Origin of the sequence: Pseudomonas sp. GM25 (genome assembly GCF_000282255.1) — a bacterium.
GTDB classification, from domain to species: domain Bacteria; phylum Pseudomonadota; class Gammaproteobacteria; order Pseudomonadales; family Pseudomonadaceae; genus Aquipseudomonas; species Aquipseudomonas aphyarum.
Genome location: NZ_AKJQ01000006.1, coordinates 57,672 through 115,342 on the forward strand (window position 1 = coordinate 57,672; position 57,671 = coordinate 115,342).

Below are 57,671 nucleotides of genomic sequence, written 5' to 3' on the forward strand. Positions count from 1 at the left end.
TTGCAAATCTCGGGAGTGCAATCAGATTTATTAATGAACTCAAAGGCTTGGGTTGTTATTTCTCACTCGATGACTTTTGTGCCGGAATGTCTTCATTCGCTTATCTGAAACATTTGCCTGTAGACTTCCTGAAGATCGACGGGAGTTTCGTAAAGGATATGCTGGACGACCCGATTAACCGTGCAATGGTCGAAGTGATCAATCACATCGGGCATGTCATGGGTAAGCAGACAATTGCCGAGTTTGTCGAAACAGCGCAGATCGAGCAGGCATTGCTTGAAATCGGCGTGGATTACGCTCAGGGTTATGTTGTGGAGCGTCCGCAGTTGTTTACCTGTGACAGTTTGCAAAGTCGGCCCGCCAGACCGCAGCCGTTGTTATTCAAGGCGCCTGGCACGTTCCGTTGAAGTCTCTTGCCGATCCGTACAATCACAAATCAAAAGGAGCCGAACAGTGATCGACACATTCAACCGAACCGGACCACTCATGGAAGCTGCAAGTTATCCCGCCTGGGCGCAACAGTTGATCCAGGATTGCAGCGAGAGCAAACGCCGGGTTGTCGAACATGAACTTTATCTGCGCATGCGTGATAACAAGCTCAGCGCCAAAACCATGCGCCAGTACCTGATCGGGGGCTGGCCCGTCGTTGAGCAATTCGCGTTGTACATGGCGCAGAATCTCACCAAGACCAAATTCGCCCGTCATCCGGGTGAAGACATGGCGCGGCGCTGGTTGATGCGCAACATTCGCGTCGAACTCAACCACGCCGATTACTGGCTGCACTGGAGCCGGGCCCATGGGGTGAGCCTGGAAGACCTGCAAGCGCAGCAAGTGCCACCGGAGTTGCACGCCCTGAGCCACTGGTGCTGGCACACCAGTTCGGCGGATTCACTGATCGTGGCCATCGCGGCCACCAACTACGCCATCGAAGGCGCGACCGGGGAGTGGTCGGCGCTGGTGTGTTCGACGGGGGTCTACGCCGCGGCCTTCCCTGAGGAAGATCGAAAGCGGGCCATGAAGTGGCTGAAGATGCACGCCCAGTACGATGATGCCCATCCGTGGGAGGCGCTGGAGATCATCTGCACCCTGGCCGGGTTGAACCCGAGCAAAGCCTTGCAGGCGGAGCTGCGACAGGCGATCTGCAAGAGTTACGACTACATGTACTTGTTCCTCGAGCGCTGCATGCAGCTTGAGTTGTCGGAGCGGGTGTTAGTCGGGCGTGAACGTCGGGCGCTGGTCGAAAGCTGATTTCGGCGACATCCATAAAAAAACGGGAGCCTTGGCTCCCGTTTTTTGTTGGCGGAAAATAGTCAGCCCGCCATGGTCAGGCGATTGCGGCCCTCGCGCTTGGCGACATACAGCGCGCTGTCGGCGCGGCGCAGCAGGCTGTCGGCGGATTCGCCCGGTAGCAGGGTCGAGCAGCCGAGGCTCACGGTCAGTTCGATCAATTGGTTATTGGCGTAGTAATCCTGGGCCTGTGCTGCCTGACGCAGGCGCTCACCAACCATGGCGGCCGCATCGCGCCCGGTGTTGGACAGCAGGATCAGAAACTCTTCCCCGCCATAACGGAACACCATGTCGACATTGCGCAACTGGCCCTTGATCGATGCCGCCACGGCTTTGAGCACGTCGTCGCCGGCGCTGTGACCATGGAGGTCGTTGACCTGTTTGAAATGGTCGATGTCCAGCATCAGCAACGACAGCGGTTGCAGGTGCCGGCGGGACATCTCGATCTCGCGCAGCAGCGTCTGCTCCATGGCAATGCGGTTGCCGGCACCGGTCAGCGGATCACGCAGCGCGCTTTGCGTGGCTGCGCGGTACAGCAGCGCATTGCGCATCGGATACAACAGGGCCGACAACAGTGATTCGAGATTGCCCAGTTCCTGTTCGCTGAAGCGCTGGTTACGGCGGAACACCAACTCACCCATGTGCTCACCTTCGTGGCTGAGGCTGTAGCTGGCCGAGTGGTGGCCGCGGGCACCGAACTCCAGGCGCAGGTCGCTGCCGTTGTGCACGTAGGTCAAGGCGTCCAGCGGCACCAGGCGCTGAACTTCGCGGAAAAACAGACCGAGGATGCGTTGAGGCTCAAGGCTGGTTTGCAGTTGCAGGCTCATTTGCTGGCGCAATTGCGCCAGGCTGACAGGTCGCGCCAGGAGAGGTGGCTGCTGACCAAAGCCCAGGCGTTGCAATTTGGCACTGTCGAAGTCAATTGCAGTGGTCTGGGAGGGTGATTTCATATGGCGTGAGCCCCTAAGCAGTAAGTCTGTCTTACAGGCTGGGTGAGAGCGGCTATGGGCTGCGCGTCATACTGATCCATCAGTCCCGTAGGACATTTGGCGTAAGTTTAGTCTGCCCGATGACGATTAGTCAGCTATCGAATCAGGCCTTGCCCGACTGCCTTCACACGGCGTGCTTTGAGGAAATGTAGAGCGAAAGTCGTGCCATACGGTTCATATTTTATTAAAACCGTTTTGAATCAATGACTTGAAATTTTTGCGGAAGGAGGTGCGGTGGTTATTTGACTGAATTCGCCGTGCTCAAAGCGGCAATTGCATGCCGCGACGGTATTCCGCCACGGCAACAAATGCGACGTATGGCATTACTGGGCGTTGAAGGCCTGGCCATTGATACCGGTGCTGTCCGGGCCCATCAGGTACAGATAGACCGGCATGATCTCTTCCGGAGTCGGGTTGTTCAGCGGGTTTTCACCCGGGTATGCCTGGGCGCGCATGCTGGTGCGGGTGGCGCCCGGGTTGATGCTGTTGGAGCGCACCGGAGCGACGTTTTCGACTTCGTCGGCGAGGGTTTGCATCAGGCCTTCGGTGGCGAACTTCGACACGCCATAGGCGCCCCAGTAAGCGCGGCCCTTGCGCCCGACGCTGCTGGAGGTGAACACCACCGAGGCGTCCTGCGACAGTTTGAGCAGCGGCAGCAGCGTGCTGGTCAGCATGAACATCGCGTTGACGTTGACCTGCATGACGCGCATGAAGTTCTCACCCGACAACTGCTCGATCGGCGTGCGCGGGCCGATGATCGAGGCGTTGTGCAGCAGGCCGTCGAGGTGGCCGAACTCGGTCTCGATCATCGCCGCCAGCTCATCGTATTGATGGGGCAGGGCGGTTTCGAGGTTGAACGGGATCACGGCCGGCTGCGGATGCCCGGCCGCTTCGATCTCGTCGTAGACCTGGGTCAGGTTGGCTTCGGTCTTGCCCAGCAGCAGCACGGTCGCGCCATGGGCGGCGTAGGTCTTGGCGGCAGCGGCGCCGATGCCGCGACCGGCACCGGTGACCAGAATGACCCGATCCTTGAGCAATTCGGGGCGAGCGGAGTAATCAAACATAAGAAACCTCTAATCCATTAACTTCTGATCGTTCCCGCGTCTTGCCCGGGAATGCAGCGATGGTCGCTTTGCAGCACCACTCAGCAACTGCACAGCGCGTTGTCGAGCACCTTGCGCAACTCCAGCGGATGATCCACCACCACGTCCGCGCCCCAGTGCCGAGGGTTGTCGTCGGGGTGAATGTAGCCATAGGTCACGGCAGCGGTTTTGGTGCCGGCGTCACGGCCGGATTCGATATCGCGCAGATCATCGCCAATAAACAGAACGGTCGACGGATCCAGATCAAGCATCTTGCAGGCAAGGGTCAGCATCTCGGGATCCGGCTTGCTGTTCTTCACGTGATCCGGGCAGATCAGCAGCGCCGAGCGCTCGGCCAGCCCCAGTTGCTGCATGATCGGCTCGGCGAAGCGCAGCGGCTTGTTGGTGACCACGCCCCAGATCAGATGGGCTTTCTCGATGTCGGCCAGCAATTCGCCCATGCCGTCGAACAGCTTGCTGTGCACGGCGCAACCGACGAGATAGCGCTCGAGGAACTCCAGACGCAATTCCTCGAAGCCCGGCGACTCCGGATCCATCGAGAACGTCACCGCGACCATGGCCTTGGCGCCGCCGGAGATTTCATCGCGAATGTGTTTGTCGTTCATTGGCGGCAAGCCACGATCCGCGCGCATCGCCTGGCAGATGGCGATGAAGTCCGGCGCGGTGTCGAGCAGAGTGCCGTCCATGTCGAAAAGGACTGCTCTGATGGCCATCGGCTTACTCCTCGCGCAGGGTCTGGATCATGTAGTTGACGTCAACGTCCGCCGCCAGTTTGTAGTGCTTGGTCAGCGGGTTGTAGGTCAGGCCGATGATGTCCTTGACGGTCAGGCCGGCCATGCGGCTCCAGGCACCCAGCTCGGACGGGCGGATGAATTTCTTGAAGTCGTGGGTGCCGCGCGGCAGCAGCTTCATGATGTATTCGGCGCCGACGATGGCGAACAAGTACGCCTTCGGGTTGCGGTTGATGGTGGAGAAGAATACCTGGCCGCCGGGCTTGACCATGCGGAAGCAGGCGCGGATCACCGAGGACGGGTCCGGTACGTGTTCGAGCATTTCCAGGCAAGTGACGACGTCGAACTGCTCGGGCATTTCTTCGGCCAGGGCTTCGGCGGTGATCTGGCGGTATTCGACGTTCACGCCGGATTCCAGCTGATGCAGCTGCGCGACCGCCAGTGGCGCCTCGCCCATGTCGATGCCGGTCACGGTTGCGCCGCGCTGGGCCATGGCTTCGCTGAGAATGCCGCCGCCGCAACCGACGTCGAGGACCTTTTTGCCAGCCAGGTTGACGCGCTCGTCAATCCAGTTGACCCGCAGCGGGTTGATGTCGTGCAGCGGTTTGAACTCGCTTTCGCGGTCCCACCAGCGATGGGCCAGGGCTTCGAATTTGGCGATTTCGGCGTGGTCGACGTTGCTCATGATTCAATCCTCTAAAACTTGAAAAAGGCTGTAGCCCCGGAGTTTGCCCCAGGGTGTTTACGATTCGGTGTGGCCGCTGATGCGTCGGCCCCAGGCCCGGGCGGTTTCGCCGAGCTGTTGTTCGTCCAGTCGGGTCAGGCGGCGGTCGTCGAGCAACTGCTTGCCGGCGACCCACAGGTGTTTCACGCAGTCGCGACCGGTGGCGTATATAAGCTGCGAAACCGGGTCATAGACCGGTTGTTGCGCAAGACCGGACAGGTCGAAGGCGACGATGTCGGCTGCCTTGCCGAGCTCCAGCGAGCCGGTCTCGGCTTCGATCCCCAGGGCTCGCGCGCCGTTCAGCGTGGCCATGCGCAGCGCCCGGTGGGCGTCCAGCGCGGTGGCCGAGCCGGCGACGGCTTTGGCCAGCAGGGCGGCAGTGCGGGTTTCACCCAGCAGGTCCAGGTCATTGTTGCTCGCCGCGCCATCGGTGCCGACCGCGACGTTGACCCCGGCCTGCCACAGGCGCTCCACCGGGCAGAAGCCGCTGGCCAGCTTCAGGTTCGACTCCGGGCAATGGATCACACTGGTGTTGCTTTCTACCAGCAACGCCAGGTCGTCATCGCTGATCTGGGTCATGTGCACGGCCTGGAAGCGCGGGCCCAGCAGACCGAGACGACCGAGGCGGGCCAGCGGGCGTTCGCCGCGCTGTTCGACCGCTTGCTGCACTTCGAACGCGGTTTCGTGGACGTGCATGTGGATCGACGCATCCAGCTCTTCGGCGATCACGCGGATTTTTTCCAGGTTCTCGTCGCCCACGGTGTAGGGTGCATGAGGGCCGAAAGTGATCTTGATGCGCTCGTGATGCTTCAGGTCGCCGAACAGTTCGACGCCCTGACGAATGGCTTCATCGGCGCTGGCGGCACCCGGAATCGGGAAGTCGAGGATCGGAATCGCGATCTGTGCACGGATTCCGCTGTTGTGTACGCGCTCGCTGGCAACCTTCGGGAAGAAGTACATGTCGGAAAAACAGGTGATGCCACCTTTTATCTGCTCGGCGATGGCCAGATCGGTGCCGTCACGCACAAAATCTTCATCGACCCATTTGCCCTCGGCCGGCCAGATGTGGTTTTCCAGCCAGGTCATCAGCGGCAGATCGTCGGCCAGGCCACGGAACAGCGTCATTGCCGCGTGGCCGTGGGCGTTGATCAGGCCGGGGCTGAGCAGAACGTCCGGCAGTTCGCGGACTTCGGCGGCGTTACACTTCAGCGCTTCGGCACGCGGGCCGATAAACACGATGCGACCGTCGCGGATGCCCAGGCCATGCTCCTTGAGCACAACGCCTGCGGGTTCGACGGGTACCAGCCAGGTCGGCAGCAATAATAAGTCGAGCGCAATGGCAGGTTTCGGCATCGAGGGTCGGTTCCAGTGCTTTTGTAAAGGATGGCGAAGTATACCCGAGCGTCTTCGCGGGGGGATCGCTATAATCGGCGGCTTTTGTTCATGAGTGCGGGGTGAGGGATGCGCGATCGACTGTTGGCTGCGGAGAAAGTAAAGGCCATCGATTGGCGTGATGGCGCGCTCCACCTGCTGGATCAGCGCGTTTTGCCGTTCGAGGAAAACTGGATCGCCTACACCAGCGCCGCCGGCGTGGCCGAAGCGATTCGTTCGATGGTGGTGCGCGGTGCGCCGGCCATCGGTATCAGTGCCGCGTACGGCATCGTGCTGGCGGCCCGTGCCCGGATCGCCGAAGGTGGCGACTGGTACGCATCGCTGGAAGAGGATTTCATGCTGCTGGCCGATTCCCGGCCGACCGCGGTCAACCTGTTCTGGGCGTTGAACCGCATGCATGACCGGCTGGACCGTTTGAAGGAAAACGCCGATCCGCTGGCGGCGCTGGAAGCTGAAGCCATCGCGATTCATGAAAGCGATCGCGAAGCCAACCTGACCATGGCTCAGCTCGGTGTCGACCTGATCCGCAAGCATCAGGGCAATGCCCAGGCGATTCTGACGCACTGCAACACCGGCGCCCTGGCCACCGGCGGTTTCGGTACGGCGCTCGGGGTGATTCGCGCCGCGTTCATCGAAGGCATGGTCGAGCGTGTTTACGCCGATGAGACCCGGCCGTGGCTGCAAGGCTCGCGCCTGACCGCGTGGGAACTGGCCAACGAAGGCATTCCGGTGACCCTGAACGCTGACTCCGCCGCTGCGCACATCATGAAAACCAAAGGCGTGACCTGGGTGATCGTCGGCGCCGACCGGATCACCGCCAACGGCGACGTGGCGAACAAGATCGGCACCTATCAACTGGCGGTCAACGCCATGCACCACGGCGTGCGTTTCATGGTGGTGGCGCCGAGTTCGACCATCGACATGAATCTGGCCAGCGGTGATGACATTCCGATCGAAGAACGCGACGGCGCCGAGTTGCTGGAAGTTGGCGGCAAGCGCGTCGGGGCTGACGTTGAAGCGTTCAACCCGGTGTTTGACGTGACCCCGGCAGACCTGATCGATGCGATCGTCACCGAAAAAGGCATCGTCGAGCGCCCGGATACCGCGAAGATGGCGCAGTTGATGTGCCGCAAGCGCTTGCATTGATTGGCTTGATGTCTGCGTTGTCTTCTTCGCGAGCAGGCTCGCTCCCACAGGTTTTGTGATCGCCACAGAACCTTGTGGGAGCGAGCCTGCTCGCGATGGGGCCTTGAAAGTCAATAAACATCCGCAATTTCGCCCCGAAATTTGCATTCAGGGAAGCTCTGAGCCTCTCTCGTCCCCGTTAAGCCTGTCATCGGTCATCTAACTATGCTCCATGCGCATCTGGGGGATAGGTGCGTGGCGGCTCTTGTGATAACATCCGGCGTTTTCCGAGGCAGTCCCACGGGGTTGTCTTCACTGCGCAAATCCAGGGTCAACTTGTCGATTTGTCGTAAGTCGGCGCATGGCACTCGGCCTGCATCGACGAGCTTCGTGCGTCCCCTATGGATATGGCGAAGTTTCACCAGAAAAAGGAATCAGGCTTCTCATGGGCGAACTGGCCAAAGAAATCCTCCCGGTCAATATCGAAGACGAGCTGAAACAGTCCTATCTCGACTACGCGATGAGCGTGATCGTCGGCCGTGCACTGCCGGATGCGCGCGATGGCTTGAAGCCCGTGCACCGTCGCGTGCTGTTCGCGATGAGCGAGCTGGGCAACGACTTCAACAAGCCGTACAAGAAATCTGCCCGTGTCGTCGGTGACGTGATCGGTAAGTATCACCCGCACGGTGATACCGCGGTGTACGACACCATCGTCCGCATGGCGCAGCCTTTCTCCCTGCGTTACCTGCTGGTCGACGGCCAGGGCAACTTCGGTTCGGTGGACGGCGACAACGCCGCGGCCATGCGATACACCGAAGTGCGCATGACCAAGCTGGCGCACGAGCTGCTGGCCGACCTGCACAAGGAAACCGTGGACTGGGTGCCGAACTACGACGGCACCGAACTGATCCCGGCGGTCATGCCGACCCGCGTTCCGAACCTGCTGGTCAACGGTTCCAGTGGTATCGCCGTGGGCATGGCGACCAACATTCCGCCGCACAACCTCGGTGAAGTCATCGACGGTTGCCTGGCCCTCATCGACAACCCCGAGCTGACCGTCGATGAGCTGATGCAATACATTCCCGGTCCGGACTTTCCGACTGCCGCGATCATCAATGGTCGCGCCGGCATCATCGAAGCCTACCGTACCGGCCGTGGCCGCATTTACATGCGCGCCCGCTCGATCATCGAAGACATCGACAAGGTCGGTGGTCGTCAGCAGATCGTTATCACCGAACTCCCTTACCAGCTGAACAAGGCGCGTCTGATCGAGAAGATCGCCGAGCTGGTAAAAGAGAAGAAACTCGAAGGCATCACCGAACTGCGCGACGAGTCCGACAAGGACGGTATGCGCGTCGTGATCGAACTGCGTCGCGGCGAAGTGCCTGAGGTGATCCTCAACAACCTCTACGCCCAGACCCAGCTGCAATCGGTATTCGGCATCAACATCGTTGCGCTGATCGACGGCCGTCCGCGGATCCTGAACCTCAAGGACCTGCTGGAAGCCTTCGTCCGTCACCGTCGCGAAGTGGTTACCCGCCGTACCGTGTTCGAACTGCGCAAGGCGCGCGAGCGTGGTCACATCCTCGAAGGTCAGGCCGTCGCCCTGTCGAACATCGACCCGGTCATTGCCCTGATCAAGGCTTCGCCGACGCCGTCGGAAGCCAAGGAAGCGCTGGTCAGCACGCCGTGGGAATCCTCTGCCGTGGTGGCGATGGTGGAACGTGCCGGTGCCGATTCGTGCCGTCCGGAAAACCTCGATCCGCAATACGGTCTGCGCGACGGCAAGTACTTCCTGTCGCCGGAACAGGCGCAAGCCATTCTGGAGCTGCGTCTGCACCGTCTGACCGGTCTGGAACACGAAAAGCTGCTGGCCGAGTATCAAGAGATTCTCAACCAGATCGGCGAGCTGATCCGCATCCTCAACAGCGCCGTGCGCCTGATGGAAGTGATCCGCGAAGAGCTGGAAGTGATCCGCGCCGAATACGGTGACGTGCGCCGCACCGAAATCCTCGATGCCCGTCTCGACCTGACCCTGGGTGACATGATCCCGGAAGAAGAGCGCGTCGTGACCATCTCCCACGGTGGCTATGCCAAGACCCAGCCGCTGGCTGCGTACCAGGCCCAGCGTCGTGGCGGTAAAGGCAAATCGGCTACCGGCGTGAAGGATGAGGACTACATCGCTCACCTGCTGGTTGCCAACAGTCACACTACGCTGCTGCTGTTCTCCAGCAAAGGCAAGGTGTACTGGCTGAAGACCTACGAAATTCCGGAAGCGTCCCGTGCCGCCCGTGGTCGTCCGCTGGTCAACCTGCTGCCGCTGGATGACGGTGAATACATCACCACCATGCTGCCGGTCGAGGAATACACCGAAGGTCACTACATCTTCATGGCTACCGCCAACGGCACCGTGAAGAAGACCCCGCTGGAATCCTTCAGCCGTCAGCGCAGCGTCGGTCTGATCGCGCTGGAACTGGACGAAGGCGACGTGCTGATCTCCGCGGCCATCACCGATGGCGAGCGTGAAGTGATGCTGTTCTCCGACGGTGGCAAGGTCACCCGCTTCAAGGAATCCGACGTTCGTGCCATGGGCCGTACTGCCCGTGGTGTGCGCGGCATGCGTCTGCCGGAAGGGCAGAAGCTGATTTCGATGCTGATCCCGGAAGAAGGCAGCCAGATCCTCACCGCTTCCGAGCGTGGCTATGGCAAGCGCACCGCGATCACCGAGTTCCCTGAGTACAAGCGTGGCGGCCAGGGCGTGATCGCCATGGTCAGCAACGAGCGTAACGGCCGTCTGGTCGGTGCAGTTCAGGTGCTCGACGGCGAGGAGATCATGCTGATTTCCGACCAGGGCACGCTGGTGCGTACCCGTGTCGACGAAGTTTCCAGTCTGGGTCGTAACACCCAGGGCGTGACCCTGATCAAGCTGGCCAAGGATGAAACCCTGGTCGGTCTGGAGCGGGTCCAGGAGCCGTCGGAAGTCGAGGGTGAAGAGTTTGAAGGTGAAGAAAGTGTCGAGCTGGAAGAAGGCGTGATCGGCGCCGAACCGGACGATGCGGTCGACAACCTGCAGGCGGACGCCGCAGACGAAGAAGAGTCGCAAGACTAACCAAATCGTAGCAGGGCAGAGTGTTTGCTCTGTCCGCTACCGTGATTGCATAGCGAGAGTGGATGTGAGCAAACGAGCCTATAACTTCTGCGCAGGTCCCGCTGCGCTGCCTGAAGCTGTCCTGTTGCGTGCCCAGTCCGAGATGCTCGACTGGCACGGCAAGGGTCTGTCGGTCATGGAAATGAGCCATCGCAGTGATGACTACGTGGCCATCGCCGAGAAGGCCGAACAAGACCTGCGCGACCTGCTGTCCATCCCCTCCAATTACAAAGTGCTGTTCCTGCAGGGCGGTGCGAGCCAACAGTTCGCCGAAATTCCGCTGAACCTGCTGCCTGAGAACGGCACTGCCGACTATGTCGAAACCGGCATCTGGTCGAAAAAAGCCATCGAGGAAGCGCGTCGCTTCGGCAACATCAACGTTGCTGCCAGCGCCAAGCCTTATGATTACCTGGCCATCCCTGGCCAGAACGAGTGGAAGCTGACCCCGGGTGCGGCCTATCTGCACTATGCGTCCAACGAAACCATCGGCGGCCTGCAGTTCGACTGGGTTCCCGAGGCTGGTGACGTTCCGCTGGTGGTCGACATGTCCTCCGATATCCTCTCGCGTCCGATCGATGTGTCGCAGTACGGCCTGATCTACGCCGGCGCGCAGAAGAACATCGGCCCGAGCGGTCTGGTCGTAGTGATCGTCCGTGAAGACCTGCTGGGTCGCGCCCGCAGTTCGTGCCCGACCATGCTCGACTACAAGATTTCCGCCGATAACGGCTCGATGTACAACACCCCGGCCACGTATTCCTGGTACCTCTCGGGCCTGGTCTTCGAGTGGCTGAAGGAGCAGGGCGGCGTCGCCGCGATGGAGCAGCGCAACAAGGCGAAGAAAGATCGCCTGTACGGCTTCATCGACAACAGTGACTTCTATACCAACCCGATCAGCGTCAACGCCCGCTCGTGGATGAACGTGCCGTTCCGTCTGGCTGACGAGCGTCTGGACAAGGCGTTCCTGGCCGGCGCCGACGCCCGTGGCCTGCTCAACCTCAAGGGCCATCGTTCGGTGGGCGGCATGCGTGCCTCGATCTACAACGCCCTGGGTCTGGACGCCGTCGAAGCGCTGGTCGGTTACATGGCTGAATTCGAGAAGGAGCATTCCTGATGTCCGAGCAGGAGCTCAAGGCGCTGCGCGTTCGCATCGATAACCTGGATGAGAAGATCCTCCAGCTGATCAGCGATCGCGCGCGCTGCGCCGAAGAAGTTGCCCGGGTCAAGATGGCCAGCCTGGCCGAAGGCGAGCAGCCGGTGTTCTATCGCCCCGAGCGTGAGGCACAGGTCCTCAAGCGCGTGATGGAGCGCAACAAGGGGCCGCTGGGCAACGAAGAGATGGCGCGCTTGTTCCGCGAAATCATGTCTTCGTGCCTGGCCCTCGAGAACCCGCTGAAAGTGGCTTATCTCGGTCCGGAAGGCACCTTCACCCAAGCGGCGGCCATGAAACACTTCGGTCACGCAGTGATCAGCAAGCCGATGGCGGCGATCGACGAAGTGTTCCGTGAGGTGGCGGCCGGTGCGGTGAACTTTGGCGTGGTGCCGGTGGAGAACTCCACCGAAGGTGCGGTCAACCACACCCTCGACAGCTTCCTCGAGCACGACATGGTGATCTGTGGCGAAGTCGAGCTGCGGATTCACCATCATCTGTTGGTCGGTGAAAACACCAAGACCGACAGCATCAGCCGCATCTATTCCCACGCCCAGTCGCTGGCCCAGTGCCGCAAGTGGCTGGACGCCCATTACCCGAATGTCGAGCGCGTGGCGGTTTCCAGCAACGCCGAGGCGGCCAAGCGGGTCAAGGGTGAGTGGAACTCGGCGGCGATCGCCGGCGACATGGCAGCCGGGCTGTATGGCCTGACCCGTCTTGCCGAGAAGATCGAAGATCGTCCGGACAACTCCACGCGCTTCCTGATGATCGGTAACCAGGAAGTGCCGCCGACCGGCGACGACAAGACTTCGATCATCGTATCCATGAGCAACAAGCCCGGCGCGCTCCATGAGCTGCTGGTGCCGTTCCATGACAACGGGATCGACCTGACCCGGATCGAAACCCGTCCGTCGCGCAGCGGCAAATGGACCTACGTGTTCTTCATCGACTTCGTCGGTCATCACCGTGATCCGCTGATCAAAGGTGTACTGGAAAAGATCAGTCAGGAAGCAGTAGCACTCAAGGTGCTGGGTTCCTACCCGAAAGCAGTTCTTTAAGGGGTGGTAGCAATGAGTGGCAACTTCCTCGCTCTGGCACAGCCGGGCGTGCAACAACTTTCGCCATACGTGCCGGGCAAGCCCGTGGACGAACTGGCGCGCGAGCTGGACCTGGATCCGGCAAGCATCGTCAAGCTGGCGAGCAACGAAAACCCGTTGGGCGCGAGCCCGAAAGCGCTGGCCGCGATCCGCGAAGCGCTGGACGAGCTGACCCGTTATCCGGACGGCAACGGTTTTGCCCTGAAATCCCTGCTGGCCGAGCAGTGCCGTGTCGAGCTGAACCAGGTGACCCTGGGCAACGGCTCCAACGATATTCTCGAACTGGTGGCGCGCGCCTATCTGGCGCCGGGCCTGAATGCCGTGTTCAGCGAACACGCGTTCGCGGTCTACCCGATCGCGACCCAGGCGGTCGGCGCTCAGGCCAAGGTCGTTCCGGCCAAGGATTGGGGTCATGACCTGCCGGCGATGCTGGCGGCCATCGACGCCAACACCCGTGTCGTGTTCATCGCCAACCCGAACAACCCGACCGGCACCTGGTTCGGCGCCGAAGCGCTGGACGAGTTCCTGCAGGACGTGCCGGAGCATGTGCTGGTGGTGCTGGACGAGGCCTACATTGAATACGCTGAAGGCAGCGATCTGCCGGATGGCCTGGATTTCCTCGCGGCCTATCCGAACCTGCTGGTCTCGCGCACCTTCTCCAAGGCCTATGGTCTGGCGGCGCTGCGGGTTGGTTACGGCTTGTCCACCCCGGTGGTGGCGGACGTGCTGAACCGTGTACGCCAGCCGTTCAACGTCAACAGCCTGGCCTTGGCCGCGGCGTGTGCGGCGCTGAAGGACGAGGAGTATCTGGCGCAGAGCCGTCAGCTCAATGAATCCGGCATGCAACAGCTGGAAGCGGGTTTCCGCGAGCTGGGCCTGAGCTGGATTCCGTCCAAGGGCAACTTTATCTGCGTCGACCTCGGTCAGGTGGCGGCTCCTGTGTTCCAGGGTCTGCTGCGCGAAGGCGTAATCGTGCGTCCGGTGGCCAACTACGGCATGCCGAACCATCTGCGGGTGACCATCGGTCTGCCGGCGGAAAACAGCCGCTTCCTCGAAGCGCTGCGCAAGGTTCTGGCTCGTGGGTGATGTCACTGCGCTGCAATCTGCTGCACCTATGATCGGGCGCCTGGTGGTGGTCGGTCTGGGGTTGATCGGTGGTTCGTTTGCCAAAGGCTTGCGTGAAAGCGGCGTGTGTCGCGAAGTGGTCGGGGTCGATCTCGACCCGCAATCGCGCAAGCTGGCGGTCGAGTTGGGCGTGGTGGATCGCTGCGAAGACGACCTGGTGGCGGCTTGCCAGGGCGCGGACGTGATCCAGTTGGCGGTGCCGATCCTGGCCATGGAAAAAGTGCTGGCCCGTCTGGCCAGCATGGATCTGGGGCAGGCGATCCTCACGGATGTCGGCAGCGCCAAGGGCAATGTGGTGCGTGCGGCGACCGAAGCGTTCGGTGGCATGCCGGCGCGTTTCGTGCCGGGCCATCCGATTGCCGGCTCCGAGCAGAGCGGGGTGGAAGCCTCCAACTCAGAGCTGTTCCGCCGTCATAAAGTGATTCTGACCCCGCTGGAGCAGACCGATCCGGCTGCCCTGGCGGTGGTTGATCGCTTGTGGCGCGAGCTGGGCGCCGACGTCGAGCACATGCAGGTCGAGCGTCACGATGAAGTGCTGGCCGCGACCAGTCATCTGCCGCACCTGCTGGCCTTCGGTCTGGTCGATTCACTGGCCAAGCGCAATGAAAACCTTGAGATCTTCCGTTACGCTGCGGGCGGTTTCCGTGATTTCACAAGAATCGCCGGAAGCGACCCGGTCATGTGGCATGACATCTTTCTCGCCAACCGCGAGGCTGTCCTGCGCACACTCGATACATTTCGCAGCGACCTCGACGCCTTGCGCGACGCGGTCGATGCAGGGGATGGGCACCAATTGTTGGGCGTCTTCACGCGCGCCCGGGTTGCCCGCGAGCATTTCAGTAAAATCCTGGCCCGCAGGGCCTATGTGGACGCTATGAATTCCAACGATCTGATTTTCCTGGCTCAACCTGGTGGCCGCCTGTCCGGTCGGATTCGCGTACCGGGTGACAAATCGATTTCCCACCGTTCGATCATGCTCGGTTCCCTGGCTGAAGGCGTCACCGAAGTCGAAGGCTTCCTCGAGGGCGAAGACGCCCTGGCGACCTTGCAGGCGTTCCGCGACATGGGCGTGGTCATCGAAGGCCCGCATCACGGCCGCGTGACCATCCACGGTGTCGGTCTGCACGGTCTGAAGCCTGCGCCGGGCCCGATCTATCTGGGCAACTCCGGCACTTCGATGCGCCTGCTGTCCGGCCTGCTGGCCGCGCAGGACTTCGACAGCACCCTGACCGGTGATGCTTCGCTGTCCAAACGTCCGATGAATCGCGTCGCCAACCCGCTGCGGGAAATGGGCGCCGTGATCGAAACCGCTGCCGAAGGTCGTCCACCGATGACCATCCGTGGCGGTCACAAGCTCAAAGGCCTGACCTACACGATGCCGATGGCCAGTGCTCAGGTTAAGTCCTGCCTGCTGCTGGCGGGTCTGTACGCCGAAGGCAAGACCACCGTTACCGAGCCAGCCCCGACTCGCGATCACACTGAGCGCATGCTGCGCGGCTTCGGCTATCCGGTGAGCGTTGAGGGCGCGACGGCGTCCGTCGAGTCCGGCGGCAAGCTGGCTGCGACCCACATCGAAGTGCCGGGCGACATCTCGTCTTCGGCATTCTTCCTGGTGGCCGCGTCGATCGCCGAAGGTTCGGAGCTGGTGCTCGAACACGTCGGCATCAACCCGACCCGTACCGGCGTGATCGACATCCTGCGCCTGATGGGCGCAGACATCACTCTGGAAAACCAGCGTGAAGTGGGCGGCGAGCCCGTAGCGGATCTTCGCGTGCGAGCGGCTAAACTCAAGGGTATCGAGATTCCGGAAGCGCTGGTTCCATTGGCCATCGATGAATTCCCGGTGCTGTTCGTGGCCGCGGCCTGTGCCGAAGGGCGCACCGTGCTGACCGGCGCCGAAGAGTTGCGGGTCAAGGAATCGGACCGTATCCAGGTCATGGCGGACGGTCTGCTGGCGCTGGGCGTCAAGTGCGAACCGACCCCGGACGGCATCATCATCGACGGCGGCCAGATCGGCGGCGGCGAAGTGCATGGTCATGGAGATCACCGCATCGCGATGGCTTTCAGCGTGGCCTCGCTGCGCGCCACGGCACCGATCCGCATCCATGACTGCGCCAACGTCGCGACATCGTTCCCGAACTTCCTGGCGCTGTGCGCACAGGTTGGCATTCGTGTGGCGCAAGAGGCTCAGTCGTGAACAACATTGCACCGGTCATCACCATCGATGGGCCAAGCGGCTCGGGCAAAGGCACCGTAGCCGGGATTCTGGCCAAGCGTCTGGGCTGGAATCTGCTGGATTCCGGTGCGCTGTATCGCCTTTTGGCGTTTGCTGCGCACAACCATGGTGTCGACCTGACCAATGAAGAGCTGCTGAAGAAACTGGCCGCTCATCTGGATGTGCAGTTCATCGCGGCGACCGACGGTCAACTGCAGCGCATCATTCTGGAAGGTGACGAAGTCAGCGATGTCATCCGTACTGAAAGCGTCGGTTCCGGCGCTTCTCAGGTGGCTGCATTGCCGGCCGTGCGCGAGGCGCTGCTGCAGCGCCAGCGTGCTTTCCAGGAAACCCCGGGCCTGGTGGCCGATGGTCGGGACATGGGTACGGTGGTTTTTCCGAATGCGCCCCTGAAGATTTTCCTCACCGCCAGTGCCGAGGAGCGGGCTCGCCGTCGATATTTGCAGTTGAAGGGCAAAGTCGAGGGTGTTAGTCTGTCGAGTCTGCTAGATGAGATCCGTGCGCGCGACGAGCGTGATACCCAGCGAGCGGTGGCCCCGCTCAAGCCGGCGGCTGACGCCATACAGCTGGATTCCACGGAGTTGTCCATCGATCAGGTGCTGGAACGCATCATGAGCGAGATCGCCATTCGCGATATCGCCGGGTGACCAGGAAGGCCGCAGGGGACCAGTCATAGTCCTGCGGTGGCTTCCTTTAAATGAAACTGACCCGCATCGTCTGGGATGTGGAGACGGGCGTATTTTTCGCCCTAATCAACAGGAATTAAAATGAGCGAAAGCTTTGCGGAACTCTTTGAAGAAAGCCTAAAGACCCTGAACCTTCAGGCAGGCTCCATCATCACCGGTGTTATCGTTGATATCGATTACCAAGCTCGCTGGGTAACCGTTCACGCTGGCCTGAAGTCCGAAGCACTGATCCCTCTGGAGCAGTTCTACAACGACGCTGGCGAACTGAACATCAACGTCGGTGACGAAGTTCACGTTGCTCTGGACTCGGTTGAAGACGGTTTCGGTGAAACCAAGCTGTCCCGTGAAAAAGCCAAGCGCGCTGAATGCTGGATCGTTCTGGAAGCAGCCTTCGCAGCCGAGGAAGTGGTCAAGGGCGTTATCAACGGTAAGGTTAAAGGCGGCTTCACTGTCGACGTTAACGGCATCCGTGCGTTCCTGCCAGGTTCCCTGGTTGACGTCCGTCCAGTGCGCGACACCACGCACCTGGAAGGCAAAGAGCTGGAATTCAAGGTCATCAAGCTGGACCAGAAGCGCAACAACGTTGTCGTTTCCCGTCGCAGCGTCCTGGAAGCCGAGAACTCCGCCGAGCGTGAAGCTCTGCTGGAATCCCTGCAGGAAGGCCAGCAAGTCAAAGGTATCGTCAAAAACCTCACCGATTACGGCGCATTCGTCGATCTGGGTGGCGTGGACGGCCTGCTGCACATCACCGACATGGCGTGGAAGCGTATCAAGCACCCTTCCGAAATCGTCAATGTTGGCGACGAGATCGACGTCAAGGTTCTGAAATACGATCGCGAGCGCAATCGTGTTTCCCTGGGCCTGAAGCAACTGGGCGAAGATCCATGGGTTGCTATCAAAGCCCGTTACCCAGAAAGCACTCGCGTTACCGCCCGTGTAACCAACCTGACCGACTACGGCTGCTTCGCTGAGCTGGAAGAAGGCGTTGAAGGTCTGGTACACGTTTCGGAAATGGACTGGACCAACAAGAACATCCACCCTTCGAAAGTCGTACAAGTCGGCGACGAAGTGGAAGTCATGGTTCTGGACATCGACGAAGAGCGTCGTCGTATCTCCCTGGGCATCAAGCAGTGCAAGTCGAACCCATGGGAAGACTTCTCTGGCCAGTTCAACAAGGGCGACAAGATCTCCGGCACCATCAAGTCGATCACCGATTTCGGTATCTTCATTGGTCTGGACGGCGGCATCGACGGTCTGGTTCACCTGTCCGACATCTCCTGGAACGAAGTGGGCGAAGAAGCCGTACGTCGTTTCAAGAAGGGCGACGAGCTGGACACCGTTATCCTGTCGGTTGACCCGGAGCGTGAGCGTATCTCCCTGGGTATCAAGCAACTGGAAAGCGATCCGTTCTCCGAGTACGTCTCGGTTAACGACAAGGGCGCAATCGTTACTGGCACCGTGAAAGAAGTTGACGCCAAAGGCGCCATCATCGTTCTGGCCGACGACATCGAAGCGACTCTGAAAGCCTCCGAAATCAGCCGTGACCGCGTTGAAGACGCGCGCAACGTTCTGAAAGAAGGCCAGCAAGTAGAAGCCAAGATCATCAGCGTTGATCGTAAGAGCCGCGTAATTCAGCTGTCGATCAAATCGAAAGACGATGCTGAAGAGAAAGAAGCCATCCAGAGCCTGAAAGCAGCTCCGGAAGGCGAAGCAGCTGACACCACTATGGCGGCACTGCTGCGTCAAGCAATGGCCAAACAGAACTGAGTTCTGTCTGATCATTAAAAAGGGCGACTTCGGTCGCCCTTTTTTGTGCCTGCGATTTGGTGGGGCATCGCTCGCTGTTTGTTCGAGTGAAACCATTCCCTTTGCCGGGTGGTCTGTTTCTTTAATCGGATCAATCGTCTATTCGCGTCTAGGCTTAGTCTGAAGATTGCAGTAGTCGGGCGGGCGCCTGGCATAAGGAAGTGAATGAGCAAGTTTATAGTGTTTATAGGTGTCTTGATGTTGGCGGGCTGCACAACGAGCGCCAAGACCCATGCGGTGCGTGGAGTCAGTGGTATCGAGGTTGACTGCTCCGGCTTGGGTTCGGGCTGGGAGAAGTGTCAGAAGCGTGCCGCCAAGGAATGCAAGGGGGCGGGGTATAAGGTGGTCACGCGATCTGATGACGCCCGGGATGAGGATGAGTTTCCCTTTGGCTTCAATCCGGCAGGCTACGTCACTCGAACCATGTTGGTGATTTGTCGGTGAGTGAGCGTTGGCGGGCTTGTGATCCGATGCCCTGAAAATGGGCGTTTCGGCGAGCGGAAAGATATGTCAAGCCCTGGGCTGTTCAAAATCTTCCGGGCGTGCTAAAACCTTTCAAGCGCTGATCTAGCTGCTTGAAAAAGAAGGGAAAAATATGACGAAGTCGGAGTTGATCGAACGAATTGTCACCCATCAGGGGCTGCTCTCATCCAAGGATGTGGAGTTGGCCATCAAGACCATGCTTGAGCAAATGTCCCAGTGTCTGGCCACGGGGGATCGTATCGAGATCCGTGGTTTTGGCAGCTTTTCCTTGCACTATCGTGCGCCGCGTGTCGGTCGCAATCCAAAGACCGGTCAGTCCGTCAGCCTTGACGGTAAATTCGTTCCGCATTTCAAGCCAGGCAAAGAGCTGCGCGATCGCGTGAATGAAGAAGAGGAGGAGGGGGCTTGACGGTCACCGTTACGCAAGGAGTTGCTCATGAATAATATCAAGCGCATTCTGCTTTCCGTTCTGATTCTATTGGTTGTGTTGGCGATCCTTGCGTTCGTTCTCGAGAATCAGCAATCGGTCTCCCTGTTGTTTCTTGGTTGGGAGGGGCCGCAACTTCCGGTGTCGGTTATTACGGTTGGTGCATTGCTGGCGGGTATGCTGATCGGACCGGTTTTTGGCTGGTTCCTGGGACGTGCGTCCAGGGCTTCACGTAAGCGTCTTGTCTGATTGCGACATGGAACGAAAGGCGAACTAAAACTTTAGCCACAGCTTGTCTATATCCATTAGTAAAACGTTCATTAAGCTGTAAAATGCTGCGCCTGTCCGATAGTGGCATATTCCCACGTCGGTGCAGACTGGCTCTGTCAGAAGCCCCGGCTGAATTGATGGCTTTTGCATTTATGGATTAGACAGTGCTCGGTTGGCAGCCCTGTCAGCAACTCAAGGGTATGGTTTCGCGTGAAAATTCTAGTAACCGGCGGCGCCGGGTTTATCGGCTCAGCTGTTATCCGTCATATCATTTCCAACACTACCGACGCAGTGGTAAACGTCGACAAGCTGACGTATGCCGGTAACCTTGAGTCGTTGGCCGAAGTCAGCGGAAACTCGCGTTACACGTTCGAGCGCGTCGATATCTGCGATCGTGAGCAGATTGACCGTGTCCTGCGTGAGCACCAACCGGATGCGATCATGCATCTGGCCGCAGAGTCTCACGTCGATCGCTCCATCTCGGGTCCTTCCGAGTTCATTCAGACCAATATCATTGGTACTTACACGCTGTTGGAAGCGGCACGCCATTATTGGACTGCGCTGGATGATGCGCGCAAGGCCGCTTTCCGCTTTCACCATATCTCGACGGACGAAGTTTACGGCGACCTCGAAGGTCCGGAAGATCTCTTCACTGAAACGACTCCCTATCAGCCAAGTTCGCCGTATTCGGCAAGCAAGGCCAGCTCCGACCATCTGGTCCGTGCCTGGGCTCGTACTTATGGTTTGCCGACGCTTGTGACCAACTGCTCGAACAACTACGGTCCTTGCCACTTCCCTGAAAAGTTGATCCCGCTGATCATTCTCAATGCGCTGGAAGGCAAGCCGTTGCCGGTCTATGGCAAAGGGAACCAGGTCCGTGACTGGCTTTATGTCGAAGATCACGCGCGTGCGCTTTACAAGGTCGTGACCGAGGGCGTCATTGGCGAGACGTATAACATTGGCGGTCACAACGAAAAACAGAATATTGAAGTCGTGAACACCCTGTGTGCTCTTCTCGACGAATTGCGTCCCGACTCTGCGCATCGCCCGCATGCGAGCCTGATCACTTACGTTCAGGATCGCCCGGGTCATGATCAGCGTTATGCCATCGACGCCAGCAAGATCCAGCGCGAACTGGGCTGGACTCCGGAAGAAACCTTTGAAACCGGGATTCGCAAGACTGTCGAGTGGTACCTGAATAACACTGAATGGGTCGCTCACGTCAAAAGCGGAAGCTACCAGCAGTGGATCGACCAGAACTACGCAGATCGCTCGAACCAGGCATGAAAATTCTCTTACTGGGTAAAAATGGTCAGGTGGGGTGGGAGCTGCAACGCTCCCTCTCGCCGCTTGGTGAGTTGGTCGCGCTGGATCGTCATGCTGTCGATGGTCTGTGTGGTGACTTGTCGGATCTGGACACCTTGCGTGCGACAATCCGCACGCTCAAACCTGATGTCATTGTCAACGCAGCTGCCTACACCGCAGTCGACAAGGCCGAATCCGAAGTCGAGCTGGCTGATCGCGTCAACGGCCATGCCAGTCAAGTCATGGCTGAAGAGGCGGCTTTGCTGGGTGCCTGGCTGATTCATTACTCAACCGATTACGTGTTCAGTGGTGAGGGTTCGGCGTCATGGCAGGAGACCGATGCGGTCGCACCGGTCAATCATTACGGTGCAAGCAAGCTCGCCGGTGAGCAGGCAATCGCTGCGTCGGGCTGCAAGCATCTGATCTTCCGAACCAGTTGGGTCTATGGTGCTCGCGGCAATAACTTCGCCAAGACCATGCTTCGACTGGCAAAAGATCGCGAAACGCTCAGTGTGATTGCCGATCAGATAGGGGCTCCTACAGGGGCTGACCTGATCGCCGATGTCACGGCAATTGCGATTCGCAAGGTGCTTCAGCAGCCGGAGCTGGCGGGTGTGTATCACCTGGCAGCGAGTGGCGAAGTATCGTGGCACGGCTATGCAAGCCATGTCATCGCGTTTGCCCGGGACAATGGCGAGCAGCTTGCTGTCACTGCGATCAATCCGATCGATACGACTGCGTATCCGACCCCCGCTCGTCGGCCTCTGAATTCACGTTTGAATACTCAGAAGCTGCGCGACAATTTTTCTCTACACTTGCCGGATTGGCAAAGTGGTGTAACCCGAATGCTTAGGGAAGTTCTTAATAAATGACCACGACAAATCGTAAAGGCATCATTCTCGCCGGTGGCTCGGGTACGCGCCTGCACCCGCTGACCCTTGGTGTTTCCAAGCAGATGCTGCCGATCTACGACAAGCCGATGATCTTTTATCCGCTGTCGGTTTTGATGCTGGCCGGAATGCGCGAAATCCTGATCATTTCCACCCCGGAAGATTTGCCTTGTTTCCGTAAGTTGTTGGGCGATGGCAGTGTCTATGGCATCAAGCTCACTTACGCCGAGCAGCCGAGCCCGGATGGCCTGGCGCAAGCCTTTATCATCGGCGAAGAGTTCATTGGCAAAGATCCATGCTGCCTGATTCTGGGCGACAACATCTTCTACGGTCAGCACTTCTCCGACAACCTGCGCGCGGCGACTCGACAGGCGCAGGGGGCGACGGTGTTCGGTTACCACGTTTCCGATCCCGAGCGCTTCGGTGTGGTGGAGTTCGATGACACGGGGCGGGCCCTGAGCATTGAAGAAAAACCGCTGAAGCCGAAATCCAATTATGCAGTGACCGGATTGTATTTCTACGACAACCAAGTGGTTGATATTGCCAAGAACATCAAGCCTTCTCCACGCGGCGAGCTGGAAATCACCGATGTCAATCAGGCTTATCTGGCGCAGAAGTCGCTGAATGTCGAAATGCTCGGGCGTGGATTCGCCTGGCTTGACACCGGCACCCACGATTCCCTGCTGGAGGCCAGTCACTTCGTGCACACCATCGAGCAGCGTCAAGGCTTGAAGGTCGCCTGCCTCGAGGAAATTGCATTCAATAATGGCTGGATTGATGCCGAACAGTTGGCAAAACAGGCCGACAGCCTGAAGAAAACCGGCTATGGCCAATATCTGCAGAAGCTCCTGGATTCCAGCACTCGCTGAAATCCGCTGTCTCGTTCACTTTGTCAGAATCGTGCAAGCAGGAATGGAATGCCAGTAACAACTCCCCGGGTTGCAGTTTTGCTGGCTGCCTACAACGGAATGCAGTGGATCGAAGAGCAATTGTCTTCGATCCTCGGTCAATCGGCGGTGCAGGTCACCGTTCATATCAGTGTTGATGCTTCTACCGATGGTACGGAAGCGTGGTGCGCGGACTTTGCAGCGCGCCATGCCAATGTCTTCCTTTTGCCTTCGGGCCTTCGCTTCGGTGGCGCCTCGCGCAATTTTTTTCGCCTGATCCGTGATGTAGATTTGCAGGCCTATGACTACATCTCCTTTGCTGATCAGGACGATATCTGGCATGAGGATAAACTGCAGCGGGCCATCACATCGATGCGCGATCGCAGGGTGGATGCCTGTTCCAGCAATGTGACCGCGTTCTGGGAGAGCGGCAGGACTCAGCTGTTGCACAAGGCGCAATCGCAGACGCGCTGGGATTTCCTGTTCGAGGCCGCCGGGCCTGGCTGCACCTATGTGCTGAACACTGCATTGGCGCAGGCGATGAAACAGTCGATGTTGGCGCAATGGCATGACTTGCAGAATGTCAGTCTGCATGATTGGTACTGTTATGCGTTTGCACGCAGTCACGGCTTTCGCTGGTACATCGATCCCCGTCCGTCCATGGATTATCGGCAGCACGAAAGTAATCAGGTCGGCGCGAACACGGGTCTGAGTCCAATGATTGCCCGCTATAAAACCATTCACGATGGCTGGTGGTTTACCCAGGTGGCGTTGATTGCGCGCCTGACAGGCCAGACGGATGATCCTTTCGTCGGATCCTGGCTGGCGTTGCGTCGTTGGCAGCTGATCAGACTTTCGTTTTCGGCCTGGCGCTGCCGTCGCAGAATCCGTGATCGTGCGCTGTTTTTCCTGATCTGCTGGGCAACGGCCCTTGTCGGGAAACCTGCCCGATGAATGCGCCAAGAGTCTGGGTGACCGGGGCGAGCGGATTTGTCGGTGAGGCGCTGGTCTTGCACTTGCTGCTCGGGCGAAAGTTCGCGCCAGTTGCGGCTGTGCGTGGCGCGACGCGTCTGTTGGGCTTGTGTCCGGTTGCGCGGTTTGAATTGGGGGCGAGCTCGGCAGGGCAATTGGCCGGCGTACAAGTCGTTGTGCATGCAGCGGCGCGGGTGCATGTCATGCACGAGGTGGCACACGATGCGCTGGCGGAATTCCGGCGCGTGAACGTCGACGGCACACTGCAATTGGCTCGCTCGGCTGCGCAGGCTGGGGTCAAGCGTTTCGTTTTCATAAGCTCGATCAAGGTCAATGGTGAAAGCACGCTTCCCGGGCGTCCTTTTACGGCGAACGATGTACCGGCACCGCAAGACCCTTATGGGGTCTCCAAGTACGAGGCCGAGCAGGCATTGCGTTTGCTTGGCAGCGAAACCGGCATGGAGATCGTGATCATTCGCCCGCCGCTGGTTTATGGGGCAGGGGTAAAGGCCAACTTTCTCAGCCTGCTGAAATGGCTTGAAAAGGGCATGGTGTTGCCATTGGGCGGCATCGGCAATCAGCGCAGCATGGTTGCGATCGGCAATCTGGTCGATTTGATCGAAACCTGTCTGGAGCATCCGGCCGCGGCGGGGCAAACCTTTCTGGTCAGTGACGGAGACGATCTGTCGACGCCTCGTTTGCTGCGGCGTCTGGCCTCAGCTCTGGGGAAAAAGGCGCGGTTGTTGCCTGTCCCCTCGAAACTGCTGTTGATCTGTGCCGCCGCCGTCGGCAAACGCGGTGTGGCCCAGCGAGTCTGTGACTCCTTGCAGGTCGATATCAGCAAAAATCGCGAGATGCTTGGCTGGGTGCCGCCGATTGATGTGGACACCGCCATGCGCCGTACCGCAGGCCATTTTCTGGATACGCAAAAGTCATGATTGCCGGATTGTTCCTTACGATTTTTCTGCTGTCCTGGGCATTGACCTGGGGCGTGCGACACTACGCACTCTCCAAAAGCCTGATGGATATTCCTAATGAGCGCAGTTCGCACTCGGTGCCTACGCCCCGCGGTGGCGGTGTGGCGATCGTTATTGGTTTCCTGTCGGCCTTGCCGGTTCTCGGCGGGCTGGGGCTGATGGACCGTTCGACACTGTTTGCACTGTCCGGCAGCGGCTTGCTGGTGGCAGTACTCGGATTTGCCGATGATCACGGGCATATCGCCGCACGATGGCGTTTGCTCGGACATTTTGCTGCTGCCGTCTGGGCGCTGTTCTGGCTGGGCGGGCTGGCCCCGATTGCCCTGTTCAATGGCAGCCTTGATCTTGGCTGGTTAGGCCATGCACTTGCAGCGGTTTATCTGGTCTGGATGCTCAATCTTTACAACTTCATGGATGGCATTGATGGCTTGGCCAGTGCCGAGGCACTGTGTGCCTGTCTCGGGAGTGCGCTGATTTACGGGTTGGTCGGTCAGATCGAGCCTGTATGGGGTGTGTTGGCACTGAGTGTCGCCGTTGGCGGTTTTCTTTGCTGGAACTATCCACCGGCCCGCATCTTCATGGGAGACGCGGGCAGTGGTTTTCTCGGTATTGCATTGGGCATTCTCTCGCTCGATGCGGCGAGCCGTTCACCGGCGCTTTTATGGAGTTGGGCCATTCTCCTTGGCGCATTCGTGGTTGATGCCACCTGGACGCTGTGCCGCCGGCTACTCAACGGGGAAAAGGTCTATCAGGCTCATCGCAGTCACGCCTATCAGTACGCCTCGCGACAGTTCAAAAGCCACAAGGCGGTCACTCTTGCGGTAGTTGGATTGAATCTTTTCTGGTTGTTGCCCTGGGCGCTTGTGGTTGCCTTGGGTCTTGTGCCTGGCCTGGTCGGCCTTGCAGTCGCTTACATGCCGTTGCTGTGGCTGGCCGCCAGGTTCAAGGCCGGTACCCGGGAAGTGCCGTCAATCCCTTGATGCCTGCCAGGCGTGGGAGCCAGTACCGGATGATGCTATGATTCGCGCCCCCCGTGTGGGTATACGCATGGGAGCGAGTTGTCGGGCATCCCGGTGTCGACGTGTGAATTCTCATCCCGCGACTCCTGTAATCACACAGTCAATTTATGTTGATCAGTTCAAACAGTGTTGGAGCAGTACTAAATGCAGCATAAGGATAATAATTTAAACTTGCTTCGGCTGATTGCTGCGCTGATGGTGCTTTACGCACATTCGTTTGCTTTTTATGGCAATCCACCCGCCGGCTTCCTGGGATTGGCCTCCTATGGAGGGCTCGGTATTGAAATTTTCTTCATCATCAGTGGTTACCTGATCGTCAAGAGCTGGGACTTTACTCCCTCAGCCGCCAACTTTCTGATCAAGCGGTCCTTACGGATTTTTCCAGCGCTAATTGTGGTTGTTCTGATCTGCATGTTTATCCTGGGGCCAATGTTCACAACGTTGACGATCAGTGAATACTTTGCGCACCCGCAGTTCTGGCCATATCTGAAAAATATCATCTTGAACCCGGTTTTCTATTTGCCCGGAGTTCTTGAGCATGCACGGGTGGCCAACGCTGTTAACGGTTCGCTGTGGAGCCTGCCTGTCGAATTTTTCATGTACCTGGTAGTTATGGCTCTCGGACTGCTTTTTCGCAGTGGACGCTGGGTCTATGTCGCCGCCACGACAGTTTTTGCACTGACAGTCATTTTCTGGGTTTGGCGCGATGCTCCTATGAAGGTTGTTTACGGCACTGATGTGCGACAGGTTTTTCTGACAGGCATCTACTTCATGATGGGTGCCTGCTTCGCGAAATGGCGGCTCGAACGCTGGTTCAGTCTGTCGGGTGTTTGCGTATTGATTTTCGCCACGATCCTGTTGGCTCCATACGCCCCGATTTCCAAAGTAGTGTTGTGGTTCACCCTGCCTTATGTCGTTCTGGCCTACGGCCTGTCCAGCAGCCGCCTGGGAAGCTGGATCAATCGAGTAGGCGACTGTTCCTACGGTGTTTACATCTATGCATTTCCGGTACAGCAGTTTGTCCTGCTCAAGTTTCCGGAGATCTCGTATCCGATGTACTTGTTCGTCACCGTTGCCATCACCCTCGTGCTCGGTTACGCCTCCTGGCATCTGGTAGAAAAACGCGTGCTGAAGTTCAAGCCCAAAGACAAGTCCAGGGCTGGCATTGAAGGAGCCAAGCCGGTGTTTGTGCCTGAGGCTGGTGAAAATCTAAAGTCGATGAGCCCGGACCGTTAAATGGAATTCATGATGTCTTGCGGTAGTTTCAGAGCGGTAGTGACTGTGGTTGTGACATTTGGAGATGTGCGATGAGTTGGCTCAGGGGAATGCTGGCGGATCGCAGGATTCTGTTGAGCCTGGTTTCCAATGATCTTCGAGCCCGCTACTTGACCAACTACCTTGGTTTTTTGTGGGTTTTTATCCAGCCTTGCGCAACCACCTTGATTTTGTGGTTCGTGTTTCAGTTCGGCTTCAAAGCGGCGCCTCACGGAGACTTTCCGTTCGTCCTGTGGCTGGTGTGCGGGCTGGTGCCATGGTTCTTTACCGTTGAGGCGTTGAATGCCGGTTGTACGGCGGTCAAGGACAACAGCTTTCTGGTAAAGAAGATTGTCTTCAAGGTTTCCTTGTTGCCTCTGGTGAAGCTCACCTCGGCTGTACTCGTGCACTTGTTCTTTGCATTCATCCTGCTGTTGTTGTTCGTCATTTATGGCTACGAACCGAACCTTTACTGGTTGCAGGTGGGTTACTACATCGCTTGCCTGTTCATGCTGCTGCTGGCGATCGCCTGGATCACCAGCTCGGTGGTGATCTTCTTCCCCGACCTGAGTCAACTGGTGGCCATGGCCACACAGTTCGGGTTCTGGCTGACTCCGGTTTTCTGGGACATCGATGCGATCCAGGGGCGCGCGGCTTCTTACCTGCGCCTGAACCCGTTTGCATACATTGTCGAAGGCTTCAGGGATTCGCTGATTCGCGGGGTCTGGTTCTGGGAACGTCCTACCCAAACCCTGTTCTTCTGGGGGGTGTTGATCGTCCTGGCGTTTATAGGCTGGCGCACGTTCAAAAAATTAAGACCTCACTTTGCGGATGTTTTGTAATGAATGCAGTGAATGAGAGCGCAATCAGCGTCCGTAATGTCAGCAAGGTGTATCGGCTTTACAACAAGCCGGTTGACAGGCTGGTCGAGGCTCTTTCGCTATTCGGCAAGCACCGCCATCAAGATTTTCACGCACTGACCGATGTTTCCTTCTCTGTCGAAAAAGGCCAGACAGTGGGGATTCTGGGTAAGAACGGTGCAGGCAAAAGTACTCTGCTGAAAATCCTCACTGGGGTCCTCACGCCGTCCAGTGGCGAGGTCACGGTCGTCGGCCGGGTCGCCTCGTTGCTGGAGTTGGGTGCTGGCTTCAACCCCGATTACACCGGCGTGGAAAACATTTATTTTCAGGGATCCCTGATGGGGTATTCCCACGCCGAAATGCAAACACGCATCGCGGCCATTCTTGAGTTCGCGGACATCGGTGACTTCGTCAATCAGCCCGTGCGCATGTACAGCAGCGGGATGTTTGCACGACTGGCCTTTTCCGTGGCGATCAACGTTGAGCCCGATGTCCTGATCGTGGACGAGGCGCTGAGCGTGGGCGATGCCGGTTTTCAGCTCAAGTGCATGCTCAAGATGAAACACATGCAGGAGCGTGGAACCACGATCCTGTTCGTCTCGCACGATACCCAATCGGTCATTCGCTTCTGCCAGGCGGTCATCGTGATGCAGAACGGTCAGATCATCGACTACAGCACCGATGTCCTGACTGCGACCAAAAACTACGAAAAGAAAGTTCGCAACAGTAGTTCAGCGGCGACGGCACCCGTAGTGGAAGCGCTGCATGTCGATATGTCCTACGAGAAGGAGCTTGGCGATATCTCGGAAGTTCGATTCGGTTCCGGCGCAGCCAAAATCAATGCGGTGGAGTTTTTCAGTGCCGACGGCACGCAGACCAGTCACTTCGAGCCCACCGAAGACGTCACCATGCATTGCTATGTCCAGTCCTTCGCAGCGCTCAAGGAAGTGGTCATGGGGTACTCGTTGCGAGACGCCAAGGGTGTCGACGTGGCGGGAGACAACACGTTGTTGGCCGGGTGCAAGTTCGACCTCGACCCCGGTGCCCACAAAATCAGTTTTACCTTCCCGCTCAATGTTGCACCGGGCGAGTACTTTCTGTTTATCGGAATGGCCAGCCTGGACGGAGAGCGTGTTGAACTTGATCAACGCTGGCCGATGCGCAAGATCAGCGTATCGGGTGGACGTCAGATCGTGGGAGTCGCTTATTGCCCGTCAACAGTCAACGTTGTGAAGGTTGTTTGAATCATGCTTAAGATCGGTAATGCGAGTGTCGCAGAAACAGTACGCTTTCATGTCGACGAAACCGCCGAGTGCATCATCGAAGATGACGTTCAATTGCGGGACAACGTCGTCATCGAGTGCGGTGCCGGAGGTTATCTGAGCATCGCTTCCGGTACGGTCGTCAATTATGGAACGTGGATCAATGGCAGTGGCAAGGTCACCATCGGCAAGGATGTCCTGATCGCCCCCAACGTTTCCATCACCTCGTCGACTCACCGTTATGACCTGCGCGCTCCGATCAAGGATCAGGGCCTGAGGCTGGCCCCGGTGAACATTGGTGACGATGTCTGGATTGGCGCCAATGCCTCGGTGCTGGCGGGGGCGGATATTGGCCGCGGTGCCATTATCGCGGCCAATTCGGTGGTGAAATTCAACGTAGCCGCCGAGAGCATCGCGGCGGGTGATCCAGCGGTCAGAGTGGCCTCGCGCAAGTACAAACGTGTGGTGTTTTACACACTGCCGCTGGTATTGCGTGATCGCCCCACGTTGTTCAGCAGCATTGTGGACGTCTACCTGCCGTTGGCGAATAAATTCGCCGACGAGGGCTGGGAGTGTGTGTTTGTCGGCTCCGACGAGCTGAAAGCCGAGTATCCCGACTTCAGACACACCTGGATCAGTCCGGCAACGTACGAGAGTGATTACTCGCAATCGAGCCGTCAGGACTGGCTGAGTGACTGGAAGTGTCTGCTCAACAAGCAGCCCTTGGCGTTTCATGACTGCTTCGTGGCATCGCTTGTCGAACAGGTAGAGCCCGATCTGGTGTTTTGCTGGAACTACGATGGCAGCCTGGAAACCGCCTGCCAGACGAGGAATATTCCGCTGATCTTCAACGAGTTGGGCATGTTGCGGGCGCCCAATCCAATGGCGTATTACTCGGATTCCCGCGGCGTCAATGTGCGCAGCGGCTTCAGTGCCGAGTTTGCCGAGTATCAGTTGCAGTCAACGGCTCTGCCGGCAGATGCTGCGATGGCAAGGCTTGCGCAGATGGAGGCGCTTTATCGCTTCCAGGGCGCCAGCCGAACCCCGATGGTGCTGATCCTGCTTCAAGTGCAGGATGACTCCAACATCATCATGGGATCACCTTTCGCCAGCATGGCCGAATACGTCCGGCATGTACTCGCAGTTGTGGAGGGCGCACCCTTCACGGTCATCGTCAAACCGCATCCCCTCGATGAAGTGCCGGATCTGCCTGAGCAGGTCCAGGTGGCCAGCAAGGAAGACAGCATTACCGACCTGATTGCCGCTGCCGATGTGGTGTTCACTCTCAATTCCTCGGCAGGTTTCGAAGCTGCACTGGCTGGCAAGACGGTCTATGCCTTGGGCAAGGCGCCCTACAGCGGTACCGGGTTGACCATTGATGTTGAGCGGCCGCAGGATCTTGCTGCACTGTGGCAGGCACACGGGGCTGTGGCGCCATGCTCTGCGGCGTTGCGCGCGCGAGTGCTGGATTTTGCCCAGTCGCGTTACTTTTTGAGCGAGGCGCAGTTCAACGAACCTTCGGCACACCTGGCTCGCCTGGCGCGCACGATGTCTGTTGATCCGGCGAGAAACGGTTTTGATCCGGATCTGGAGAGTTACCGCCAGCAATCCTATATCAGCTGGCTCGAAGGAAAGATCGAGGAGGCGCACGGTGAGCTGGCAACGATCAATGAAACCTTTTTTGCCACCAGAGACGAACTGACGAACGTCAGGGATGAGCTGCTTTTGACGAAGGATCAACTTTCAAACATGAACGACAAGTTCGATTCCGTACTGGACGACAGATACCTGCAAGATAACGATGAACTGGTGCAGATTCAGAACTGTCTGCTTTTGGAGCAGGAGCAACTGAGCCTTCAGATTGAATCTTGCCAATCCGAGATAGAGGCGCTCAAGCAGGAGCTGCACCACGTCTATGCCTCGAAATCCTGGCGTATGACCCGACCTGTCCGAGGCGTGCGGCGTTGGCTGCTGGCTTTCTACTGGCAGGCGCGTCACGTATTGATGAATCCTCGTGCCTTGTTGCGGCCGATTTATCAGAAGCTGCCGTTTCTGATCGGTGTACGCATGCGCTTGCGCAGTATCGTGAATGCCACGCGTGCCAGGATGATGCGGGCCATCAATTCGCAGAACAACCTCAAAGCGATACAGACCATCGCTGATCGACGTTTTGGCTACGCGCCGGTTGTTCCAGTGTTCGAGGCGCAGCCCGTAGTCGATGTCTCGATCGTGACATACAACAGCGGCAAATGGGTCGATGGCTTCTTTGCGTCCCTGAAAACGCAGGATTATCCGCTGAACAAGCTCAACCTGTGCTTTGTCGACAATGGTTCCAAAGACAACACGGTTGATGATCTGCAGCGCTGGAAAACCCAGCTGGCCGCCGAACTGGCAGGTTTCGAAATCGTCCAGGGTGAAAACGTCGGTTTTGGCCTGGGTCATGATCGGGCGATCAAAACCGGGCATTCGGAATTTGTACTGATCAGCAACATCGACATCGTCTTCGCCCCTGACTCGATCTCCCGGGTGGTGGCGACCGCCCATTCCGATACCTCGGGCGCCGTTGCCTCATGGGAATTGCGCCAGGCGCCGTATGAGCATCCAAAATATTATGATCCGGTAACCCACGAAACCAACTGGTCTTCCCATGCCTGCATTCTGGTTCGACGCTCTGCGTATGCCAAAGTAGGTGGATACGAGCATGAGATCTTCATGTACGGCGAAGATGTCGAGCTGTCCTATCGGTTTCGTTCCTACGGTTATCAGTTGAAATACTGCCCGTCTGCCGTGGTGTATCACTACACCTATGAGCACGAAAACCATGTCAAGCCGATCCAGTTCACCGGAAGTACCCTGGCCAATGCCTACTTGCGGCTGCGCTACGGGGATTTCGGTGACAAGTTCGGTGCGCTGGTCCTGCAAACGGCCCTGTTGTTCCGGCCGGAAGTGTATTCGGGCGCACGCCGTGATCTGATCGGCAACATCCGCAAGATACTGCGCAAGGCGCCACATTTTCTTTCCGGCAAAGGGCGCAGCAAAGAGGTCAGTTATCCGTTCCGTGGTTTTGACTACGAGATGATTCGCGACGGTGCTTTCTGGACTATTGGCGAACCGTTGGCCGAAGCGCCTCTGGTAACGATCGTGACCCGTACTTACCGCAACCGGAATGAGTTCCTGCGTCAGGCGATCATGTCCGTGCTGAACCAGACTTATCCGAACGTAGAGTTGGTGGTGGTCGAGGACGGGGGCGAAACGATGAAGGATCTGGTGGCCGAGTTCCAATCTCCGGAAGGTCGCCCGATTCGCTTCTACGGAATGGACAAGGTTGGCCGCTCGGTGACGGGTAACTATGGTCTTGAGATGGCCAAGGGCACCTACTGCATGTTCCTCGATGACGATGACCTTTTGTTCTCCGATCACGTCGAGGTGCTGGTCACGGCATTGGCGAAAAACCCCGAATCGGTGGCAGCGTACTCGCTGGCCATGGAGGTCGGGACGAACACCGCAGCGGATGGCCGTTACATTGAGGTCAGCCATGAAACACCGTCGTACTACAAACACGAGTATGACTACGACATTCTGCTGGACCACAATTTCATCCCGATCCAGTCGCTGTTGTTCCAGCGTGCGCTTTTCTTGCAGCGGGGCGGTTTCGAGACGGACATGAGCAATCTGGAAGACTGGAACCTGTGGCTCAGATACGGTTATGGCAATAGGTTCACGTATGTGGCCAAGACCACTTCACTGTTCCGTACACCGGCTGATCCGAACGTACGTCTTGAACGGCACAAGTTGTTGCACGAGGCTTACAACCTTGCCAAGGACCGAGCAACAAAGTCCTGCGAAAGTTATAGCCCGCTAAACTGAACAACGATCAGAAAGTGATGATCAAAAAAAGAGCCGGTTCAATATGGCTCTTTTTTTTTAGGGTATCCATGGACGAATGGGTTCCAGGCGTTAATCTCCAATAACGCGGGTTCGTTGGTCGCCGGGGTCATAGGCCGGGCCGATTCGTCGGAACATCGTGTTCACTGTCGAATCCACGCCCAGGCCATGTCGGTTAGGTTTAAAGTGTGGGGCGAGGCAGGTAAAATTCGTCCGGATCTTGTTGCCCACTGAAGGGAGTTCTCGTAGGTGCTAGATATCAATATGGGCAGGTTGAGACCGTTTTTGTTGGGGTTGCCGCGCCGGCAGAAGAGATTGCTGCAAGTCGTCACGGACATCGTCCTTGTTTGGGCTGCCTTGTGGATGGCTTTCGTGGTGCGACTTGGGGTGGACGAAATGGTCAACCCGTTCAAAGTTCACCTGTGGCTGTTTGTCTGTGCCCCCTGCGTCGCTATCCCCTTGTTTGTGCGTTTCGGCATGTATCGAGCGGTGATGCGTTATTTCGGCAACGATGCGCTCGTCGCAATCATCAAGGCCGTCAGCCTGTCCTCACTGGTTCTGGCACTCGTCGTTTATTGGTACAGCAATCATCAGGTTGTCGTGCCCCGCTCGATCATTTTCAACTACTGGTGGCTGAGCCTTGTCATCATTGGTGGTTTGCGCCTGTGCATGCGTCAGTACTTTATGGGGGACTGGTTCACGGCCGCGCAGCATGTTCCGTTTACAAGTCGTGACGATGGTTTGACCAAGGTGGCCATCTACGGAGCGGGCGTGGCCGGCAATCAACTGGTGGCGGCGCTGCGCATGGGACGCGTGATGCGTCCGGTTGCCTTCATCGATGACGACCCGGGGATTTCGGATCGCTCGATATCCGGCCTTCAGGTTTATAAGCCTAAACATATTCAGCAAATGATTGATGTGACAGGCGCGCAGGAAATCCTTCTCGCATTGCCATCGTCGACCCGTGCCCGGCGCCGGGAAATTCTCAATCTGCTCGAAGGATTCCCGCTGCACGTGCGAAGCGTGCCCAATTTCACGGACCTGGCCAGTGGTCGGGTCAGGGTCGAGGACATTCAAGAAGTCGATATCGCCGACCTTCTGGGGCGCGATTCGGTGCCGGCACAACCGGACTTGCTTGAGCGCTGCATCAAAGGCAAGGCCGTAATGGTAACCGGCGCCGGAGGCTCGATCGGTTCGGAACTTTGCCGACAGATTTTTGCAATGGCACCGACTACGCTGATCCTGTTTGAGCATAGTGAGTTCAATCTCTACAGCATTCTGTCAGAACTGGAACAGCGCGGAACTCGGGAGTCGTTATCGATTCGTCTGTTACCGATCCTGGGTTCGATCCGCCATCAGGACAAACTGCTGGATGTGATGAAAACCTGGAAGGTCGATACGGTTTATCATGCGGCCGCCTACAAACATGTGCCGATGGTTGAACACAACATCGCCGAGGGGGTGCTGAACAACGTGATCGGAACGCTGAACACCGCCCAAGCCGCGTTGCAGGCACGGGTGTCGAATTTCGTTTTGATCTCCACAGATAAAGCGGTGCGCCCAACCAATGTCATGGGCAGTACCAAACGACTGGCCGAGTTGACGCTTCAGGCTCTCAGCCGGGAAGTGGCGCCGGTCATGTTCGGTGACAAGGCCAATGTCTCACGTGTGAACAAAACCCGTTTCACCATGGTTCGATTTGGCAATGTGCTGGGTTCTTCCGGTTCGGTGATCCCGTTGTTTCACAGCCAGATCAAGACCGGTGGGCCGCTGACCGTCACACATCCGAAGATCACCCGGTACTTCATGACCATCCCTGAAGCAGCCCAATTGGTCATCCAGGCCGGCTCGATGGGGCAGGGCGGTGACGTATTCGTGCTGGATATGGGAGAGCCGGTAAAAATCGTTGAACTGGCAGAGAAAATGATCCACTTATCGGGATTGAGCATTCGTTCTGAACGCAATCCCCAAGGCGATATCTCTATCGAGTTCACTGGGTTGCGTCCCGGGGAGAAACTCTACGAAGAGCTCTTGATCGGTGACAATGTTGCCGCCACTCCTCATCCGATGATCATGACTGCAAACGAAGATCATCTGTCATGGGATGTGTTGAAGGGGCGACTGCACGAACTGCTCGAAGCGGTCGACGAAGATGACTACTCCCGTGTGCGGCAACTTCTACGAGAGACCGTGAGCGGGTATACCCCTGATGGCGAAATTGTTGACTGGATCTACCAGCAGCGTCGCCTGGAGCCTTGATCTGCTGGGTCGATGGAGTCGGTCGGCAGTGGCAATCTAACGAGCGCCATGACGAGCAGTGTTTCTATACGGATCATAGGCAAGGGTTGTAAGTCATGAGGACGCAAGCTCAAACATGGATCCATCTCGTCCTCAATTATCTCATATCCTGTAACGAATGCATTTTTGACAGGCGCCCGCCATGGCCTAAGTTTGGGTAGCAGCTTCGGAAAGGCTGCTTTCTAAAACGATGATGGAGCGTCACTTTATGCGTATCGGTTACTTCTGTTCCTTGATGTTTGCTTTGCTTACCAGCGCTTCGATTGCCGCCATCGCGGCTCCCGTTGCGCCAGTACAGTCGCCTGAAATCTCTTCGACAGCGGAGGTCACAGCCCCCTCCCAAGGTGCCCGACTCGATCTTAACGAAGCCGATGCGGCCACATTGCAAAAGGAACTGGCGGGAGTGGGCGAGGCCAAGGCGAAAGCGATTGTTGCTTATCGTGAAACAAACGGGCCGTTTGCGTCCGTGGATGAACTGCTGGAAGTGAAGGGGATCGGCAAGGCGATCCTGGATCGCAATCGCGACAAGCTGAAAGTGAACTAAGCTGATTGTTCAACGCCAAGGGGCCGGTCATTGACCGGCCCTTTTTGCTTCCCGCTTCCTTCAAGCGTTGCAGGAGGGCTACAGCCTTTCCGTCGGAAAATAGAAAATTACGGCTATCATATTGGTTTGAGATTATGCCTATAATAATTTCAGTCGCCACTGAAGCCCTCTGCTTTTCAGCGGTCGCTCATTCCTCACGCATTCCAGGAGTATCGTCATGAATTCCCCGAAATCCCAAGGCACGGCGCTGGTCACTGGCGCTTCTTCCGGCATCGGAGCGGTGTATGCCGAGCGGTTGGCGGCACGTGGTTTTGACCTGTTGCTGGTGGCTCGCGATCAGGAACGCCTGGAGTCCGCGGCCAGCAAGCTGCGGGATGCCCATGGTGTTCAGGTCGAAGTCCTGAAAGCCGATCTGACCCAGAAGGATGAAGTGCTCAAGCTTGAGCAGCGCCTGCGCAGCGATTCCGGCATCAGCCTGCTGGTCAACAACGCGGGCGTGGCAGTCAATGGCTTGCTGGCCAACGCCGATCCCGAGGTGCTGGAGCAACTGATTCAATTGAACGTCACAACCCTGACCCGGCTGGCAGCCGCAGCAGCCTCTGCGTTCACCCGCGCCGGGCGTGGCACGATCATCAACATTGCGTCGGTGGTCGCCTTGTTCCCCGAACGTTTCAACGCCACTTACAGCGCCAGCAAGGCGTATGTGTTGAGCCTGACGCAATCGCTCAATACCGAATTGGAAGGCACCGGGGTCAAGGTGCAAGCGGTATTGCCCGGTGTGACCCGCACCGAAATCTGGGAACGCTCCGGTTTTGATGCCAGCGGCATTCCGGCGGAAATGGTCATGGAGGCGGGCGAGATGGTCGATGCCGCGCTGTCCGGTCTGGATCAGGGCGAGCTCGTCACGATTCCTTCGCTGCCCGATGCGGGCGAGTGGCAAGCCTTTGTTGCCGCCCGTCATGTAATGGCGCCCAACCTGTCCCACAGCTCGGCGGCCAGCCGTTACAAGTAAAAGTCTTTTTGAGTCTCGAGAGGTCAACCCGATATGGATCAGCGTCGAGTAGTTGTCACGGGTATGGGCCTGGTATCGCCCTTGGGAAGCGGCGTCGAAGTCGTCTGGCAGCGCCTGCTGGCCGGGCGTTCGGGATTGCGAAACCTCCCGGAAGCGGTGATTGCCGATCTGCCGACCCGGGTCGGCGGTGTGGTGCCGACGATGGAGGAGGACGCCGAAGCGGGTTTCGATCCTGACCGTGCCACGCCACCCAAAGAACAGAAGAAAATGGATCGTTTCATTCTGTTCGCGATGGAGGCAGCCCGGCAGGCGCTTGAACAGGCCGGCTGGCATCCGACCGAATCCCAGGCTCAGGAGCGCACCGCGACCATCATCGGCTCCGGTGTCGGCGGCTTCGGTGCGATCGCCGATGCGGTGCGCACCACCGACAGCCGTGGCCCGCGACGCTTGTCGCCGTTCACCATCCCCTCGTTTCTGGTCAACCTTGCGGCGGGGCATGTCTCGATCCAGCACGGTCTCAAGGGCCCGCTCGGTGCACCGGTCACCGCGTGTGCCGCCGGCGTGCAGGCGATCGGTGACGCGGCTCGATTGATTCGCGCCGGTGAGGCCGACATCGCGGTGTGCGGCGGTGCCGAGGCATCAATCGATCGAGTCAGCCTCGCCGGGTTTGCCGCAGCGCGAGCTTTGTCCAGCGGCTACAACGACACGCCTGAGCGCGCTTCACGCCCGTTCGACAGCGGCAGGGACGGTTTCGTGATGGGCGAGGGTGCCGGGCTGCTGGTGATCGAGTCGCTGGAGCATGCGCTGGCGCGTGGCGCGCAGCCGTTGGTCGAACTGGTCGGCTACGGCACCAGCGCTGACGCCTATCACCTGACCGCCGGGCCGGAAGATGGCAGCGGCGCCCGACGGGCGATGACTCTGGCGCTGGCCCAGGCCGGTATCACGCCGGATCAGGTGCAGCATCTGAACGCCCATGCGACTTCGACGCCGGTGGGCGACCTCGGTGAGTTGGCTGCAATCAAGTCGGTGTTTGGTGCGCAAAACGCAATCGCCGTCACCTCGACCAAATCCGCGACGGGGCATCTGCTCGGCGCGGCGGGAGGTCTGGAAGCAATCTTCACGCTGTTGGCGATCCGCGATCAGATCGTTCCGCCTACCCTCAACCTGGAGACTCCCGATCCGGCGAGCGAAGGCGTGGACATCGTCCACGGTCAGGCGCGGTCGATGCCGATCGAGTATGCGTTGTCCAACGGGTTCGGCTTCGGCGGGGTCAATGCCAGCGTGCTGTTCAAGCGCTGGCAGGCTTAGTCTTCGGAGCGCTTGAGGTGTTCGCGGGTGACGTCGAGGATCTGCTGCGCAAACTCAGGATCCGCGACACTGCGTGACAGCAGGAGCGCCCCGGCCAGTGTCGCCATGATGACGATGCTGCGTTCGGCGGCGTTCTCGCCTTCAAGGGTACCTTCGATCTGATCCAGGCGAGCCTTGAGTACTTCGTCGCTGGTCGGGCTCGGTTGGCCGCGCAACCCCAGCTCGGATGAAATGGTCAGCAGCGGGCAGCCTTCATGAGGAGAGGTCTGGTGCCATTCGGAGAGGTACGTATCGATGAAGGCTTCCAGTGGTTTTTCCTGGGCGAACAGCTCCTCGCACAAGCCCGCTACCTGATCGCCAGCCGCTTGCAGGGCTTTTTCAACCAGCTCGTCCTTCGATTTGAAATGCGAATAAAAGCCGCCATGGGTCAGGCCCAGCGCCTTCATCAATGGTTGCAGACCGGTCGCACCAATGCCGTCCTTGCGAAACCGCTCGGACGCTTCCTTGATGATGCGCTGATGGGTCTGGGCTTTATGATCCTGCGAGTAACGCATTTAAACTCTCCGCAACAAGATCGCCATCTTAACCAATGCAAATTGAATGGTGACTGTACTTCTACTTCTAAAAAAACGGCCGGTGACTCCGACATGTTCGTAACAGCCATCAACGATTGGCACGGATAGTGGTTGCAGCTTGCAAAGTTGCCATCACTTGAGGAGCAGGAGAATCATGTACAAAGACTACCCGGCCGCCTATCAGGTCAGCAAAGGCTCGGCGTTACAGGTCAATACACCTTTCTATGAACGGATTCGCGACCGCAAGGACGGGCGCACGCTGATCGAACAATTCGAAGTGCCGATCCGCACCGGGCGTGCCTGGCATGTGCCGGCGGGGCATGTGTTTCGTGTCACCACACCGGTCGGGCCCCAGGTGGGCGATTTCAATGTGTGGAACGCACACGATCCGCGTGAACGGATGTGGGCGGCGCGCACCCGGCAGCTGCAGGGCGCGCATGTCAGCACCCATGACCGGTTGTGGTCGAACCTGCCTTTTCTGCGTCCGCTGGTAACCATCACCGATGACAGCCTGGCCGACTATGGCATTGATGAACACGGTGGGCGCCTGCACGATTTGCTCGGCACGCGCTGCGATCCCTATGTGAACAAAATGCTCACCGGCGAGGATTTTCATCATCACTGCCATTCCAACCTGACCCGCGCCGTGTTGCCCCATGGCCTGACCGAGTTCGATGTGCATGACGTGCTGAACATCTTCCAGTGCACCGGCCTGAATCACGATGACCTGTATTTCATGAAGGCCTGCCCGGCGCAGAAGGGCGATTATCTGGAGTTCTTTGCCGAAATCGACTTGCTGTGCGCGTTGTCGACCTGTCCGGGTGGTGACTTGTCATTGGCGATGTGGGGGCCGGACGCGCAGGATCCGCTGACCGTGTGCCGCCCGCTCGGGGTGGAAATCTATCGTCTGGACGAGGCGCTGCTCGAAGGCTGGAGCCAGCCGGAACGTGCGGCGTACAAAGGCCTGCATGGCTTGCACATTGCCAAGGCCGAGTGGGAAAAGTAATCGCCACAAAAACAAACCCCGCCGATTCAGGCGGGGTTTTTCGTTCAGCGGTCCTGCGCGTCCTTGATGTCCGCTTCGGCATTGCGTTCAGCGACGCGCTTGCGTTGTTCATCGGTCAGTTCGACCTTGTTGGCGGTGTCACGCAACATCATCAGACCGCCGACGATCGAGCCGATTGCAACGACCAGAATCAACCAGGCATACCAGGGCATAACGGCTCTCCTTAAAGGCAGGTCGACGGGCGAGGGTTTCGCCGTGCAACGCTGCATACCACTTTGAGCGAAGTGCATTCGCAGTGGTTCCATTCTAGGCCGGTTATGCCCGTTGCGGTTTACAGTCCGGTAAGCATGGCGTCTGCCGGGGCGTTGGCGCGCAATTGGCCGGTCAACAGGAAGTAGCCGAAACCGACCGCCATGAAGCCGAGGAAGATCAGCCCGATCAGTGCATTGAACCAGGCCATCGCCACCAGGCACACCACGGCCAGTACCAGTGCGATCAATGGAATCAGCGGATAGCACGGCGCGCGGAAGGTGCGTTCCAGATTCGGTTCGGATTTACGCAGTTTGAACAGGCTGAGCATGCTCATGATGTACATCACGATCGCGCCGAATACCGCCATGGTGATCATCGCGGCAGTGAGGGTCATGCCGCCGAGGTTGATCAGGCCGTCACTGTAGATCGCCGCGATACCGATCACGCCACCGGCGATGATGGCGCGGTGCGGGGTTTGAAAGCGCGACAGTTTCGCCAGTGAGGCGGGCAGGTAACCGGCGCGGGCGAGGGCGAAGAACTGCCGCGAGTAGCCAAGAATGATCCCGTGGAAACTCGCCACCAGCCCGAACAGGCCGATCCACACCAGCATGTGCAGCCAGCCGGAACTGTCGCCGACCACAGTTTTCATCGCCTGAGGCAGCGGGTCGTTGATGTTCGATAGGGTGCGCCAGTCACCGACGCCACCGGCGAAGAACATCACGCCCATCGCCAGCAATACCAGGGTCAGAATGCCGCTGATGTAGGCCTTGGGAATCGTGCGTTTCGGGTCCTTGGCTTCCTCGGCGGCCATGGCCGCACCTTCAATGGCAAGGAAGAACCAGATCGCGAACGGAATCGCCGCGAACATCCCGGCAATCGCCGGAGCACCGAAGATGTCCGAACCAGCCCAGCCATTGAGCGCGAAGTTGCTGAAGCTGAAGGCTGGCGCGACCACGCCCATGAACACCAGCAACTCGGCGACGGCCAGGACGCAGACGATCAACTCGAAGGTCGCGGCCAGTTTCACACCGAGAATGTTCAGACCCATGAAGACGATGTACGCACCGACCGCCGCGTGTTTCGGATCGAGAGCCGGAAACTGCACGTTCAGGTACGCGCCAATCGCCAAGGCAATCGCTGGCGGGGCGAAGACGAATTCGATCAGCGTCGCCAGTCCGGCGATCAATCCGCCTTTTTCACCGAAAGCCCGGCGACTGTAGGCAAACGGCCCGCCCGCGTGGGGGATCGCCGTGGTCAGTTCGGTAAAGCTGAAGATGAAACAGGTGTACATGGTCGCGACCATGAACGAGGTCACCAGGAAACCCAGGGTTCCCGCGACGCCCCAGCCATAACTCCAGCCGAAATATTCCCCGGAAATCACCAGCCCCACCGCGATGCCCCACAGGTGCAACGTGCCCAGCGTGGGTTTGAGTTGTGTGTTCATGCGTTTGCTCCCTGAACGGTTTGGAAAGCTCGGGGAAGGGCGTGTGCAGTGGGCGTGCCATTTTGTATTGGCGGGTCGTAATGGGCTGAAAGCTGTCGTATCGGGGATGTTCGCGGCTTGATGGCTTCTTTTTTGTGCGCCAGTCAGGTGCGCCGCCAGCCGGATGCCGTCGTAAAGAAGGCATAAACCCACTCTTTACGCTTTCTTTATGCCCCGCGCGCACCCTCGCTCTCGTTCCTTTACAGCCTCCTTTCCGACAATGCCTCCACACGCGGCAATACGCCGTAACACGGAGATCTTCCATGAGCGTTCTGGACGGGGTGTCACTGCTGCTGGCAGTGGGGCTGTTCATTTATCTGTTGGTTGCGCTGTTGCGCGCGGACCGGACTTAGGAGCGGCTATGCACAGTTATGACTATTGGCTGATCCTCGCATTCTTCGCGGTGGTCTTGCTGCCGGCGCCGTTCCTCGGGCGCTTCTACTACAAGGTGATGGAGGGCCAGCGCACATGGCTGACGCCGATTCTCGGCCCGGTCGAGCGCGGCTGTTACCGCATCGCCGGGGTTAATCCGCAGGATGAACAGAGCTGGCAGAAATACACGCTGGCGCTGCTGGCGTTCAACCTCGCCGGTTTCCTGCTGCTGTTCGCGATTCTGCTGTTCCAGGATCACCTGCCGCTGAACCCGCAAAACCTGCCGGGCCAGGAGTGGACCCTCGCGTTCAACACCGCCGTCAGTTTCATGACCAACACCAACTGGCAGGCCTACAGCGGCGAAGCGTCGCTCAGCTACCTGAGCCAGATGGTCGGCCTCACCGTGCAGAACTTCGTCAGCGCCGCCACCGGCCTCGCCGTACTGGTTGCGCTGTGCCGTGGTATCGGGCGTAAATCCACCAAAACCCTCGGTAACTTTTGGGTCGACATGACCCGCGCCACCCTCTACGGCTTGCTGCCGCTGTGCCTGCTGCTGGCGCTGTACCTGGTGTGGCAGGGCGTGCCGCAGACCTTCGCGCAATACGTGAACGCTGTGACGATGCAGGGCGTTGATCAGGTGATCCCGCTCGGCCCGGCCGCCAGCCAGATTGCGATCAAGCAACTGGGCACCAACGGCGGTGGTTTCTTCGGCGTCAACTCGGCGCATCCGTTCGAGAACCCGACCGCGTGGAGCAACCTGTTCGAAGTCGCGTCGATCATTCTGATCCCGGTGGCGCTGGTGTTCACCTTCGGTCACTACGTGAAGGACCTGCGTCAGAGCCGCGCCATCATCGGCTGCATGCTCGCGCTGTTCATCATCGGCGGCGCCACTTCGCTGTGGGCCGAATACCAGCCGAACCCGGCGCTGAACAACGTGGCCGTCGAACAGACTGCACCGCTGGAAGGCAAGGAAGCGCGCTTCGGCACCACCGCCACCGTGCTGTGGTCGGTGACCACCACCGCCGCGTCGAACGGTTCGGTCAACGGCATGCATGACAGCCTCAACCCGCTCAGCGGCATGGTCGCGCTGGTCAACATGATGGTCGGCGAAGTGATCTTCGGCGGCGTCGGCGCCGGGCTCTACGGCATGTTGCTGAACGTGCTGATCGCGGTGTTCCTTGCCGGCCTGATGATCGGCCGCACCCCGGAATACCTCGGCAAGAAACTCCAGGCCCGTGAAGTACAGCTGCTGGTCGTCACCCTGCTGGTGATGCCGGTTGGCGTGCTGGTGCTCGGCGCGATTGCCGCGAGCCTGCCCGGCCCGGTGGCGGCGGTGAGCAACCCCGGCCCGCACGGTTTCAGCCAATTGCTCTACGCCTACACCTCGGCCAGTGCCAACAACGGTTCGGCGTTCGGCGGATTCGGCGCCAACACCGCGTTCCACAACCTGATGCTCGGCCTGGGCGTGTTGATCGGCCGCTTCGGTTACATCCTCCCGGTACTGGCCCTGGCCGGCAGCCTGGCGATGAAGAAAACCGCACCGATCGGCCAGAACAGCTTCCCGACCCACGGCCCGCTGTTCGTGACCCTGTTGACCGTGACCATTTTGCTGGTGGGCGGCCTGACCTTCTTGCCGACCCTGGCGCTCGGCCCGATTGCCGAACACCTGAGCATGGGCTTCTAAGGAATCCATCATGAATATGCATGTTCCAGCTTCAAAACCAGCGGCAGCTGCCAAGTCGGCTGAAGCTCCGAAAACCGCGATCAGCGCCCTGTGGCGTCCGGCGCTGGTGCAAGCGTTCGTCAAGCTCGATCCGCGCCAGTTGCAGCGCTCGCCGGTGATGCTGGTGGTCGAACTGACGGCGATCCTGACCACCGTGCTGTGCTTCATTCCCGACAGCAGTGTGCCGACTTTCGTTGCCGCGCAAATCGCCCTGTGGCTGTGGTTCACCGTGTTGTTCGCCAACTTCGCCGAAGCGTTGGCCGAAGGTCGCGGCAAGGCTCGCGCCGACAGCCTCAAGGCCGGCAGCGAGGGCCTTAGCGCCCGACGCAAACTGGCCAACGGCAGTTTCCAGGTCGTACCGGCCACCAGCCTGCGCAAGGGCGATGTGGTGCGCGTCGAAGCCGGGGAAATGATCCCCGGTGACGGCGAAGTCATCGAAGGCATCGCGGCCGTTAACGAAGCGGCGATCACCGGTGAATCGGCGCCGGTGATTCGCGAGTCCGGCGGCGACCGCTCCGCCGTCACCGGCAACACCCGGCTGGTGTCCGACTGGTTGCTGGTGAAGATCACCGCCAACCCCGGTGAGTCGACCCTTGACCGCATGATCGCGCTGGTCGAAGGCGCCAAGCGCCAGAAGACCCCGAACGAAGTGGCGCTGGATATTCTGCTGATCGGTCTGACCCTGATCTTCCTGCTGGTGGTCGTGACCCTGCAGCCGTTCGCCCACTTCGCCAACGGCAGCCTGCCGCTGGTGTTCCTGGTGGCGTTATTGGTCACACTGATTCCGACCACCATCGGCGGTCTGCTGTCGGCGATCGGGATTGCCGGGATGGATCGTCTGGTGCGTCTGAACGTGATCGCCAAGTCCGGTCGTGCGGTGGAAGCGGCGGGTGACGTGCACGTGTTGCTGCTGGACAAGACCGGCACCATCACTTTCGGTAACCGTCGTTGCAGCGCGGTATATGCCGCGCCGGGCGTGAATGCCCGTGAGCTGGCCGAAGGCGCACTGTTCGCTTCGCTGGCTGACGAAACTGCCGAAGGCAAGTCCATCGTCGAGTACCTGCGCGGCACCAATCCGCAACCGGAACCTTCGCCGGAAACTCTGACCGCCGTACCGTTCAGTGCCGAAACCCGCTTGTCCGGTGTCGACTATCAGGGCCGTGTATTCCGCAAGGGCGCGGTGGATTCGCTGCTGGCCTTCCTCGGTCAACAACGCAAGGATCTGGCCCCGGCGCTGTCCCGGGAAATCGACAAGATCGCCCAGAGCGGCGGCACCCCGTTGCTGGTCTGCGCCGACGGCAAACTGCTCGGTGCGATCCATCTGAAAGACGTGGTCAAGCCGGGCATCCGCGAGCGTTTCGCTGAACTGCGCAAACTGGGGATTCGCACGGTGATGGTCACCGGCGACAACCCGTTGACTGCCGCCGCGATTGCCGCTGAAGCAGGCGTCGACGACGTGCTGGCCGAAGCGACACCGGAGAAAAAACTCGCCCGTATCCGTCACGAGCAGAACGACGGTCGTCTGGTCGCGATGTGCGGCGACGGCGCCAACGATGCCCCGGCGCTGGCCCAGGCTGACGTCGGCATGGCGATGAACGACGGCACCCAAGCCGCGCGCGAAGCGGCCAACATGGTCGACCTCGACAGCGATCCGACCAAGCTGTTGGACGTGGTGCAGATCGGCAAGGAGTTGCTGGTGACCCGTGGCGCGCTGACGACCTTTTCCATCGCCAACGACGTGGCCAAGTACTTTGCGATCCTGCCGGCTCTTTTCGCGGCGATTTACCCGCAACTGGGCGTGCTGAACATCATGCATTTGAGCAGCCCGCAGAGCGCGATTCTGTCGGCCATCGTTTTCAACGCCCTGATCATCGTCGTGCTGATCCCGCTGGCCCTGCGCGGCGTGCGGGTGCAAGCGGCGAGTGCGGCGGCGCTGCTGCGTCGCAATCTGCTGATCTATGGTCTGGGCGGGATTCTGGTGCCGTTCGTGGGGATCAAGGCGATCGACATGCTGTTGACGGCGTTGCATCTGGTTTGAACCTGAACAGCGGTGTGCCGGGCACACCGCTTCAAGCACGAATTCGAGGATTTTGAAATGTCCACAATGTTACGTCCGGCCCTGAGCCTGCTGGTGCTGATGACCCTGGTCACCGGCGTTGCCTATCCGCTGGTAGTTACGGGCGTCGCGCAAGTCGCCTTCCCCGAGCAGGCCAACGGCAGCCTGGTGCGCGATGCCGAAGGCAAGGTGCGCGGCTCGTCCCTGATCGCTCAAGATTTTGTCGGCGATGCCTGGTTCCATCCACGTCCATCAGCCGGTGCCTTTGCAACCGTGTCGAGCAGTGCGAGCAACCTGTCGCCAAGCAATCCGGCGCTGGCCACTCGGGTAATCGATGACGCCAACAAGCTGCAGGTTCCCGGTCAGGGCCCGGTGCCGCTGGCGCTGCTGACCACCTCCGGCAGCGGTCTCGATCCGCACTTGCCACCGGCCGCGATTGCCTATCAACTGGCGCGTGTCGCGGCAGCGCGCAATTTGCCGGTGGCGACTCTGCAGCAACTGCTCGACACGCACATCGAACAGCCGCTGGTAGGCCCGCCAGTGGTGAATGTGCTGGCGCTGAACATGGCGCTGGAAAAGTTGTAATGGATGGGACGCAGAGCGTCCCGGGCTGCATTCCCACGCAGACGGTTCGACGCCTCGACGTGGGAACGATCACAGGAAGAGAGAGCTTCAAGCATGAGTGACTCCGGCCGCGCCGACGCGCTGTTAGCAGACTTGCCCCGCGATGGACGCGGCCGGCTCAAGGTTTTTCTCGGCGCAGCGCCAGGCGTGGGCAAGACCTACGCGATGTTGCAGGCCGCCCACAGCCAGCTGCGCCAGGGCGTGAAAGTCATCGCCGGGGTGGTCGAAACCCACGGCCGCGCCGAAACCGAAGCGCTACTCGGCGGCCTGCCGCAACTGCCGCTGGTGCGCTCGGAGTATCGTGGCGTCACGCTCGAAGAAATGGACCTCGACGGCCTGCTCGCGGCCAAGCCGAAGCTTGTGCTGGTGGATGAACTCGCTCACAGCAACGCCCCCGGCAGCCGCCACGCCAAACGCTGGCAGGACATTCAGGAACTGCTCGCCGCCGGCATCGACGTGTACACCACGGTCAACGTCCAGCACCTGGAAAGCCTCAACGATCAGGTGCGCGGCATCACCGGTGTACAGGTACGCGAAACCCTGCCGGATTGGGTGCTGCAAGAAGCCTACGAATTGCTGCTGATCGACCTGCCGCCCCGCGAACTGCTCGAGCGCCTGCGCGAAGGCAAGGTCTACGTACCGGAGCAGGCGCGCGCCGCGATAGATGCATTTTTCACCCAGACCAACCTCACCGCGCTGCGCGAACTGGCGATGCAGACCGCTGCCGCGCAGGTCGATAACGATCTCGCTCAGGGCTATCGCCAGCTCGGTCAGGCCGCGCCAGCGGTGCGCGGGCGCTTGCTGGTCGGGGTCGATGGCGATGCCCAGGCTGAACGGCTGGTGCGTCACGCCAGCCGCGTCGCCCAGCGTCGGCATTTGCCGTGGAGTCTGGTGCACGTCGATAACGGCAGCGTGCGCGACGAGCAATCGCGCCTGCGTCTGCAAAGCGCCCAGCAACTGGCCGAACGCCTCGGCGGCGAAGTGGTGTTGCTACGGGCCGGCGAAGTGGCGAAAACCCTGATCCAGCATGCCGCTGAACGGCGGGCGAGTCTGGTGCTCGTCGGCCAGTCGCGGCCGCGCCTGCGCAGGCGTCTGTTCGGTGGTGGGCTGGCGGCGCGTTTGCTGCGTCAGGCCCATGGTCTGGAAATCAACGTGCTGGACAGTGATCAGGAACAGCATCAACCGCGCCCGCGTGTAGCGCCGACGTTGGTGTGGTTCGACTATGCACTGGCGCTGGTCGCCACGCTGTTGGCCAGTGCGCTGGCGTGGGCGGTGTCCAGCGTGCTGCCGTTGCCGAACATCTCGCTGGTGTTCCTTGCGGCGGTGTTGCTGGTGGCGGTGCGCAGCAGTCTCGGCCCGGCGCTGGCCTGTGCGGCGCTGTCGTTTCTGACGTACGACTTTCTGTTCATTCCGCCGAATTTCTCCTTCAGCATCCAGCGCGAAGAGGACGTGCTGACGTTGCTGTTCTTCCTGCTGATGGCGGCGCTCACCGGCAACCTCGCGGCGCGTCAGCGGCGGCAATTGCAGGCACTGCGCGATACCCAGGAAGAGACCACCGAACTGCTCGACCTGTCGCGCAAACTCACCGCCGCAACAGATCGCCAGGCCGTGGTCAGCGCCGCCGCGCAGCACCTCAATGGCTGGAGCGATCTGCAACTGTGTCTGCTCAATCGCGACGGGCAGGGCGGCTGGAAAGTCGAAACCGGCGGGCCGCTGCAGTTCACGGAGTCCGAGCGCGCCGCCGCCGACTGGGCCTGGCAACACGATCAACCGGCGGGCATGGGCACCGGCACGTTGCCGTTCGGGCGCTGGTGGTGGTGGCCGCTGTCGGTGGAAGACGGACCGCTGGCGCTGCTCGGTGTGTGTGCCAAGGAAGGCCAGACCTTGAGCGGCCAGCGTCGTCGTTTGCTGACAGCGTTGAGCCAGCCTCTGGCTCAGGCCCTGGCCCGGGCGCAACTGGCCGATGACCTGGAAGCCGCGCGTCTGCACGGCGAAACCGAACAACTGCGCAGTGCCTTGCTGGCCTCGGTGTCCCACGATTTGCGCACGCCGCTGACCTCGATGCGCGGCAGCATCGACAGCCTGCTGGCGCTCGGCGAAGCGATCCCGCTGGAGGATCGCCGCGAGCTGCTCGAAGGCACCCGCGATGAAGCCGAGCGCCTCGACCGCTACATCCAGAACCTGCTGGACATGACTCGTCTCGGCCACGGCGCCCTGAAGCTGGCGCGGGACTGGGTGTCGCCGGCGGACATCGTCGGCAGTGCGCTCAATCGTCTGCGAGCGGTGTTGTCGTCATTGCAGGTCGCGACCGATGTGCCGGCAGAATTGCCGTTGCTGTTCGTGCATGCCGCGCTGATCGAACAGGCGCTGGTGAACGTGCTGGAAAACGCCGCCCGATTCTCGCCGTCCCACGGCCGTCTGCAATTGCGCGCCGGGGCGGATGACAGCGAAGTGTTTTTCTCGGTCAGTGATGAAGGGCCGGGTATTCCAGTCGATGAGCGGGCGAAGATTTTCGACATGTTCTACACCGCCGCCCGGGGTGATCGGGGCGGGCAGGGCACCGGCCTCGGGCTGGCGATCTGTCAGGGCATGGTCGGCGCCCATGGCGGGCGGATCAGTGTCGGTGACGGCATCGACGGACGCGGCACCTGCATCACCCTGCACCTGCCGTTGCAGACGCAACCGGGGATGGACGGTGAAGCCTGATCCGCGCTGCGCTACTCTCTTGCCACTCTTTTGTGTTGATGTGAATTCATGAGCCAGACCGCGACCATTTTGGTCATCGATGACGAACCGCAGATCCGCAAGTTTCTGCGCATCAGCCTCGCTTCCCAGGGCTACAAAGTGCTGGAGGCCGGCACCGGCGCCGAGGGCCTGGCCCAAGCGGCGCTGAACAAGCCGGATCTGCTGGTGCTCGACCTCGGCCTGCCGGACATGGACGGCCAGCAAGTGCTGCGCGAGTTTCGCGAGTGGGCCACGGCGCCAGTGCTGGTGCTGTCGGTGCGCGCCAGTGAAGGGCAGAAAGTCCAGGCGCTGGATGGCGGCGCCAATGACTACGTGACCAAGCCGTTCGGCATTCAGGAATTTCTCGCCCGGGTGCGGGCGTTGCTGCGTCAGGCACCGGTCGGAGAAGCGCAGCAAGCCGCGTTGAATTTCGGCCCGCTGACCGTGGACCTGGCGTATCGCCGGGTGTTGCTCGACGGCGTGGAAGTCGCCCTGACCCGCAAGGAATACGCAGTGCTGGCGCAACTGGCGCGACATCCGGGGCGGGTGATCACCCAGCAGCAATTGCTCAAGGACATCTGGGGTCCGACCCACACCGAGGACAGCCACTACCTGCGGATCGTGGTCGGGCACCTGCGACAGAAACTGGCGGACGATCCGACCCGGCCCCGGTTTATCGTGACCGAGGCGGGCGTCGGTTATCGCTTGTTGAGCGAGAGCAGCCTTTAGTTCTGTTCGCTCTCGTAGCGATCCAGCGTATCCCGGGCAATCTCGCGACCCAGCGCGATCAATTCAGGCGCCTTGTAGAACTCGAAGAACCGGCACACCCGCTTCGGCACGTTGATCAGGATGTCCGGCGGATAGCCTGCGATCTTGTACTGCGCCAGCGAGGTCTGCATCACCTCGAAACTCTGGTTGATCAAGTCCAGCAATGAAGCCGGCCCGACGTTATCGATGATGAATGATCCGGTGGCGGATTTCGGCGCGCCATCGCGTTCCGGTGCGGCGGCCGGTTGCTGGGTTTCAGGCTCCGCGCCTTCGACCCACGGATTGATGTCCGCCGCTTCGGCACGCAGCGCTTCCTGTTCCAACATCAGCAGTTGCTCGGCCTGTTTGCGGCGGAACGGCATCTTCGAGCCCAACGAACTGATCAGGCTGTCGAAGCGTGTACGGAACGCGGCGGGCCGCTGGATCACCGGCAATTTGTAATGACGCTGGTTGGTCGAGTTGAGATTGACCGCGATGATCAGGTCGCAATGGCTCGACACCACCGGCACGATCGGCAACGGGTTGAGAATGCCGCCGTCCACCAGCATCCGGTTGCCTTGCATCACCGGGGTGAACAGGCTGGGAATCGCCGCCGAGGCCCGCATCGCCTGATGCAGGCAGCCTTCCTGGAACCAGATTTCCTGTTGATTGGTGAGGTCGGCGGCCACCGCGGTGTAGGGGATGCGCAGGTCTTCGATGTTGATCTCGCCGACGATCTTGCGGATCTGACCAAAGACTTTTTCGCCACGGATCGCGCCGAGGCGGAAGCTAACGTCCACCAGGCGCAGTACGTCGAGGTAATCCAGGCTTTCGATCCAGTTGCGGTACTCGTCGAGCTTGCCGGCGGCGTAGATTCCGCCGACCACGGCCCCCATTGAACAGCCGGCAATACAACTGATGTCATAGCCCCGTCGTTCGATCTCTTCAATGACCCCGATATGGGCATAGCCCCGGGCGCCACCGGAGCCCAGCACCAGTGCGACACGCTTTTTCATCCGACTTCCTCCCGGCAAGGTTCCACAATGCACCCATCGAGGGCCGGGCGACAATCGCCGGGGTCGTTCGGGGCGGCGATGGCGTCGTTTTTTCGATACTTCATGACCCGTCGGCGTTATCTTTTGCAGTGCGGTGCAAATGCGGGACACAAGGCACTTTTTCGCTGCCGCACCGTCTTACCTGCACGACTGTTGACCTATCTTTGAGGTGTGAGTGATGAAAGCCTGGATCTGTGTGCCGTTGATGGCTCTGGCATTGGCCGGTTGCGCCGGCAAGACCGCTTACCGCGACAGCTGCGGCAGCCAGCTCGACGCGGCGTGGCACGAGCTGGATCTGGCGAAAGCCGAAGGGTTTGCCGGTACCGTCAGCTATTCCAAGGCGCTGTCGCTGTTGACGGCAGCCAAGACCCAGCAGCAATTCGAAGGGTTCGAAGGCTGCACCAAGAAAGCCGAAAAAGCGCGTTTCTACATTCGCGAATCCCGCGCCGGGCGCTAAGCTGCTGACGTGGCGCAAGGGCAGGTCACTTGCGCCGGCGCACACTCGCGCAAAGCCATTGAATTCAGGAGCAAGCGATGTCTGCGTTGGTTGATCGGCTGGTGGCCCACGTCCTGAGCCTCGAAGTGCGGCTGCTGGCCTGTCAGGCCCGTTTGACCGGGCGCACCGACCCTGAAGCGCTGCACGATCTGCGCACCACCGTGCGGCGCTTGCGCAGTCTGCTGCGACCGTTGCGCGGTTTGCCCGGTGTCGAACAACTGGAAAGCGCGGCAGCCAGCGTCGGGCAACTGACCACGCCGTGGCGCGACCGCGAAGTGCTGGCGGCCTGGCTGATTAAACATGATCAGCCAGAAGCCGCGCAGCGCCGCATGGCGCAGATGGCCGAGGCGTATCCGACGCTGGCGGCCAGCGCCGAAGTGGCGTCACTGCTGATGATCCTCGACGCCTTTCCGCGTTTTTTGCGCGCGGCCCAGCGCCAGGGATTGCTCAAGCGTCTGGACAAGCGCATCGAAAAACGTCTGGGCAAACAATGGAAGAATCTCGACGTGGCGCTGCACGACCCGGCCCACGACCGCCATCGCCTGCGCCTGCTGATCAAGCGCGTGCGATACGGCATCGAGGCCTATCCTGAACTGGATCGTTTGCCCGAAGCCGCCTTGCCCCGATTGAAATCCGCACAAGGCGCCCTCGGTGACTGGCACGATTGCTGGCAATGGCTGGCCCGCGCCGAGCTGGAGCCAGATCTGCAACCCTGCGTCGCCACCTGGCAGGCGACCATGGCCAAGGCCGAAATCAAGGCCGACCGGGTGCTGGAAAAACTCAGCGCGACCTGCTTCAAGTCCTGAATTTTCCACAAGACCACATGTGGGAGCGAGCCTGCTCGCGATTACGGCTGCACGGTAACCAATGAAGTGACTGACACACCGCAATCGCGAGCAGGCTCGCTCCCACACTAAACGGCTTATCTGTCAGTCTCTTTGACCGGAATGGACGCTGCGCCGCTCTGCCGCGCTGGTTAAGATCCGGTCATTCCCTTTTTCGTGTCCGAGGTTTCCATGCGCTTTTGCGATCTGATCGCTGCTGTCCGTCGTCAACCGGAGGTCACGATTCCGGCGGAGTGGGGCCAGGGCCGGGCCAGTTTTGGCGGGCTGGTGGCCGCGCTGCAATTTGAAGTGATGCGCACCAAGGTTCCGACCGATCGGCCGGTGCGTTCGCTGGCGATCACTTTTGTTGGCCCAGTCGAGCCCGAAGTGCCGGTGAGTTTTGAAGTCGAAGTGCTGCGCGAAGGCAAAGCGGTCAGCCAGGTGCTGGGGCGCGCCGTGCAGAACGGTCAGGTGGTGACGATGGTGCAAGGCAGCTTCGGGGCCTCGCGGCCGTCGGAAGTGGCGGTTGAAGCCTATCCCGCGCCGGAGATGAAACACTGGGACGACTGCCAGGAACTGCCGTACATCAAAGGTGTAACCCCGGAGTTCATGCGTCATCTGGCGATGCGCTGGAGTGTCGGCGGCATGCCGTTCACCGGCAATCAATCGCGGCTGATGGGCGGCTGGGTGCGCCTGCGTGGGGATGTGAAGGAAGAGCCGGTCAACGAAGCGCACCTGCTGGCGCTGGTCGATGCCTGGCCTCCCGCGCTGTTGCCGTACCTGAAGAAACCGGCACCGGGCAGCACGCTGACCTGGACCATCGAATTCGTTCAGCCGTTACGGGATTTCAGTACGCTGGATTTTTGCCAATACCTGGCGGACATCGAGTATGCGGCTGACGGTTACGGCCATGTCGCCGCCAAGCTGTGGAGCGCGAAGGGTGAACTGATTGCCATGAGTCGGCAGACGGTGACGATCTTCGCCTGACTCAATGGCGGCGATGGCGTTCACGCCAGGCGCGGAACCAGCCGCCACTGAGGAAGAACCGCGGAAACGTCAGGAACTGCTCGACCAACAGGCGCGAGACGGCGTCCTTGCGATCACTGAACGGCTCGGAGGCTTGCGCCTCCAGGCTGTGACCGTGACGCTGCAGACCCAGCGCCGCGATGATGCCGATCACGCCGATCGCCACGCTGGCCAGACTCAGGCTGAACACACCCGAGACGATCAACAGAAACGCGACAATGAACAGCGGCACGGCAATCAGGTGCAGCACCAGATTGGTCGGGTGCTGATGGTTGTTCGGGTACGCGCGCCATTGCCACGCGGGAAGGTTGGGGTGACGTTTGCCCATGTTGCTGCTCCTCGATCCATGTTTGGTACATGGTTGAAGAATAGGCCCGGGCAGCCAGGGCGGCGAATCAAGGTTGGCTATTGAAGTGATAGGCACAATGGCCATTCTTGATGTTGTCCCCCTAGAGCTTCAACTGACCGATCGCCTTGTTCAGTTCCCCGGCCAGCGTCGCCAACTCGTTACTGGTGGTCGCCGAGTCCACGGTCTGTTGCACGGTGTTCTCGGTGACATCACGAATGCTCACCACCGCGCGGTTCATCTCTTCGGCCACCTGACTTTGCTGTTCCGCCGCCACAGCAATCTGCGTGTTGCTCTCGCGCATCTGCGCCACCGCGCCGGTGATTTCCGCCAGTGCTTCGCCGGCCTCTTGCGCCTGCTGCACGCAGTCATCGGCCTTGTACGAACTCTCCTGCATAAAGTCCACCGCATCGCGGGTGCCGGCCTGCAACGCCGAGACCATGGTGGTGATTTCATCGGTGGAGGTCTGCACGCGCTTGGCGAGGTTGCGCACTTCATCGGCGACCACCGCAAACCCGCGACCCATTTCCCCGGCACGCGCCGCTTCGATGGCGGCGTTGAGCGCGAGCAGATTGGTCTGTTCGGCGATGCTGTGGATCACGCTGACCACGCCGTTGATCTTCTGGCTGTCCTCGGCCAGACGCTGAATCATCTCGGCGGTCTGCTGCACGCCGCTGGACAGGCCGGCAATCGAAGTCTGCACCCGGCTCACCACTTGCTGGCCGCTGCCGGCCAGACCGTCGGCGGTCTGCGACAGATCGCGAGTGGCGCCGGCGTGCTGGGCGATGTGGTAGACGGTTGCGGTCATTTCGTTGATCGCCGTGGCGGCCTGATCGGTTTCGCTCTGCTGGCCGAGCATGCCGTGACGCACCTCGTTCATGCTTGATGCCAGCCGCGCGGCGCCGACGTCGAGTTGCCGCGCGGTGTTGGCCACGGTGGTCACCACTCGCTGGTAACCGGCCTGCATCGCGTTGAATGCGTTGGCCATCTGCCCGACTTCATCCTTGCAGGCCAGCGGCACGCGGGCGGCGAGGTCGCCGGTTTTCTCCACATGTAGCATCACGTCCTTGAGGGTGTTGAGCTGGCTGAGCAGAAAGCGGATCAGCAACTGTGAAGCGCCGAGCATCGCCAGCATCAGGATGAACACCGCCACCGCGTAGTTGGCGAAGCGCTCGCTGAAGACCTGGCTGAGGCTGGGGGCGAAGGCGATCACGGCGACCCGCTGACCATCGGCACGGCTGAAGACCTCGGCGCCGAGCAGCGGATTTTCACCGAATAATGGCAGGTGACTGATCTCGATCCAGCCGCTGCTGTCGTTGATTTCCAGCAGCGGCTGATCGTTGAGGCGCGGCGCTTCGCCGCGTTTGAAAGTCAGTACCTGATCGGATTTGGGCAGCGCTTGCCCGGCCGGCCAGGCTTTGAGCAATTGCGCCTGGGCCTGGGCCGAGGTTTGCGCGGCGTGGCTGCGGGCCTGTTGTTCGAGCTGTACGGCGTACAGCACCAGCAACAACGTGGTGACAAAGGCGACCGCATTGACCGCCCAGAATTTGTATTTCAGCGAGATATTGCTAAGCCAGGCACCCATGGAGGTCTTCTCTGATAGCGGAAACAGTTTTGGCAAGGTGCCATTATTGTGCCGCTACGCAGGTGTCCGGATCTTGATGTGCATCAACAAGTGATGCATTCGCCTCGGTTCAGGGCAGGGTAGGTAAACCGTAGAAAGCCCGTGCGCACGCGGTGGTGTGGGCCGCCAGGTCTTCTTCGGTTTCGCCTCGATGCAACGCCACTTCACGCAGCACTTCGGTCAGATAGGCCGGCTCGTTGCGCCCGTTCTTCGGTTTTGGTCGCAATGTGCGTGGCAGCAGATACGGCGCATCGCTTTCCAGCATCAGCCGGCCGCGCTTGATCTCCTTCACCAGCGGATGCAAATGGGTGCCGCGACGCTCGTCGCAGATCCAGCCGGTGATGCCGATGTGCAGGTCCAGATCGAGGTAGCTGAACAGGGCTTTCTGCTCGCCGGTGAAGCAATGCACCACAGCAGCGGGCAATCGGTCGCGGAAGTCACGGAGGATGTCCAGCAGGCGCTGGCTCGCATCGCGCTCGTGCAGGAACACCGGCAATTGCAGTTCGGCAGCCAGCGCCAGATGTTCTTCGAGGACTTTTTCCTGCTGCGGGCGCGGCGAGAAATCACGGTTGAAATCCAGCCCGCATTCGCCCACTGCTACCACGTTCGATTCCTGCAACAGACTGCGCAGACGCCGCGCGCTGTCGGCGTTCCAGTCGCTGGCCGAATGCGGGTGAATGCCGGCGGTGGCGAACAGTCGCTGGCCGTCCGGATCCAGTTGCTGGCACAGCTCCAGTGCCTGTTCGCTGCCCTCGACGCTGGTGCCGGTCAGCACCAGTTGGCAGACCCCGGCAGCGTAGGCGCGGTCGAGCACGGCCTGGTGTTTGTCGGCGAAACTGGGGTTGGTCAGGTTGACGCCGATATCGATGAGTTGCATGGTGCTACCTCGGGCCGAAGGCCGGAAAGCATATCAGAGCTGTAGATTTATAAGAAAAGCCAAGAACTACAACGGCTTATGGCTGTCTGTTGAGGCCGCGAGGCAGGCTGGGGTGGCAGAGTTGCCATCACTGTGCCAGTCTCTCGCACTTTATCAGCGCTCCAGGCGCTCTGTTTTCGTCGGTGTTTTGCGACCGCTCAGCGGCAAAAACGCCCCGTATTCTTTCCGGAGAGTGGATGGTTCGTCCCTCGGTTTTGCTCCTGCTGTGTGGTTCGTTGCTGCTGCCGATGACGGCGGTCGCGCGGCTGCCCGGGCCGCTGCAAGCCGTGCCGGCGGCCAAGGTTCGCGACCTGACCGAAATCCGCAGCAGCCGCGTGCTGCGAGTGCTGGTCAACCAGAGCCGCAACAGCTCCGGCGAGGTTCAGGGCCAGGCCATCGGCATCGAATACCACCGTCTGCGCGCCTTCGAGCAATACCTCAATGGCCATGCTCGCGACGGCCAGGAAATCACCCTCAAGATCATCCCCAAAGCCAAGGATCAACTGCTCGGCGCGCTACAGCGTGGCGAAGGCGATCTTGTTGCGCCAGGCGAACTGCTCGAGTTGCAACCTGGCCACGCGGTCGCCAGCAGCGAGCCGATTGCCAGCAACGTGCCGCTGGTGCTGGTCGGCATCAAGGGTGAAAAGCGCTACACCAAGGTCGAGCAACTGGCCGGCAAAACCCTGGCGCTGCCCACCGGCAGTGCGGCGGGGGAGGCGGTCAGCCAGCTCAACCAGAAGCTGGCGCTGCACAAACTGGCGCCGATCAAGATCGAATGGGTCGATCCGACCCTTGCGGTCGAGGACGTGCTGGAGATGGTTCAGGGCGGGATCTTCCACCTGACCATCGTCGAGCAGCCGATTGCCGAGCGTTGGGGCAAGATCCTGCCCAAGCTGCGTTTCGACCGTCAGGTGATGATCAGCGAACCGGGCGAGGAATACTGGTTCGTGCGCCGTGATGCTTCGATGTTGCGGGCCAGCATCGACCGCTTCCTGACTGGCTACAAAAAACCGTCGAACGAAGATGCGGCGTTCCTGCGGATCTACCGCCGTCTCTATCAGGTGCACTATCCGTTGGCCAAGGCTGACCGTCAGCGCCTGGAAAAACTGCGCCCGACCCTGCAGAAACACGCCGAAGCGCAAAACATGGACTGGCTCAACCTGGCGGCTCTGGCCTTCAAGGAGTCGGCGCTGCAGCCCAACGCGCGCAGCGGCAGCGGTCCGACCGGGCTGATGCAGATCACGCCGTCCGCCGCGCAGCGGGTCGGCGTCAACAATATCCAGAATCTCGATGCGAATGTGCAGGCCGGGGCCAAGTACCTGGCGATGATCCGCCGCAAGTTCTTCAACAGTCCCAAGCTCAATGAGCGCGAGCGGATGGCGTTCACCCTGGCCGCCTACAACATCGGGCCGGAGCGGGTACAGGGCATGCGTGCCGAGGCGCGACGTCGCGGCCTGAATCCCTACCAGTGGTTCTTCCAGGTCGAGCGCATTGCCATGGAGCAGGTGGGAATGGGGGCCGTCAGCTATGTTAATAGCGTGAACAAGTATTACTTGGCGTTCGACCGGGAGCG

The 57,671-nt window shown here is 59.8% G+C and carries 50 protein-coding genes (2 of these 50 cut by a window edge); 38 read left to right on the plus strand and 12 right to left on the minus strand.

Features of this window, described 5'->3' with window-relative positions; translation table 11 throughout:
• On the plus strand, positions 1–407 hold the 3' portion of the coding sequence (locus PMI24_RS01895) for an EAL domain-containing protein (protein WP_007950901.1). The gene continues 2,056 nt to the left of window position 1, outside the view; the window shows 407 of its 2,463 coding nt (coding positions 2,057–2,463); its start codon lies off the left edge, out of view; its stop codon occupies positions 405–407.
• Positions 408–453: 46 nt separating this feature from the next.
• Positions 454–1,248: a TenA family transcriptional regulator gene (locus tag PMI24_RS01900; RefSeq protein ID WP_007950902.1), complete on the plus strand. Its 795-nt coding sequence runs from the start codon at positions 454–456 to the stop codon at positions 1,246–1,248.
• A 62-nt stretch (positions 1,249–1,310) separates the two neighbouring features.
• Here PMI24_RS01900 and PMI24_RS01905 read toward each other — a convergent pair whose 3' ends face one another.
• The 5 genes from PMI24_RS01905 to PMI24_RS01925 all read right to left on the minus strand — a co-directional run bounded on the left by PMI24_RS01905 (position 1,311) and on the right by PMI24_RS01925 (position 6,187).
• On the minus strand, positions 1,311–2,237 hold the full coding sequence (locus PMI24_RS01905) for a GGDEF domain-containing protein (protein WP_007950903.1): 927 nt from the start codon (positions 2,235–2,237) through the stop codon (positions 1,311–1,313).
• A gap of 362 nt (positions 2,238–2,599) precedes the next feature.
• A complete protein-coding gene (locus PMI24_RS01910; RefSeq protein WP_007950904.1) occupies positions 2,600–3,340 on the minus strand; it encodes a YciK family oxidoreductase in 741 nt (246 codons plus the stop codon).
• Positions 3,341–3,420: 80 nt separating this feature from the next.
• Positions 3,421–4,092, minus strand: a complete 672-nt coding sequence (mupP, locus tag PMI24_RS01915; protein WP_007950905.1) for an N-acetylmuramic acid 6-phosphate phosphatase MupP — start codon at positions 4,090–4,092, stop codon at positions 3,421–3,423.
• 4 nt (positions 4,093–4,096) lie between these two features.
• A complete protein-coding gene (ubiG, locus tag PMI24_RS01920; RefSeq protein WP_007950906.1) occupies positions 4,097–4,795 on the minus strand; it encodes a bifunctional 2-polyprenyl-6-hydroxyphenol methylase/3-demethylubiquinol 3-O-methyltransferase UbiG in 699 nt (232 codons plus the stop codon).
• A gap of 57 nt (positions 4,796–4,852) precedes the next feature.
• Positions 4,853–6,187, minus strand: a complete 1,335-nt coding sequence (locus tag PMI24_RS01925) for a TRZ/ATZ family hydrolase (protein ID WP_007950908.1) — start codon at positions 6,185–6,187, stop codon at positions 4,853–4,855.
• 108 nt (positions 6,188–6,295) lie between these two features.
• Here PMI24_RS01925 and mtnA point away from each other — a divergent pair, with 108 nt between their 5' ends.
• The 25 genes from mtnA to fabF all read left to right on the plus strand — a co-directional run bounded on the left by mtnA (position 6,296) and on the right by fabF (position 38,249).
• Positions 6,296–7,372 (plus strand): S-methyl-5-thioribose-1-phosphate isomerase, encoded by a 1,077-nt coding sequence (mtnA, locus tag PMI24_RS01930; RefSeq protein ID WP_007950910.1) that lies wholly within the window; start codon positions 6,296–6,298, stop codon positions 7,370–7,372.
• A 424-nt stretch (positions 7,373–7,796) separates the two neighbouring features.
• Entirely contained in the window at positions 7,797–10,460 is a 2,664-nt protein-coding gene (gene gyrA, locus PMI24_RS01935) for a DNA gyrase subunit A (RefSeq protein WP_007950911.1), read from the plus strand.
• Positions 10,461–10,524: 64 nt separating this feature from the next.
• Positions 10,525–11,610 carry a 3-phosphoserine/phosphohydroxythreonine transaminase gene (serC, locus tag PMI24_RS01940; RefSeq protein ID WP_007950912.1) on the plus strand — a complete coding sequence of 362 codons (1,086 nt, stop codon included), beginning with the start codon at positions 10,525–10,527 and terminating at the stop codon, positions 11,608–11,610.
• On the plus strand, positions 11,610–12,704 hold the full coding sequence (gene pheA, locus PMI24_RS01945; protein WP_007950913.1) for a prephenate dehydratase: 1,095 nt from the start codon (positions 11,610–11,612) through the stop codon (positions 12,702–12,704). The genes serC and pheA overlap by 1 nt, the downstream gene beginning before the upstream one ends.
• 12 nt (positions 12,705–12,716) lie before the next feature.
• Positions 12,717–13,829 carry a histidinol-phosphate transaminase gene (gene hisC / locus PMI24_RS01950; RefSeq protein ID WP_007950914.1) on the plus strand — a complete coding sequence of 371 codons (1,113 nt, stop codon included), beginning with the start codon at positions 12,717–12,719 and terminating at the stop codon, positions 13,827–13,829.
• 28 nt (positions 13,830–13,857) lie between these two features.
• Entirely contained in the window at positions 13,858–16,065 is a 2,208-nt protein-coding gene (locus PMI24_RS01955) for a bifunctional prephenate dehydrogenase/3-phosphoshikimate 1-carboxyvinyltransferase (RefSeq protein ID WP_007950915.1), read from the plus strand.
• Complete coding sequence (gene cmk / locus PMI24_RS01960) at positions 16,062–16,751, plus strand: (d)CMP kinase (protein WP_007950916.1); 690 nt, start codon at positions 16,062–16,064, stop codon at positions 16,749–16,751. The genes PMI24_RS01955 and cmk overlap by 4 nt, the downstream gene beginning before the upstream one ends.
• A 120-nt stretch (positions 16,752–16,871) precedes the next feature.
• On the plus strand, positions 16,872–18,557 hold the full coding sequence (gene rpsA / locus PMI24_RS01965) for a 30S ribosomal protein S1 (RefSeq protein ID WP_007950918.1): 1,686 nt from the start codon (positions 16,872–16,874) through the stop codon (positions 18,555–18,557).
• Positions 18,558–18,761: 204 nt separating this feature from the next.
• Positions 18,762–19,040 (plus strand): hypothetical protein, encoded by a 279-nt coding sequence (locus tag PMI24_RS01970; protein ID WP_007950919.1) that lies wholly within the window; start codon positions 18,762–18,764, stop codon positions 19,038–19,040.
• 151 nt (positions 19,041–19,191) lie between these two features.
• Positions 19,192–19,488 (plus strand): integration host factor subunit beta, encoded by a 297-nt coding sequence (gene ihfB / locus PMI24_RS01975; protein ID WP_007950920.1) that lies wholly within the window; start codon positions 19,192–19,194, stop codon positions 19,486–19,488.
• A gap of 27 nt (positions 19,489–19,515) precedes the next feature.
• Positions 19,516–19,755: a LapA family protein gene (locus PMI24_RS01980; RefSeq protein ID WP_007950921.1), complete on the plus strand. Its 240-nt coding sequence runs from the start codon at positions 19,516–19,518 to the stop codon at positions 19,753–19,755.
• A gap of 231 nt (positions 19,756–19,986) precedes the next feature.
• Positions 19,987–21,063 (plus strand): dTDP-glucose 4,6-dehydratase, encoded by a 1,077-nt coding sequence (gene rfbB / locus PMI24_RS01985; RefSeq protein ID WP_007950922.1) that lies wholly within the window; start codon positions 19,987–19,989, stop codon positions 21,061–21,063.
• Positions 21,060–21,953 carry a dTDP-4-dehydrorhamnose reductase gene (gene rfbD, locus PMI24_RS01990; protein ID WP_007950923.1) on the plus strand — a complete coding sequence of 298 codons (894 nt, stop codon included), beginning with the start codon at positions 21,060–21,062 and terminating at the stop codon, positions 21,951–21,953. The genes rfbB and rfbD overlap by 4 nt, the downstream gene beginning before the upstream one ends.
• Entirely contained in the window at positions 21,950–22,840 is an 891-nt protein-coding gene (rfbA, locus tag PMI24_RS01995) for a glucose-1-phosphate thymidylyltransferase RfbA (protein WP_007950924.1), read from the plus strand. Before rfbD ends, rfbA begins: the two co-directional genes overlap by 4 nt.
• Positions 22,841–22,888: 48 nt before the next feature.
• A complete protein-coding gene (locus PMI24_RS02000; RefSeq protein WP_007950925.1) occupies positions 22,889–23,812 on the plus strand; it encodes a glycosyltransferase in 924 nt (307 codons plus the stop codon).
• Positions 23,809–24,768, plus strand: coding sequence for a UDP-glucose 4-epimerase family protein (locus tag PMI24_RS02005; protein ID WP_007950926.1), 960 nt, complete (start codon positions 23,809–23,811; stop codon positions 24,766–24,768). Before PMI24_RS02000 ends, PMI24_RS02005 begins: the two co-directional genes overlap by 4 nt.
• Positions 24,765–25,787: an MraY family glycosyltransferase gene (locus PMI24_RS02010; protein WP_007950927.1), complete on the plus strand. Its 1,023-nt coding sequence runs from the start codon at positions 24,765–24,767 to the stop codon at positions 25,785–25,787. The genes PMI24_RS02005 and PMI24_RS02010 overlap by 4 nt, the downstream gene beginning before the upstream one ends.
• 183 nt (positions 25,788–25,970) lie before the next feature.
• Entirely contained in the window at positions 25,971–27,062 is a 1,092-nt protein-coding gene (locus PMI24_RS02015; protein WP_007950928.1) for an acyltransferase family protein, read from the plus strand.
• 71 nt (positions 27,063–27,133) lie between these two features.
• Complete coding sequence (locus PMI24_RS02020; RefSeq protein WP_007950929.1) at positions 27,134–27,922, plus strand: ABC transporter permease; 789 nt, start codon at positions 27,134–27,136, stop codon at positions 27,920–27,922.
• Entirely contained in the window at positions 27,922–29,184 is a 1,263-nt protein-coding gene (locus PMI24_RS02025; RefSeq protein ID WP_007950930.1) for an ABC transporter ATP-binding protein, read from the plus strand. The genes PMI24_RS02020 and PMI24_RS02025 overlap by 1 nt, the downstream gene beginning before the upstream one ends.
• A gap of 3 nt (positions 29,185–29,187) precedes the next feature.
• Positions 29,188–33,069 (plus strand): glycosyltransferase, encoded by a 3,882-nt coding sequence (locus PMI24_RS02030; protein WP_007950931.1) that lies wholly within the window; start codon positions 29,188–29,190, stop codon positions 33,067–33,069.
• Between the two features lie 282 nt (positions 33,070–33,351).
• Positions 33,352–35,346: a polysaccharide biosynthesis protein gene (locus PMI24_RS02035; RefSeq protein ID WP_045121627.1), complete on the plus strand. Its 1,995-nt coding sequence runs from the start codon at positions 33,352–33,354 to the stop codon at positions 35,344–35,346.
• Between the two features lie 247 nt (positions 35,347–35,593).
• A complete protein-coding gene (locus tag PMI24_RS02040; RefSeq protein WP_007950933.1) occupies positions 35,594–35,929 on the plus strand; it encodes a ComEA family DNA-binding protein in 336 nt (111 codons plus the stop codon).
• Positions 35,930–36,146: 217 nt separating this feature from the next.
• Positions 36,147–36,941: an SDR family NAD(P)-dependent oxidoreductase gene (locus PMI24_RS02045; protein WP_007950934.1), complete on the plus strand. Its 795-nt coding sequence runs from the start codon at positions 36,147–36,149 to the stop codon at positions 36,939–36,941.
• 33 nt (positions 36,942–36,974) lie between these two features.
• On the plus strand, positions 36,975–38,249 hold the full coding sequence (gene fabF / locus PMI24_RS02050) for a beta-ketoacyl-ACP synthase II (RefSeq protein ID WP_007950935.1): 1,275 nt from the start codon (positions 36,975–36,977) through the stop codon (positions 38,247–38,249).
• Here fabF and PMI24_RS02055 read toward each other — a convergent pair.
• A complete protein-coding gene (locus tag PMI24_RS02055) occupies positions 38,246–38,803 on the minus strand; it encodes a TetR/AcrR family transcriptional regulator (RefSeq protein ID WP_007950936.1) in 558 nt (185 codons plus the stop codon). The genes fabF and PMI24_RS02055 overlap by 4 nt on opposite strands.
• Positions 38,804–38,978: 175 nt before the next feature.
• Here PMI24_RS02055 and PMI24_RS02060 point away from each other — a divergent pair, with 175 nt between their 5' ends.
• The gene (locus PMI24_RS02060) at positions 38,979–39,830 is read left to right on the plus strand and encodes an urea carboxylase-associated family protein (RefSeq protein ID WP_007950937.1); all 852 of its coding nucleotides are present in this window, start codon (positions 38,979–38,981) and stop codon (positions 39,828–39,830) included.
• 44 nt (positions 39,831–39,874) lie between these two features.
• Here the strand turns inward: PMI24_RS02060 and PMI24_RS28655 are convergent, their stop codons facing one another.
• A complete protein-coding gene (locus tag PMI24_RS28655; RefSeq protein ID WP_007950938.1) occupies positions 39,875–40,042 on the minus strand; it encodes a DUF2897 family protein in 168 nt (55 codons plus the stop codon).
• Positions 40,043–40,161: 119 nt separating this feature from the next.
• Complete coding sequence (eat, locus tag PMI24_RS02065; RefSeq protein ID WP_007950939.1) at positions 40,162–41,526, minus strand: ethanolamine permease; 1,365 nt, start codon at positions 41,524–41,526, stop codon at positions 40,162–40,164.
• A gap of 302 nt (positions 41,527–41,828) precedes the next feature.
• On the opposite strand from eat, the gene kdpF reads away from it, so the two are divergent.
• The 6 genes from kdpF (at position 41,829) to PMI24_RS02095 (ending at position 49,793) form a co-directional block, all read left to right on the plus strand.
• Positions 41,829–41,918, plus strand: coding sequence for a K(+)-transporting ATPase subunit F (kdpF, locus tag PMI24_RS02070; protein WP_007950940.1), 90 nt, complete (start codon positions 41,829–41,831; stop codon positions 41,916–41,918).
• An 8-nt stretch (positions 41,919–41,926) separates the two neighbouring features.
• On the plus strand, positions 41,927–43,621 hold the full coding sequence (kdpA, locus tag PMI24_RS02075) for a potassium-transporting ATPase subunit KdpA (protein ID WP_007950941.1): 1,695 nt from the start codon (positions 41,927–41,929) through the stop codon (positions 43,619–43,621).
• A gap of 10 nt (positions 43,622–43,631) precedes the next feature.
• A complete protein-coding gene (kdpB, locus tag PMI24_RS02080; protein ID WP_007950942.1) occupies positions 43,632–45,698 on the plus strand; it encodes a potassium-transporting ATPase subunit KdpB in 2,067 nt (688 codons plus the stop codon).
• Positions 45,699–45,755: 57 nt separating this feature from the next.
• Entirely contained in the window at positions 45,756–46,301 is a 546-nt protein-coding gene (kdpC, locus tag PMI24_RS02085) for a potassium-transporting ATPase subunit KdpC (RefSeq protein ID WP_007950943.1), read from the plus strand.
• A 93-nt stretch (positions 46,302–46,394) separates the two neighbouring features.
• Positions 46,395–49,046, plus strand: coding sequence for a sensor histidine kinase (locus PMI24_RS02090; protein WP_007950944.1), 2,652 nt, complete (start codon positions 46,395–46,397; stop codon positions 49,044–49,046).
• Between the two features lie 48 nt (positions 49,047–49,094).
• On the plus strand, positions 49,095–49,793 hold the full coding sequence (locus PMI24_RS02095; RefSeq protein ID WP_007950946.1) for a response regulator: 699 nt from the start codon (positions 49,095–49,097) through the stop codon (positions 49,791–49,793).
• Here the strand turns inward: PMI24_RS02095 and PMI24_RS02100 are convergent.
• A complete protein-coding gene (locus PMI24_RS02100; RefSeq protein WP_007950947.1) occupies positions 49,790–50,827 on the minus strand; it encodes a patatin-like phospholipase family protein in 1,038 nt (345 codons plus the stop codon). The genes PMI24_RS02095 and PMI24_RS02100 overlap by 4 nt on opposite strands.
• 217 nt (positions 50,828–51,044) lie before the next feature.
• On the opposite strand from PMI24_RS02100, the gene PMI24_RS02105 reads away from it, so the two are divergent.
• The 3 genes from PMI24_RS02105 to PMI24_RS02115 all read left to right on the plus strand — a co-directional run bounded on the left by PMI24_RS02105 (position 51,045) and on the right by PMI24_RS02115 (position 53,173).
• Complete coding sequence (locus PMI24_RS02105; RefSeq protein ID WP_007950948.1) at positions 51,045–51,323, plus strand: hypothetical protein; 279 nt, start codon at positions 51,045–51,047, stop codon at positions 51,321–51,323.
• 77 nt (positions 51,324–51,400) lie between these two features.
• Positions 51,401–52,168: a CHAD domain-containing protein gene (locus PMI24_RS02110; protein ID WP_007950949.1), complete on the plus strand. Its 768-nt coding sequence runs from the start codon at positions 51,401–51,403 to the stop codon at positions 52,166–52,168.
• 210 nt (positions 52,169–52,378) lie between these two features.
• A complete protein-coding gene (locus PMI24_RS02115) occupies positions 52,379–53,173 on the plus strand; it encodes an acyl-CoA thioesterase (protein ID WP_007950950.1) in 795 nt (264 codons plus the stop codon).
• A gap of 1 nt (position 53,174) precedes the next feature.
• On the opposite strand, the gene PMI24_RS02120 is transcribed toward PMI24_RS02115, so the two are convergent.
• The 3 genes from PMI24_RS02120 to PMI24_RS02130 all read right to left on the minus strand — a co-directional run bounded on the left by PMI24_RS02120 (position 53,175) and on the right by PMI24_RS02130 (position 56,059).
• Positions 53,175–53,540: an Mpo1-like protein gene (locus PMI24_RS02120; RefSeq protein WP_007950951.1), complete on the minus strand. Its 366-nt coding sequence runs from the start codon at positions 53,538–53,540 to the stop codon at positions 53,175–53,177.
• 121 nt (positions 53,541–53,661) lie between these two features.
• On the minus strand, positions 53,662–55,143 hold the full coding sequence (locus PMI24_RS02125) for a methyl-accepting chemotaxis protein (protein ID WP_007950952.1): 1,482 nt from the start codon (positions 55,141–55,143) through the stop codon (positions 53,662–53,664).
• A gap of 109 nt (positions 55,144–55,252) precedes the next feature.
• Entirely contained in the window at positions 55,253–56,059 is an 807-nt protein-coding gene (locus tag PMI24_RS02130) for a TatD family hydrolase (RefSeq protein WP_007950953.1), read from the minus strand.
• Between the two features lie 236 nt (positions 56,060–56,295).
• On the opposite strand from PMI24_RS02130, the gene PMI24_RS02135 reads away from it, so the two are divergent.
• Positions 56,296–57,671, plus strand: partial view of a transglycosylase SLT domain-containing protein gene (locus PMI24_RS02135; RefSeq protein ID WP_007950954.1) — the 5' portion only. Its footprint extends 46 nt past the window's final position; the window shows 1,376 of its 1,422 coding nt (coding positions 1–1,376); its start codon is at positions 56,296–56,298; the stop codon falls past the right edge of the window.

Excerpts from the sequence above, each read along its gene's own strand:
- PMI24_RS02105 (WP_007950948.1), top strand. The coding sequence starts at position 51,045 with ATGAAAGCCTGGATCTGTGTGCCGTTGATGGCTCTGGCATTGGCCGGT.
- PMI24_RS01905 (WP_007950903.1), bottom strand. The coding sequence starts at position 2,237 with ATGAAATCACCCTCCCAGACCACTGCAATTGACTTCGACAGTGCCAAA.
- gyrA (WP_007950911.1), top strand. The coding sequence starts at position 7,797 with ATGGGCGAACTGGCCAAAGAAATCCTCCCGGTCAATATCGAAGACGAG.
- mtnA (WP_007950910.1), top strand. The coding sequence starts at position 6,296 with ATGCGCGATCGACTGTTGGCTGCGGAGAAAGTAAAGGCCATCGATTGG.
- PMI24_RS01955 (WP_007950915.1), top strand. The coding sequence starts at position 13,858 with ATGATCGGGCGCCTGGTGGTGGTCGGTCTGGGGTTGATCGGTGGTTCG.
- hisC (WP_007950914.1), top strand. The coding sequence starts at position 12,717 with ATGAGTGGCAACTTCCTCGCTCTGGCACAGCCGGGCGTGCAACAACTT.
- PMI24_RS02100 (WP_007950947.1), bottom strand. The coding sequence starts at position 50,827 with ATGAAAAAGCGTGTCGCACTGGTGCTGGGCTCCGGTGGCGCCCGGGGC.
- PMI24_RS02090 (WP_007950944.1), top strand. The coding sequence starts at position 46,395 with ATGAGTGACTCCGGCCGCGCCGACGCGCTGTTAGCAGACTTGCCCCGC.
- PMI24_RS02040 (WP_007950933.1), top strand. The coding sequence starts at position 35,594 with ATGCGTATCGGTTACTTCTGTTCCTTGATGTTTGCTTTGCTTACCAGC.
- mupP (WP_007950905.1), bottom strand. The coding sequence starts at position 4,092 with ATGGCCATCAGAGCAGTCCTTTTCGACATGGACGGCACTCTGCTCGAC.
- PMI24_RS02095 (WP_007950946.1), top strand. The coding sequence starts at position 49,095 with ATGAGCCAGACCGCGACCATTTTGGTCATCGATGACGAACCGCAGATC.
- PMI24_RS01910 (WP_007950904.1), bottom strand. The coding sequence starts at position 3,340 with ATGTTTGATTACTCCGCTCGCCCCGAATTGCTCAAGGATCGGGTCATT.
- eat (WP_007950939.1), bottom strand. The coding sequence starts at position 41,526 with ATGAACACACAACTCAAACCCACGCTGGGCACGTTGCACCTGTGGGGC.
- PMI24_RS02060 (WP_007950937.1), top strand. The coding sequence starts at position 38,979 with ATGTACAAAGACTACCCGGCCGCCTATCAGGTCAGCAAAGGCTCGGCG.
- PMI24_RS02055 (WP_007950936.1), bottom strand. The coding sequence starts at position 38,803 with ATGCGTTACTCGCAGGATCATAAAGCCCAGACCCATCAGCGCATCATC.
- rfbA (WP_007950924.1), top strand. The coding sequence starts at position 21,950 with ATGACCACGACAAATCGTAAAGGCATCATTCTCGCCGGTGGCTCGGGT.
- PMI24_RS02020 (WP_007950929.1), top strand. The coding sequence starts at position 27,134 with ATGAGTTGGCTCAGGGGAATGCTGGCGGATCGCAGGATTCTGTTGAGC.
- PMI24_RS02130 (WP_007950953.1), bottom strand. The coding sequence starts at position 56,059 with ATGCAACTCATCGATATCGGCGTCAACCTGACCAACCCCAGTTTCGCC.
- fabF (WP_007950935.1), top strand. The coding sequence starts at position 36,975 with ATGGATCAGCGTCGAGTAGTTGTCACGGGTATGGGCCTGGTATCGCCC.
- rpsA (WP_007950918.1), top strand. The coding sequence starts at position 16,872 with ATGAGCGAAAGCTTTGCGGAACTCTTTGAAGAAAGCCTAAAGACCCTG.
- rfbD (WP_007950923.1), top strand. The coding sequence starts at position 21,060 with ATGAAAATTCTCTTACTGGGTAAAAATGGTCAGGTGGGGTGGGAGCTG.
- PMI24_RS01970 (WP_007950919.1), top strand. The coding sequence starts at position 18,762 with ATGAGCAAGTTTATAGTGTTTATAGGTGTCTTGATGTTGGCGGGCTGC.
- PMI24_RS01980 (WP_007950921.1), top strand. The coding sequence starts at position 19,516 with ATGAATAATATCAAGCGCATTCTGCTTTCCGTTCTGATTCTATTGGTT.
- PMI24_RS02030 (WP_007950931.1), top strand. The coding sequence starts at position 29,188 with ATGCTTAAGATCGGTAATGCGAGTGTCGCAGAAACAGTACGCTTTCAT.
- PMI24_RS28655 (WP_007950938.1), bottom strand. The coding sequence starts at position 40,042 with ATGCCCTGGTATGCCTGGTTGATTCTGGTCGTTGCAATCGGCTCGATC.
- PMI24_RS02115 (WP_007950950.1), top strand. The coding sequence starts at position 52,379 with ATGCGCTTTTGCGATCTGATCGCTGCTGTCCGTCGTCAACCGGAGGTC.
- PMI24_RS02110 (WP_007950949.1), top strand. The coding sequence starts at position 51,401 with ATGTCTGCGTTGGTTGATCGGCTGGTGGCCCACGTCCTGAGCCTCGAA.
- PMI24_RS01925 (WP_007950908.1), bottom strand. The coding sequence starts at position 6,187 with ATGCCGAAACCTGCCATTGCGCTCGACTTATTATTGCTGCCGACCTGG.
- PMI24_RS02010 (WP_007950927.1), top strand. The coding sequence starts at position 24,765 with ATGATTGCCGGATTGTTCCTTACGATTTTTCTGCTGTCCTGGGCATTG.
- PMI24_RS02005 (WP_007950926.1), top strand. The coding sequence starts at position 23,809 with ATGAATGCGCCAAGAGTCTGGGTGACCGGGGCGAGCGGATTTGTCGGT.
- PMI24_RS02025 (WP_007950930.1), top strand. The coding sequence starts at position 27,922 with ATGAATGCAGTGAATGAGAGCGCAATCAGCGTCCGTAATGTCAGCAAG.
- pheA (WP_007950913.1), top strand. The coding sequence starts at position 11,610 with ATGTCCGAGCAGGAGCTCAAGGCGCTGCGCGTTCGCATCGATAACCTG.
- kdpB (WP_007950942.1), top strand. The coding sequence starts at position 43,632 with ATGAATATGCATGTTCCAGCTTCAAAACCAGCGGCAGCTGCCAAGTCG.
- PMI24_RS02000 (WP_007950925.1), top strand. The coding sequence starts at position 22,889 with ATGCCAGTAACAACTCCCCGGGTTGCAGTTTTGCTGGCTGCCTACAAC.
- kdpA (WP_007950941.1), top strand. The coding sequence starts at position 41,927 with ATGCACAGTTATGACTATTGGCTGATCCTCGCATTCTTCGCGGTGGTC.
- kdpF (WP_007950940.1), top strand. The coding sequence starts at position 41,829 with ATGAGCGTTCTGGACGGGGTGTCACTGCTGCTGGCAGTGGGGCTGTTC.
- PMI24_RS02045 (WP_007950934.1), top strand. The coding sequence starts at position 36,147 with ATGAATTCCCCGAAATCCCAAGGCACGGCGCTGGTCACTGGCGCTTCT.
- PMI24_RS02035 (WP_045121627.1), top strand. The coding sequence starts at position 33,352 with ATGGGCAGGTTGAGACCGTTTTTGTTGGGGTTGCCGCGCCGGCAGAAG.
- PMI24_RS02015 (WP_007950928.1), top strand. The coding sequence starts at position 25,971 with ATGCAGCATAAGGATAATAATTTAAACTTGCTTCGGCTGATTGCTGCG.
- PMI24_RS02120 (WP_007950951.1), bottom strand. The coding sequence starts at position 53,540 with ATGGGCAAACGTCACCCCAACCTTCCCGCGTGGCAATGGCGCGCGTAC.
- PMI24_RS02125 (WP_007950952.1), bottom strand. The coding sequence starts at position 55,143 with ATGGGTGCCTGGCTTAGCAATATCTCGCTGAAATACAAATTCTGGGCG.
- ubiG (WP_007950906.1), bottom strand. The coding sequence starts at position 4,795 with ATGAGCAACGTCGACCACGCCGAAATCGCCAAATTCGAAGCCCTGGCC.
- kdpC (WP_007950943.1), top strand. The coding sequence starts at position 45,756 with ATGTCCACAATGTTACGTCCGGCCCTGAGCCTGCTGGTGCTGATGACC.
- ihfB (WP_007950920.1), top strand. The coding sequence starts at position 19,192 with ATGACGAAGTCGGAGTTGATCGAACGAATTGTCACCCATCAGGGGCTG.